Here is a 57671-nt window from a genome sequence, read left to right on the forward strand (position 1 = left end):
ATACTGCCATACTTCTTTCAACAGTTGTTCACGGTCAAAAACTTTATCCGGGGATTTTGCCAGGAAATAAAGGAGTTCGTATTCCTTAGGTGTAAGATTTACTTCTTTCCCTTCGGATGTCACGCGATGTGCGTCATTGTCGATCGTCAAATGCGGAAATACGATGACATCCTTTGTTGTCGTCTCCGTGGTAAGAAATGTTGTACTAGATGAGCGACGTAACAACGCTTTCACACGCAGCACCACTTCTCTTGGGCTGAATGGCTTTACGATATAATCGTCTGTTCCTACTTCGAATCCCTGCACGCGATTCGTCTCTTCTCCCTTGGCCGTCAGCATGATGATCGGGGTTGCTTTCTTTTCTCTGATCTCTTTACAAACCTCCATACCATCCATTCCGGGCATCATAATATCCAAGAGAATGACATCGTACTCTTTTTCCAATGCTAGTTCGAGCGCAGAGTGGCCGTTATCTGCCTCTTCAATGACATAGTTTTCCCTTTCAAGATACATCTTCAGAAGCCTTCTAATTCGGTCTTCGTCATCCACCACAAGAATTCTCACTTCTTTTTCCATTAATAAAGCCCCCTTATTAGATTCTGTAGGAAAAGCCTCCACAACTTTGTGAAGGCTCATTATAGGTATTACATTGCATAAGAGTGAAGTCCGGCAATGATTAGGTTTACTCCGATAAGATTGAACAAGATGATGGCAAAACCGACAAGCGTCAGCCAAGCCGATTTCTCCCCTTCCCAACCTTTAGAAAGGCGCAAATGAAGATATCCAGCATAAAAGAGCCAAGTGATGAATGCCCATACTTCCTTAGGATCCCATGCCCAGAACCTCGACCAGGCAATTTGTGCCCAAATGGCAGCAAATATCAAACCTCCAAGTGTGAATACAGGGAAACCAATGGTAACGGCACGATAACCAATTTCATCAACCATGTTAAGGTTCACTCTTGAAACAGCAGGTTTTAATGCTTGTCCAATAGGCTTTCTTAAGACAAGACGTAAAATCAGGTAAAGGATGGCACCTCCAAGTAGAGACCAAATCACTGTGTTCAGTTTAAGAGTATTAATCCAAGGTGAAAGGTTCACAAGAGAATCCATTCTTCCTTCTGTCAATAGTTCTCCTTCATTAGGTCCGACAATTGGATATAAGTTATATTCAACTTGTGCTTGTGCACCCTCTTTGTTGATATAGGAGAATTGAGCTTCATAGTCCATTGCACCAAACCCTATGGAGATAAGGATGAACCCTAGGAAGGAAATCAATACATAGAGGGTGAATTCAACCCAAAACGGTTTTTGCCCTTTTTTTGTATAATCTACCACTTTTACAAGGTAAATTAAACCTGCGGCAAAGCTAACGGAAAGGATGGCAATTCCCAATGCTACCGTAGAAACGTGAATTGCCAGCCAGTGACTTTGCAGCGCCGGGATAAGCGGTGAGATATCACTTGGAAACATGGCCGCATAGGCAATAAGCAATAAGGCAATTGGTAGTGTAAATACTCCCAATGTGCTTGTTTTATAAATGAAATAAATGACAATGAATGCTAAAACCATCATCATCCCGAAGAATGTCGTAAATTCAAACAGGTTACTGACAGGTGCATGTCCACCCGCTATCCAGCGTGTGATGAAATAACCTAACTGTGCAATAAAACCTAGAATGGTAATACTAATTCCTATTTTAGCAGCTTTATTGCCTTGTTTTCCACGTATGGCTCCGCCAAAGAAGGCTGTTCCAACAAGGTAAAGGATAAAAGCAGCATATAGTAAATTTCCACTGAGCTGTGCCATCTTTAGACCTCCTCTTTCTTTTCTCTGTCTTTTTCCTGTTCCTTTTCCGCTTCCACTTGATCAACAGGAATGGAGATGGAAGTTTGTTCAAATGCTTTGTTGATTTCATTTTTCAACCCAAACCAATTTTTGTTCGTATGTCCTGCAACGAAAATCTCATTGCCTACTTTTCTGACCCAGACACGACGGTGATTCCAATACATCCCCTGGATGACACCGATCATGAAGATGGTACCACCAAGTCCAAGGATCCAAAGGGTAAGGTCTTTTCGGACCGTCAATCCGGAAACGTTCCGTGTTTCAAAACCGGCAAATGTCATTTTGTTTTCGTTGGTACCATTCGGTTCTATGTTTTGTCTAATTGCGACCAAGGCAATTTCTCCCTCAGATGTTTCCGGTGTGATCATCCGGAAAACAAAAGCAGGGTTGTTCGGAACTCTTGTCTTGGTTGCTGGCTCTCCACTTTCTAAAGTGAAATCAGGAAAATAGTTTACAAGTTCGATGGATCTTCCATCCCCTAAATCATAACTTGACTCAGGGTTTAAGAGATCCACTTTAATTGTACCAAAATTATCTCCGGATTCCTTATTTTCAAGGTTGAATGACATGGTTTTAAATTCATTCAACTTATAATCCACTTGATAAAAAGCAAAGTTGTCATGCTTCAATGGTTGGTTCACCTGGATGGCATGCTCTTTTACTTCTTTTAATTCCGGCTCTGCCCCTACAATGAATTCTCCTTGTCGTTCATAGAGAACGGCATTCGTCTGGAAATTGCTTGCAATGGCATCTTCCCCAGCCCTGGAGATCGCAGAGTTGAATATTTCGTCTGATGATTCGCTATTATAGGTTTCAAAAATAAAGCCTTCGTTTTTTAGATAATACTGGCCACCAGTGCCTGGTACCAACCTTGTCTCCCCTTCACGCACCCAAACAACTTCGTCCACGTACATGCCCGGAAAGAACCGCAGCATGGCACCAATCAAGAATATTATGATACCTATATGGTTTACATATGGTCCCCATCTAGAAAAACGGTTTTTCTCCGCGAGGATATTTCCATCTTCTTCTCTGACATTGAACTTTCTTTTCAATAACCCTTGTTTTGCTTTCTCTATTTCCGCTTCCGCATCCCCATGGACCATAGTAGTTCCAAACACACGTTGGCGCTTCATGAAGCTCTCATGTCTAGTCACCTTTTGGGTTTTTAACGATTTATGTAGAGGAATAAATCGATCCAGACTGGCAATGACAAGGGATATGCCAAGTGCTGCTATCAGAAGCATGTACCACCATGAACCATACAGATCGTGGAATCCAAGAGTATAGTACATTTTACCGGCAAAACCGTACTCCTGTTCATAATAGATATGGGGAGGAATAGTCTGGTTAATATAATCCTTTTGTGGAAAAATCGTCCCGATGGAAGAAGCCACTAGGATAATGAAAATAATCCAAATCCCTACTTTCACGGACGAAAAGAAGTTCCACACTTTATCAATAATGGTTTTGTTATAGGTTTGTGAACGCCTTGCACTACCTTCATAGCGCATATCCAATAGTTTTTCTTTGCTGTGGTCATTCTCCGTCGGCTTTCCACACGCCTCACAAAGAATGGTCCCCTCTGGATTGAGGTGTCCACACTCACATTTAATATCATTCATACGTATAAACTCCCTATTATTCAGGCTTGATCATTTCCATGAATTCCTTTATATTACCTTCAGACAATTCACCGGAACTTTTCTTCACGACCTTCCCATTTTCATCAATGAGGATGGTAGTAGGCAAAGGAAGGATTCCATAAGCCTGTCTTACCTGGTCGTGTTTATCCATAGGAATGGGAAACGTCAACCCATGACGGTCCCTGAATTTCTCTACTGCCAGGTTCGTTTCTTGGATATTCACTGCAATGATTTCGACGCCTTGGTCTTTATATGCTTGATATTGGTTTTCCATATAGGGCATTTCCCGTTCACAAGGCTTGCACCAAGTTCCCCAAAAGTTTAGAAAGACCCCTTTTCCGCGGTAATCAGACAACATCACTTCATTACCTTCCAAATCGGTCAGCACGAAGTTAGGTGCCTCATCCCCCACATCTACAATCTCCTTGGATTGAAAGAAGGTTGTATACATCGTATATCCAATCGCTAATAAAAGAAGCAGCAGAATGGTTGTACGCATAACTAAACGTTGCTTTTTATTCATCTACATACTCTCCTAAAACTGAGACATTTCATCCTTGTTATTATAACATTTACTACTTTTTACATAGATAATAGAATATGAAGGTTTTGTGACACCAAGAAAAGCGGAGGCGGCTCGTTCAGGCCCGACAAGCATAAGACAGTTTTCGGAAGAGGTCGCTCTTTGACCTCTGCAGAAAACTGGCTTATGACCTCGAGGGCCTAGCCGCCGTAGCTAGACAATCAGAAAAGCGGAAGGTGCCCGTTTTGGGACGTGGCGGTCGTGTTTATCCATCCTTTTGGAGCATATATCCATCCTAAATAGATTTTATCCTTCCTAAAGGGCAACATATCCATTCAAACGAACATTTATCCATCGAAAAAGAGAGGATATCCATATTTACTCGCTTTCGGGCTTTATCACAATAGGCCCATCCGACAAGTTATGCCAATTTGAAGGGAGTTCGTGCCAAAACGTATCGAGTTCATGCCAAAATGCATCGAGTTCGTGCCAAAACACATCGAGTTCATGCCAAACTACCCCAAGTTCGTGCCAAAATTATTTTCCAGCTACTACGACACCATTAAACTAGTACGGTGTCTGTGCATAAACAAAAGCGGAAGCTGCCTATTAAGCTTCCTCCGCTTTCCTTCATACTATTGCTATTTCTTCGGCTTTGTCGCCATTACCCGCAGCTGTTTCACTTCATGCGGTGTCAGTTCACGAGCTTCACCGGCGGAAAGACCCTGAAGTGTAAGGAAACCGTAACGTTCCCTTTTCAGCTTCATGACTGGATGCCCGATTGCTTCGAACATACGGCGAACTTGCCTGTTACGGCCTTCATGAATACTGATTTCAAAAATGGATGTATTTTTAGTCCGCTCCATGGAAAGCAACTTTATTCTTGCTGGTGCCGTCTTGCCATCTTCAAGCTTGATGCCTCTCTCCAAGCTTTTGATTGCTTCACGGGAAGGAATACCTTTCAGTTTGGCAACATACACCTTTTCTACCTCTGAAGCGGGATGCATCAGCGCATTTGCGAATTCGCCGTCATTGGTCATCAACAACAGACCAGATGTATCATAATCCAATCGCCCTACCGGATAGATTCGTTCTGGTATATATGGGAAAAAGTCTGTAGCGACCTTTCTACCTTTATCATCACTTACACTGGAGATGACGCCTCTTGGCTTATATAATAGGAAGTAGACAGGTTCCTCTCTTTCAACTTGGACGCCCTCCACTTCAATCTTATCGTTAGAAGACACTTTGACCCCAAGTTCTTTTACTACTTTATCGTTAACTTTGACTTTACCTTCTTTTATCAGTTCTTCTGCTTTTCTTCTAGATGCCACACCGGCATGTGCTATTACTTTTTGTAACCGTTCCATTTCTTTCACCTCATTCAACATCTTACCCGACTTTCCTAAGAAAAGCCAAGATTTCTCTACCACTATTCTTTCCAATATTCACAAACTCTAATTATACCTGCAGTCTTTCCTAAAAAGAAAGAAAAACTTATGGTTGTCGGCTTCGGGGCTGACACATTTCATGAAGAGTTGTTTTATTCTTTTTTTAGCTCAAGAAGGTCTTTATCCCTCTTATGAAGACTTCCCTTATTCTTTTGCCAATCAAGAGCGGTCTTCATCTCTCTTATGAAGACCTCCCTTTTTCTTTTGCCTACTCAGAGAGGTCTTCATCTCTCTTATGAAGACCTCCCTTTTTCTTTTGCCAGCCCAGAGAGGTCTTCATCTCTCTTATGAAAACCTCTCTCCTTTTATTTCAATCCAAAAGAGGTCTTCATCCCTCCCTTGAAAGCCTCTTCTTCTCATTTTCCCAATTCAAAAAGTTCACCATCGCTTCCTTGAAAGCCTCTACTTCTCATTATTCCAACTCAAAGAGGCCTTCATCCCATTCTTGAAGACCTCAACTAAATATATGGTGAAACTATCACAATACTACATCGCAAAAAAGAATGTCACAACCAGTATGGAAACGATAATCCCCACAATATCCGCTAACAACCCCACTTTTAGCGCATCACCCATTTTCTTGATCCCCACTGCCCCAAAATAGACGGTAATGACATACAGAGTCGTATCCGTACTTCCCTGTAAAATGGAGGCTAGACGGCCCATGAAGGAATCAGGCCCATATGTCGCAATCATATCCGTTGTCATACCAAGTGCTGCGGTACCTGATATGGGTCGAATAATGGAAAGAGGAACAATTTCAGCTGGTACTCCGATGGCCTGCATCGCTGGTCGAACGAATTCTACAAGAAAGTCCAGTGCGCCGGATGCCCGGAATATGGAAATAGCTACAAGCATTCCTACCAGAAATGGAATGATGGAAATGGCTATCTTGATTCCCTCTCTACCTCCTTCAACGAAGGTCTCATAAGTGGGAACTTTCTTGAATGTCGCATAGAGAAGGATGAATCCGATTATGAGGGGAATCAGCCAGAGAGAAATTAGTGAAATAACCTGCATCGCCTACCTCCTTTTTGCCATTCTACGATAATAGAAAAATCGGTCTATGGATATGGCTGCAATGGTAGAGCATAAAGTTGCAACTAAAGTAGGTCCGACTATTTCAGTTGGAGCAGCTGAGCCATAGTTCATCCTGATGGCAATTACTGTGGTAGGAATCAATGTAAGGCTTGATGTGTTAATTGCCAAAAATGTTATCATGGAGCGGCTCGCTTCTACTTTCCCCCCATTAAGTTCCCTAAGCTGCTCCATTGCTTTGATCCCCATTGGTGTTGCCGCATTACCGAGACCGAACATGTTTGCAATCATATTGGATAACATATACCCCATGGCAGGATGATCTGGTGGAACCTCCGGAAAAATCCTGCGGACAATTGGTTTGAAAAGAGATGCCAACTTCTCAAGTAGTCCTGCTTCCTGAGCGATTCTCATCAATCCGAGCCAAAAAACCAAAATACTGATAAAGCCTATACAAATGGTGACAGCTTCCTTTGCACCGGTGAATATAGCTTCATTTACTTTGTCCATCGTTCCATTAATCATAGCGAATATGATTCCGATAATCGTCATCGCCACCCAGATAATGTTTACCATGGAAACTTCCCTGCCCCAATAAAGAAGATATTCTTAAATATATTCCAGAATCCACCTTCTTTTTCGATTTTCTTCTCATAATAGATCGGCGTCTCCACCACAGCTTCATCCTGGACGATTACGGTGTATTCACCTACCACTTCTGGAATATCCCCTTCATCTTTCCATTCCTTCTTGGGCTTCACTAGCGTGATTTTCACACGTGTGTTGTCCTTCTCTTTTTTGGTCATAGGAAATTTGATATCCCGAGTAAGCGTGACTTTCCCTTTATAAAAATCGTCCTTAATGTCTCTTAATTTACCTTTCTCCGCAATTTCATAGAGCTCATAATCAACAAATGCACGATTAAACATATATATATGGTCTTTCCAGTCATCTGGGCCATTCAATGTTACGGCGATTACATCCAACCCATCCTTGGATGCTGTGGTGATAAGTGTCCTTTTTGCTCGTTTGGTGTATCCTGTTTTGCCTCCAGTGGCATATTGATACATGCCTGTTACAAGGCGATGTTTGTTTGTCCAGCTTCTGTCCCAAGTTTCACCTGGCGCAGCCGGTGCACGGTACACTTTCGTGCCTGCAATTTTTTTGAACTTATCGTTTTGCATTGCATATCTAGTTAGAAGCGCCATGTCATAGGCAGTGGAATAATGATTTTCGTGATCATCCAATCCATGCGGATTGGCAAATTCCGTATGGATCATTCCCAGCTCAGCAGCTTTTTCGTTCATCATGTATACAAAGCCTTCCAAGCTGCCTCCCACATGCTCGGCAATAGCTACCGCAGAATCATTTCCGGAACGAAGCATCAGCCCATACACGAGGTGTTCCAGTTTTATCTTTTCTCCTGGTTTCAAATAGATAGAAGACCCTTCCGCCCTAATCGCTTTTTCGCTAACGGTCGCAATCTCGTCCATTTTACCGGATTCAATGGCAAGGATTGCCGTCATCACCTTTGTAATGCTGGCAATCCGCTGTTTGTCATGTGCACTTTTTTCATAAATAATCCTGCCGCTCTCTTGTTCTATCAATACCGCATTTCGCGCACTGACCCCAACCTGCTCCGCTGTAGCCTTTTGAGAAAAACTTATACTAAATATCAGCAGCGCTACCAAGACGATGCTGAGCACCTTTTGCGTTAGAGACATCCAATCCCATCCCTTATCTATTTTTGTACAAGTTTATGCGACACCTGTCCATATTTATGAATGGTTTTTATGGGGGAATGAAAAGCAGCTAATGTAAAACATATAAAAGGGAAGGTTCGCACCTCCCCTTGTCACACACTCAATAGGCTTTCCATTTTAACTTGGATGCTTCCTGGTAACGTTTTTCAACGTCTTTCCAGTTCACCAGATTCCACCACTTTTCAATATAGTCCTTGCGATCATCCTTATATTGCAGATAATAAGCATGCTCCCAAACATCCAAACCGAGCAGAGGGATGGTATCCCATTGGGTGAAGAGCTGTTGTTTTTCCGTCTGAAGGATTTCCAATCGGTGAGCACGCGGTGACCAGACAAGTAATGCCCATCCCACCCCTTCAACTTTATCAGCCGCCTCTGAAAAATGTTTTTTGAATTTTTCGTAGCTTCCGAAATCCTGGATGAGCTGTTGCATCAATCTGCCGCTTGGTTGGCCACCTCCAGTTGGCGACATATTGTCCCAGAACATGGTATGCAAATAATGTCCGGATCCGTGAAAGGCCGCTTCCCGTTCCCAATGTTTAATTAAATCAAAATCGCCGGTTTCCCTTGCTTCCAGCATCTTCATTTCGGCTTTGTTCAAGCCATCCACATAGCTTTTATGATGTTTTAAATGATGAAGCTCCATTATATCCCTTGATATATATGGTTCAAGCGCATTATATGGATATGGAAGTGGGGGCAGTGTATGTTGCCCAATAGGCACTCTCCCATTATTCACTCTTCCAATGCTTACACTCTGCATCCCTTGCGCCACTTCTTCCACACACCTTTTAATATCGAGGACTTCCGGTTCATAAATGTACTCTGATTGGGCAGTGTCCTGTACCCTTTTTAGGATTCCCCTGGTTTCTTGTAACCAGTTATTTCGGTGCTCGTTCCCCTCTCTCTGATTGGCGGTCAATATATCGAGGCACCATTCCTCCACGTCTGCCAAGAACTGCTTGAAAACAAGTTGATTTTGCTTTATCATTGTTCCCCTCCTCTGCACTCATCGTTGTATTCTATGCAAAAATTGGGCAATAAGGAACGGTGGCTGGCGTAAAAATAAAAAACACCCAGTCCGGATGGATTGGGTGCTTTCAATGATTAATTGCTTTGGATCATTTTAGTACGGTAATCTGTTTCATAGTATTCCAATTCTTCACGGACAGCCTGGAACTCACTTTCAAGGCCGCGTATCACCACTTTTAAAGACTCTGGTGGCGCTTCGTGAAACTGAATGGAGTTCTTACCTGTATAGGCAGAGCGGCTGTCCTCATACCATGCATCGTTTCTTGGAGCAAAAAACTCTTCAATGCATTGGTGATAAATATTATATAGTACCTTCTCTGCGGCAGATTTCCTGAATGGTTCACTTTTGAGGATGACCTGACAAGCATTCAACCCCTCATCACAGAAAACGGCAAGGCGGCGAGTATTTAATAACAGGAGTTCCACGTACTCTTGCTTTGTTGAAGATTCCTCCATCAAAGCGGTTAAAGTAGCCTCGTTTAAAAATGCGTTCAATTGATGTACTGTATTTCCTAAAAAACTCTCGACCTGTTCTGTTTGTGATTTAACAATTGTATTTGCCATTTAAGAATGACCCTCCAACTATTATTTTTTCTATCTGGCAGTTTCTATAAGTTACGTAAGGTAAGCTAAAAGTATTACTGCTTGGCCCATTTCAAGATGATGGTTGTGCTAAAAAGTTAAGGGGAGATGTAAGTCGGTATTCTCCATTTTGCTGCAGGCCTTCGAAGATTTCTTTTAACTTCGAAATATTCACACCCTCGAAATAGCTTGCAAGCTCTTCCTTCGTGTTGATATAAATTCGCTTTCTCTGGCGAAAACTTGGATTTTTGATTAAGCAGATGATGGCTACCAGATCTTTGAACGTGATCTGCCTGCCCCCCAATTCAAAAATGGGATCTTCTTTTTGTTGGATATTCGGAATAAATTCAGCAAACGTTTCGTCGAAATAGCGAATATAAAGTACATGAAACGTCCTTTGTTCCCCAGCATCTTCAAATGACACAACGGATCTGTTGAAAAAATCCTCCGACGTGTTGGATTGGGCTTTTTCTAATTCATACCCTCTAATTTCAGTTATACGCATGCGTTCACTCCCTATTGCTCTCATTCCATGAATCTGATTGTCGATATTCCACTACCATCAACGTGGAGTGCTATCAAGCGTGGCTATGTTAAAGCCATCTGTACTACTATTTTACCATATTATAAAAAAATAATCTTAAGATTCAAATGTTTCTTGAAACTTTTCGAAAAATAAATCCGCTTCCTCGTCCATTTCTTCCATGTTCACCGTCAGCGGTGGCAATTCTTTAATATCTTTCAATCCAAAGTAGTCCAGGAACTCTTTTGTAGTGCCATAAAGAATCGCCCTTCCGGTACCTTCTGCTCGTCCCACTTCTTTGACAAGGGCTTTTGCAGCCAATGTTTGCAGGGGTCTTTCACTTTTCACTCCGCGGATATTCTCCACTTCGGTCCTTGTGATAGGTTGCTTATAGGCCACAATCGCCAATGTTTCAAGAGCTGCCTGGGAAAGAGTTTGGGATGTGGGAGATTCCACCAGTCTTTTCAAATATACAGAGTGTTCTTTCTTCGTTGTCAGCTGATACGTTCCTGCTAGCTCAATTAACGTTATTCCCCGTTCCTTTTTCTTATACCCTTTTTGAAGGTCAGCCAATATATCAATTACGATATGTTCCTCCACCTCGAGTACCGTCGTAAGTTGTTTAAGCGTCAGTCCATCGTCTCCTGCGGCAAACAGGAGACTCTCGACAATCGCTTTCCAATTAGTAATAGTCAATTTCCTCGTTTCCTCCTTCCTTGTATGAAACATAGATATCCGCAAAGTTATTATCCTGCTCCAACAGTATGCTATCTTTCTTTAAAAGTTCCAATATGGCCAAAAAGGTAACAACAATATATTCCTTACTTGATTCAGGAAAAAGTTCATAGAAATGTTTACGACCCTTAAATTGACGCAAATCTTGCATCAGTTCCTCCATCCGCTTTTCTATAGGTATTTCTTGTCTTGTTATTCTCGTTTGCATGGGCTTTTGGATTTTTTTTCTACGCATCAGCTTTTGTAAAGCTCCAAGCATGTCATATAGGGAAACATCGAGTTTGACCTCATCAGGTTGCACATCCCTCATAAGATCACTGAGGTCACTTGGCGGTTTTGTATAGAGGTGGCTTCTTTCTTCCTCCATCTCTTTCAGGTCATCGGCTGCTTCTTTATACTTTCTGTATTCGATCAGTCGGTTCATTAATTCCTCACGGGGATCTTCTTCATACTCTGCAAATTCATCTTCCTCATCTGGCAACTCTTCATCGTGTTTCGGCAAAAGCATTTTGCTTTTGATTTCAATCAGCGTTGCAGCCATTACAAGGTATTCACTAGCAACATCCAATTGCAATTCTTTCATGGTATGTATGTATAATAAGTATTGCTCGGTGATCTGAGCAACCGGGATATCATATATATCAATCTCCAGCCTGTTTATCAAATGTAATAATAAATCCAATGGGCCTTCAAAGGCCTCTACTTTCACATTATATTCCTGCACAATCATTCATCCACCTAACATAAACATCAAACTATACAATAGTATAGAGTATTCCGGCATTATTTTATAGAGTTTTCATGATTATGTTAAAATATTATTAGATTTACATAAAGGGGGAAATCCTTTGTATCCGAAAGCTTATCTTGATTATTTATACCATTTTCATTGTGATAGAGACTATTTCGAATGCCATGAGGTTCTAGAGGAATATTGGAAGGAAAAAGATGCAGCCGAGCGGGAGATTCATTGGGTTGGGCTCATTCAGATTGCTGTGGGGCTCTACCACCAGCGACGTGGGAATTACAAGGGAGCTTTGCGAATGCTTCAAAATGCCCATTCGATTATCGGTAAAGAGTCAGCAGAAATTAATGCGTTGGGACTTGATAGTCGTAAATTGGTTATATTGCTTGGAGAGCGGATTGATTGTGTACGAAGGGAAGAACCATATAGCAGCTTGAATTTGCCGATAGCAGACCCTGAACTGCAGATATCTTGTGAAGCTATGGCGAAAAAATCGAGAAAAGCTTGGGGTGCAGCAAGTGATTTGCTTGATGGTTCATTGGTGAACAGGCATACTCTCCGAGATCGTACTGAAGTGATTGCAGAGAGGCGACGCCAGCTTAACCTGCGGAAGCGGCAAGAATAGGATTAGTCGGGCTTTAGGGAGTGGGATGGGAAAGGGATTGAATGTGCTGGCCTATTGTAGAAATGTGAAGTTTTTGTCGAACGGCATGTATTGGGTGCATTTTCGCTTGTATTTTCATTTCCCGGACTCTATTTGCTGCAGTTCCGCTTGTAATTTCATTTTCCGGATTTTCCCGTATTGTAGCCCACGTGAAAATTCATCTTTACAACGCAAAAAACGACGCACTTTCATTAGAAAGCCGTCGTTTTTCTCCTATATGCAGTTATTCACTACATTCTTTTTCATCTAGATCACATTTTTCAATAAATGCAGTTGTATATTGTGTTGTTTTCACCGCTTTGTTAGGATAGGTTTCTGTGAGCGCCACGACCATTTTCTTGCCAAAACCTTGTCCACGATGGGATGGTATGACACTGATATGTTGAATGGTGAAGCTGTCCTCCTCCAACTCGATACCGATCAGTCCAATGATATCGTCTTCTTTCCAAAGAAAAAGCTGCCAGTTTTCTTTATCTTCGTAGTCTCTCATGGATTGCTGTAACTTCTTCAGCTCTTTTTCAGTTGGCATAAAGGACATAAGACCCATAGCAATTTTCTCAAAGCTCTTCTTATAACGAATTAACATATATTACCCCTCATTATCGAAAAAACTTTCATCAGTGTAACTACAAATAGTATAGGAAAATTACACCAGAATGTTCCTATTTGAAAGATTTTCATACTCTTAAATATACATTCTATCCAATCAAAGCTTTAAAGTACACCCTTTTGAAATAAATCTTAAAATTCTCGTAATAAATTGGCCATTTCAATGGCAGACGCCGCAGCTTCCCAGCCTTTGTTACCTGCTTTCGTACCTGCTCGTTCAATAGCCTGTTCAATGGTTTCTGTTGTCAGCACGCCGAAGATAACAGGAATTCCAGATTGCATGGAAGCTTGGGATACCCCTTTAGCTGCCTCATTGCAGACATAATCAAAATGAGGAGTCGAGCCACGGATCACTGTGCCAAGTGTGATTACTGCATCGTATTTCCCGGAATCAGCCATTCTTTTTGCCACTAAAGGAATTTCAAAAGCACCTGGTACCCAAGCCACATCCACCTGACCCTCTTCCACACCGTGTCTTTTGAGAGCGTCCTGCGCTCCACCAAGAAGCTTGCTTGTAATAAACTCATTAAATCTTCCAACCACAATCCCTACTCTAAGTCCTGTTCCTACTAAATTCCCTTCAAATACCTTTGCCATGAAATGTTCCTCCTATTTTTACGGTACTGTACTATCATACCGGAATAATTAATATTAAAAATGCAACATATGCCCCAATTTTGAATGCTTGGTTTTTAAATAGTTTTCGTTCGCTTCTTTTGTTGGCATTTGGAGTGGCACACGGTCCACTACCTCCAACTCATAGCCTTTTAATCCAGCAATTTTACGAGGGTTATTCGTTAGCAGCTTCATTTGGGAAACCCCAAGATCCCGGAGAATTTGAGCCCCGATTCCATAATCCCTCAAATCTGCGCCAAACCCCAGTTTTTCATTGGCCTCCACTGTATCGTAACCTTGTTCCTGAAGCTTATAGGCTCGCATCTTGTTCAGAAGCCCGATGCCACGCCCCTCTTGCCTCATATAAAGGAGCACACCGTTGCCAGCTTCATCTATTTGTGCCAATGCTGCATGCAACTGCGGTCCGCAGTCACAACGGTTCGAACCAAACACATCTCCTGTCAAGCACTCTGAATGGACGCGAACAAGTGTCGGTTTGTCAGGGCTAATTTCTCCCTTTACCAAGGCCACATGTTCCTTGCCATCAACGATATTGGAATAACCAACGGCTCTAAAATCCCCGAATTCGGTAGGAAGCTTGATTTCCACTTCCCTTTGAACAAGTTTGTCCTTTCGGTTACGATATTGAATTAAATCTTTGATTGTAATCATTTTCAAGTCAAACTTATCGGCAATCTTCCTAAGTTCGGGAACACGCGCCATAGATCCGTCTTCGTTCATTATTTCACAGATCACTCCGGCTGGGGAGGATCCGCTCATTTGAGCCAGGTCTACCGCAGCTTCTGTATGTCCTGCCCTTCTTAAGACCCCACCCTTTTTTGCCACAAGCGGAAAAATGTGTCCAGGGCGTTTGAAATCTCCTGCTTTTGATGTTGATGATAACAGTTCCAGTATGGTGGTAGAACGTTCAAATGCAGAAATACCCGTTGTCGTCGAAATATGGTCAATACTTACAGTAAATGCGGTTCCATGTGAGTCCGTATTGTGGTTCACCATTGGAACTAGGTCCAATTTTTCTGCAAGCTCCTCCTGAACGGGAACACAAATCAATCCACGCCCATGAGTGGCCATGAAATTCACGACAGAAGGAGTTGTCTTTTCTGCAAGGGAAACAAAGTCCCCTTCATTTTCCCTGTCCTCATCATCACAAACGATGATGACCTTGCCTTCCTGAAGGTCTGCTAATGCTTCTTCAATCGAATTAAAAATTCCACTCATCGTCCTCACCTCACCTTATTTAAATCCATGCTCTTCTAAAAATGATGCTGACATACCGGACTTAGGAGATGAACCTACATGTTGATTATGTTGCTTCAACAGATGGTCCATATATTTTGCCAGCATGTCCACTTCAATATTTACGGTATCTCCTTTACCTTTTCCTCCAAGAATGGTTTCATTCAATGTGTGTGGAATGAGTGATATGGTAAAGCTATGATCCGATACGCCAAATATCGTTAAACTGGTACCGTCTACTGTAACCGACCCCTTCAACATCAAGTAGCGTGAAAGATCAGCATTTACCGTGATGGTATAGTAGACAGCGTTTGCCACCCTTTTTTTATCGTGAATGATACCTGTTCCATCGACATGTCCACTTACAAAATGCCCGCCAAATCTACCATTTGCTATCATGGCCCGTTCGAGGTTTACTTTAGAACCTGCATTCAAAGACTGTAAGGAAGTTGCACGAACCGTTTCAGGCATGACATCCACTGTAAAGCGGTTCGCCGAGAAAGTTGTAACAGTCAAACACACACCGTTGACAGCGATACTGTCCCCGAGCTTTACATCTTTTAATACCTTCTGAGCTTCTATCTCTAATATTATTGCCTGGTCACCCCTAATGATTTGTTTGATTGTTCCTATTTCTTCAATGATTCCCGTAAACAAGTGCTCATTCCTCCTTCCCGTTTAATATAGGTACCGAGACAATCTTCAAGTCCTTACCAACTTGCGTACATTCTTTTATTTCCAGATCGACAGTTTCTGCCATCGTTGCAAAACCCTCCCCACCTATTAACGTCGGAGCGTCATTTCCTCCGATTAACTTAGGTGCAATATAGGTTATGACCTGATTGATGGCTTTTTCTTTAAGGAAACTGCCATTTACCGTGGATCCGCCTTCCACAAATAACGACGTGACCCCTTCCTCTCCCAACAAAGATAAGAGTGGTACAATGTCCACTTTCAGCGAAGGTAGAGAAAGGACCCTTACTCCATCTTTGTTCTGAAGAGCTTTTTCTTTTTCCACATCCGGTTTTGCGCCAGTAATGATCCAAGTCGGTGCCTCTCCATCTGTAACCACCTTTGCATGCAATGGTGTACGCAACTGAGTGTCCAAAATAATTCTTATCGGATTTTTTCCACCGTTCGGTAGTCTGGTTGTCAGGCTCGGATTATCGGCTAGCACCGTACCCACCCCGACTAGGATCGCATCGTGTTGATGCCGGTACTGATGGACATCCAAGCGTGCTTCCGCTCCTGTAATCCACTTGCTCTCAAATGTATGAGTTGCCGTTTTACCGTCCAAGCTTGCAGCCGTTTTCAACGTCACATAAGGCTGATTCGTCTTTAAGTAGTGAAAAAACACTTTATTTAAAGCTAGTGCTTCTTCCTGACATATTCCCAAGTCCACCTCTATACCGGCTTTGCGGAGCTTTTCAATTCCTTTTCCTGCTACCAGAGGATTGGGATCGACTGATGCAATGACTACTCTATTCACTTCGGATTGGATGAGCAAATCCGAGCATGGGGGAGTTTTACCATAATGACTACAAGGTTCCAAAGTGACATAAACAGTCGAACCTTTTGTTTTATTGGACCCTGCCATCTTGATGGCATTTACTTCCGCGTGTGATTCGCCTGCTTTAAGATGTGCACCAAATCCAACAATCTCCCCGTCTTTTACAACGACTGACCCTACCACTGGGTTAGGAGAGGTCTGGCCTGTTGCACGTTTTGCAAGATCTATTGCAAATTTCATATAGTATTGATCGTCCAATGTGGCCCCTCCTTTTTACTTAGGCTCTTATTTCATTGTTTGTTGCTATCCACTAGTAAAAAGTCGGCAATTGGACTTTTTACTGCTTACATACTCCAAAATAGGCAGATAATAATTTTATTACAACAAGGAAAAGAGCAGGACAGTATGGAATATAACGTTTGATACAAAATACGAAAAATCAACAAAGTTTACAAAAAATAGCCTTTACATATAAAAAAACCTCTAAGAATTTGGCCTTAGAGGTTTGGTGGATTAAAATTGCGTATAGGAAAATAAACAGTGTACTGATATTAATTTTACACTGCTTGCAATCTATAATCCTTCTCCCATCCAGACTTTCACTGTCGGCCCTGGAGTTGCACCAGATCCACCGCTTTTCTTTATCAAGAAAACCGGGTCACGGACTAAGAAGCACTTGGCTTCATCACCGCCGGTAGGGAATTTCACCCACCCCCGAAGGACATTCATATGTAGTTGTCTTTCATTATTATTTTAGCATATCTTCACAATAAGTAAAATTTAAAGTTTCAGATAAGTATGTCATACGATGAAAAACCAGTAGATTAGCCCCCAAATCAGGGACATCGTTAGCAATACACCGAGTAATATCCAATTCTTTTTGTTCAATGTAATTCCCTGCTTCCTTCTCGTAGTAAAAGGCTCTTTTCGTAAACTTGGTTGCTTTTTCGTATGGATACATCAACCGTTGTTTCCCTTGCTGTCGTGCTCTTTTCCTTACTGTACTTAAGATACTACTTGTACCTTTTAGAGTAAGTAAGCAGTAAAAAGTCCAATTTCTGACTTTTTACAAGTGAATAGCATCAATCTTTGAGAAAAGAGCGTAGTAAAAAAAGAGAGAGCATCTCTGCTCCCGCTTTTGGCCTTATTCAGCGTCCGTTACTTCCACTTTCTCCATAACATCGCCATTTTTCATGTTTCTAGCAGTCTCTAAACCGGAAGTCACTTTACCGAAGACCGTATGAACTCCGTTCAAGTGTGGTTGAGGTTGATGAACGATGAAGAATTGGCTAGAACCAGTGTCTCTTCCAGCGTGTGCCATGGATAAGCTTCCCGCTTCATGATTATGTGGGTTTCCTTCTGTTTCACACTTGATCGTAGTTCCGCTTCCGCCTGCACCCGTACCAGTCGGGTCTCCACCTTGGCTTACGAAACCAGGGATAACACGGTGGAAAGTTACACCATTGTAAAACCCTTCGTTCGCTAATTTTTCAAAGTTAGCAACCGTATTAGGTGCTTCGTTTGGATAAAGTTCGAATTCAATCTTCTCGCCATTTTCCATTAGTATGTATCCTGTTTTTGCCATTATGAACATCTCCTTTGTAATAAATTGAACCAGTTTTTATCATACATGAAATCAAGTTGAAAAGGAAGTAAGATGACGGATGGATTTCCTGTTGATTAAACCACCCACCTTTAATACAATCAAAAAGCCCATCTCCAAGGAGAATGGACTCGTTTCTTCCAACTAGATTATTTTACAATCTTGCTTTTCGCTTGATATGGCAGATCCAATCTCACAAGATCTTCAAACGTTTCACGTCTAATGACTAACTGAGCCTCACCATCTTCTACGAACACCACTGCCGGTTTGGTAATCCTATTGTAGTTGTTGGCCATTGCATATCCGTACGCTCCAGTACAGAATACTGCCAGATAGTCTTCATGGTTGGCTTTTGGTAAAGGAAGGTCCCAAATGAGCATATCACCGGATTCGCAGCATTTTCCTGCTATGGAAACCTTGTCGTCTGCTTCCTCTTTTACTCTGTTTGCAAGTACTGCTTCATATTTAGCCTGATAGAGAGCAGGTCTGATATTATCCGTCATGCCACCATCAATTGCCAAGTAATGTCTTATGTTCGGTATCTCTTTTTTCGATCCTACTGAATAGATGGTTGTGCCGGCATCCCCTACTAAAGAACGGCCTGGCTCAATCCAGATCTCCGGCATCTTCAATCCATGGCCGGCAACAAAAGATTGTACATCGGAAATGATTTCTTCTACATAGACCGAGGCAGGAAGAGGATTATCTTCGGCTGTATAACGGATCCCGAACCCTCCACCTAGGTTTACCACACGTGCTTCAAATCCATCCTGCTCGTTCCATTCCTTTAATGTTTCAAAAAGTTTCCCTGCTGCAAGCTTAAATCCGGTTGTTTCAAAGATTTGGGAACCGATATGGCAGTGAACCCCCAATAAGTCCAAATGAGGTGCCGTTGAGGCTATTTGCATCGCTTCATGCGCCTGGCCGCTTTGCAAATCAAATCCAAACTTGGAATCTTCCTGACCTGTTAAAATATAATCATGTGTATGCGCATTGATACCTGGCGTAACTCGAAGGAGAATCGGCATAACATAGCCTTGGTTCTCGCAAACCTCCTGTAGAAGCTTCAGTTCCAGAAAGTTATCGACTACCACACAACCAATTTTCTTCTTCACTGCCATTTCTAGCTCCTCAACGCTCTTGTTATTGCCATGGAAATGGATGCGTTCTACGGGAAAATCTGCAATTAAAGCGGTATAAAGCTCTCCTCCTGACACTACATCCAGAGATAAGCCCTCCTCTTTAACCAATTGAAACATGGCAACAGAAGAAAAAGCTTTACTTGCGTAAGCTACCTGAGCTTTTACACCTAAGTTTTTAAAAGTTTTCTGAAAATCACGTGCACGCTCTCTTATTAGCGCCACATCATATACATAGAGTGGAGTGCCGTATTCGGTCGCCAACTCGATCGTGTCGACTCCTCCTATTTCCAAATGTCCTTTTGCGTTCACTTTACTGGTTCCATGAAAATACATCTGCCGTTTCCCCTTACGCTTTTAGTTTATATGTAGCTCTATTATATACCATATTCCCTACTAGAGAGATGTGGATGTGTTCTAGCCCCTGTTTACAAAATTTAAGCAAAAAACAGCTAAACAGAATCTTTAGCTGTTCATATAAATCACTTTCATTCTGCACTTGATTAAACTAAACTCTATCACATCTAACCCCCTCTATCAAGCGAATATTCTTACTAGTTTGTTATTGTGGCTGCCTGAATCGATTCCTTGGATGGACGATACTTGGCCGTATTTTAGCCCCTGGTGTACTTCTGCGAATCATAATCATAAAGAGAGCCTTAGGACTGAATGGTATTAACGGCCATAAGTATGGTGTGTTTAAGGATCGTGTCCCTGCAAGGAACAACACAAAGATTGTCACACCAACAACCAGTCCAGGCACATGGAATAAAGCAACCACTATCAACAGTAACAGCCGGACTATTTTATTGGCCACACTTAATTCATAACTTGGCGTAGTGAACGACCCAATGGCCGCAACAGCCACATATAGAATGACTTCCGGAACAAACAGTCCTACATCAATAGCGATTTGACCGATTAAAACAGCAGCAATCAGACCCATCGCGGTTGACAACGCAGTAGGGGTGTGGATGGCTGCCAACCTCAGAAACTCTATCCCGATATCAGCTAAAAAGATTTGAAACACGATTGGTATATTTGATTCTTCATTTGGTCCGACAAAACCGATTTGCTCTGGTAATAGACTTGGTTCTAGAACCATGAGGAACCATAGGGGCAAAAGGAATAAAGATGCAAATATACCTAAAAAGCGAACCCATCGGACAAACGTACCAACCGCTGGAGATTGACGGTACTCTTCCACATGCTGAACGTGGTGAAAGAAGGTGGTAGGCGTGATGATGACACTTGGCGATGTATCCACCATGACAACGACATGGCCTTCTAATAGATGGGTCGCTGCGATATCTGGCCTCTCCGTGTACCGTACGAGCGGAAACGGGTTGAAGCCCTGCTTGACGATGAACTCTTCCACTGTTTTATCTGCCATCGTCAATCCATCTATGTCGATGTTCTTGGTTTCTTTTCGAATAATATCCACCAAATCGGGATCAGCAACATCTTTTATGTATGCAAGACATATGTCAGTTTTAGAACGTTCTCCGACTTGGAAAATTTCATAACGAAGTCTCTCATCCCTGATTCTACGGCGTGTTAACGCTGTGTTGACAATGATGTTCTCCACATAGCCATCACGTGCTCCACGCACCACTTTTTCTGTGTCAGGTTCTTCAGGATTTCGACCAGGATAGGAACGGGTATCAATCACATATCCGCTATCTTCCCCTTCAAGCAAAATGACGATCAGACCACTTAGCACCTGGTCAACCACTTCATCCATGTATTCAATGCTGTTAACCTGTTGGTTTACCAAGCGGTTATGGACAATTTCTTTCACTTTGTATGATTTCTTTTCGAAATCATTGATATGAAGTAATTCTTCCATGATTTCAATGATGAACATCGTATCGCATAGTCCATTTACATAATAGATATTCAGCTCTCTTCCAAGTACGGTGATTTTCCTTACCCCAAGGTCAAAGCTTACATCCAGTCCGACTTCATCTTTGAAGAATTGTTCATTAATCGTCAGCTTCGGTGATATTGGTACTTTTTCCATTCCATTGTGAGACATCGTACCCATTCCTCTCTAAAATGATTTCGACCGCTTTGCTCGTAATGGGAGCTCCTCGACTTACATCATCTTTCCGTGCCATTTTGCCAATATCGCCAATTCCGACAATGAGCGGAAAGTGTAATTCATCTAAACAATACACGGTGTCACCGTTTATTCTTCCAATATCCATTTCTTGTATTCCACTTTTATCGACTCCATGAGAAGAGACTTGAAGATCACGATCCACGGTGACATGGACCTTGGTCCATTCGGACTGATGAGTCTTGGATGCAACCGCGATAACACCCAACACATCCGTCTGTGGGTGGGTGGCTACGTATCTCAAAGCGCGCTCCCCTGCCCCTTCCCCAAGGAAGCCACTATCATCAAACATGACAAAAACGGGTTCACTTTTCGCCATTAATATGAGCTTCACCAGTTCTTCCCCACTTAGCAGAGTAGGATTGCCGAATGAAGCCGAAATGCATCTACCTCCATAATGCTTGGCTACAAGTTGTATTGTTTTTTTGGCATATACATCTCCATCAGTAATCAAAATGACCCGTTTTTTTTGCATGAGTATCTACCCTTTCGGCTTAAAGATAAGTGCTACGATAAAGGCAAAAAGAATAGCAGCCGATATCCCTGCAGAGGTTAATTCAAATATCCCCATCCCTATCCCGATAAAGCCATGTTTTTCAGATTGATGCATGGCACCGTGTAATAAAGAATGACCGAAGCTTGTAATCGGAACGGTTGCACCGGCTCCAGCAAAGTCGATTAGCTTGTCATATATCCCGAAGCCATCCAGAACGGCTCCCGCCACCACAAAACTACTCATGACATGTGCAGGGGTAAGCTTAGCGAAGTCCATTAGTAGCTGGCCAATCACACAAATCAATCCACCGACCACGAATGCTATTAGATATTCCATCTACTCCACCCTCTCTAACACGACACCATGGGCAATGGTCGGAATTGATTCGTTTTGTTGAATCATCGTTGGACTCAGCAATGCACCTGTTGCCACAACCAACACCCTGTTCATCATGCCTGTTTTCAACTCATTGATGATGTGAGAATAAGTGACGACTGCACAGCAGCCACATCCGCTTCCTCCCGCAAAAACCTCTTGGTCTGGCCTGAAAATCATCAATCCACAATCACTGTGTTTAACCGTAATATCATACCCTTCTTCCTTCAACAGCTCTTTCAAAATCGGACTGCCCACTCCGGAGAGATCCCCGGTAACGATCAGATCGTAGTGATCAGGGTTGACATTCAAATCCTGAAAGTGTGCCTGTATGGTATCTGCAGCAGCTGGCGCCATCGCAGATCCCATATCAAAAGGGTCTGTGATACCAAGGTCGATCACTCTCCCAATGGTTGCTGATGTAATTTTGATTGGACTTGGTTCCCTACTGACAAGGGCCGTTCCCGATCCGGTAACCGTGAAGGTGGCTGAATCGGGTTTTTGACCGCCATACTCTGTTGGATAACGAAATTGACGTTCCGCCGTTGCATTATGGCTACTAGTGGATGCCAATACCCTGTTGGCAAATCCGGCATCCACTAGCGCCGCACCCATCGCCAGCGTCTCCATCGAGGTGGAGCAGGCACCAAACATACATAGAAAAGGAATTTGGTGATGCCGTGCCACATAATTGGCTGTCACATTCTGGTTCAGCAAGTCACCGGCTAGGAATAAATCAATGTCCTTGTATGACAGGTTCTCTTTCTCCAAGCAGGATTGGATGGACTGCTCCATCAGTCTCCTTTCCGCAAGCTCCCAGTTGTCCTCACCACAATGAAGCTCCTGGTATGTCTTATCAAACAACTCTCCAAGAGGACCATCCGCCTCTTTTGGCCCTACCGCTGTTCCAGTTGAACGGATATAGATTGGATTTTCGAATAGCCAGCTTTGTTTTCCAATAAGTCGCATTTCCTCTCCCCCTAACCAGTAAAACTCATATTGAGAAGATATCTAATCATTCCTACCAGGTATGCGGCTACCACACCGAATACAATGACACTTCCTGCAAGCTTAAACATATTTGTGGCAACACCAAGGACAATTCCCTCACTTCGATGCTCCATGGCGGCGCTTGTCATAGAATTGGCAAATCCAGTAACTGGTACTGCAGAACCCGCACCGGCAAATTGACCAAGCTTGTCGTAAATGCCAAATCCGGTAAGAAGGGCAGAAAGGAGGATTAGGGTGCCAACGGTAGGATTACCTACATTTTTTTCCGAAAAGTTGAAAACATTCATATAGAAATTTTGAATGCCCTGTCCGATCAGGCAAATAAGCCCCCCCACAAGAAATGCTTTTACACAGTTAACAACATAAGGGGGTTTAGGTTGGAATTTTTTTATGTTTTTTTTATAATCGTCTTTTAGCTTTTCTCCCATTTTTATCTCTCCTCCATTTACAAATTTACGAACACAAGCCAATGATAAAGGGAACCGACAATCTTACCGAGCACGATAGCCATCAAAAGAATGACCATCTGTCCATCCACTCCAATACGCTTTGCCAAAATCGGCAATACATTAAGTACTTCCGTCAATGCTGCAGCCAAAAGACCAATAAACACCCCACAAAAAAGGCCAATTGGGATAGCTAGAAAAGAAGGAAGATGAAAGGCAACACTATTCAAACTGATCCAGCTCCCGAATAAGGCCCCACCAATCACTCCCCACTCATATCCGTACACAAACTTTGTAGTTTTGGTCAGTTGAGTGAGCCTTGGGATGATTCCGAGAACCGTTAAAAAAGCAACGAAGCCAGAACCAACTGCAAGACCACCAGCCAACCCCAGAAAAACGACGAATACTATATTAATTGTCATCAATTTTCTTCGAGCTCTCCTTGTTTTCATGCATAATCACATACTGATCAAGATCTTGTTGATAATTGAACATTTCCACTTCAAGTGGGCTAGGCTCTTCGTTAATGCGCTTCCTGAACACATGATTAAAAAATAGAATCATCCCGAGCCCTAAACCTATAGAGTATGGAATCTGGAGGAGTAATGGTTTCTCATCCTCAAGCCCGGTAATAGTCTTGAATATTTTCTGATGGACGATACGCATACTTACATCCTCATGGAAATTCATGATGGCAAGCGCTGCACCAAGAAAAAGCAATATCCAGACCGCAACAAAAAATATAGGCCTAAATCTCTTCTTCTTGTACACGATTTCCACGATGGTTTGAGCAGGACCAAAGGTTTGGATATCGAGATCTTCCCCGACTTTTCGGATTTCTTTAATGATCCGCATCACATCGAGCACCACAATGGATTTATCGCTCATATTCACTTGATGAATGGCAATGCTGCGTACCTGTTCAATAATTTCAGTGTCTGCGACAAGCTGCGCAACATCCTCCAATTTTATCGTTTGATTTGGACGAGCTTGTATCCGATGACGAAGGCGAACGTACAGCGGTTTATCCATCTTCCAAACACATCCTGCCAAAAGATATTGTATAGGTAGTATGGATTAATGGGAGTTTTACCATGCAAAGGAAAAAAGAACACCAAGAATTACCACGTCTCCAAACAAAAAAACCGTATGGACATCATTCATCCATACGGTCTTTCATCTGATGCAATATTTTCTTTTCCAATCGGCTCACCTGCACCTGGGATATACCAAGACGCTGTGCGACCTCTGTTTGAGTCTGGTCCTTATAGTACCGCAAATACACAATCAACTTTTCTCGTTCATCAAGTTCTTCAATTGCCTCTTTCAAGGCTATTTTATCGAACCAGCGATGTTCAGAATGGTCAGCGATCTGATCCAAGAGCGTAATAGGGTCTCCATCATTTTCATAGACGGTTTCGTGGATGGATGAAGGTGCACGTGCCGCTTCTTGTGCAAGTACGACTTCCTCCGCTGTAATCTCCAGGAACTCCGCTATTTCGTTGACGGTTGGTACTCTGCCATATCTTTTGGACAATTCATCTTTGGCTTTCCTGATTTTGTTCGCCACTTCTTTTAATGAGCGGCTCACCTTTACACTTCCGTCGTCCCGGATAAATCGCTGAATTTCACCGATAATCATTGGAACTGCGTAGGTGGAAAATTTCACATCATATGACAGGTCGAACTTATCCACAGATTTCAATAGGCCTATGCAACCTATCTGGAACAGATCGTCCGGCTCATAGCCTCTGTTCATAAAGCGCTGAACGACAGACCAGACAAGCCTCATATTCTTTTGGACTATCGTATCTCTCGCTTCTTGTTCACCGGACTGGCTTCTTTTTATCAGTTCTTTCACTTCATGATCTTTTAAGTATGTTTGTGCTTGGTTCTTGACCTCGACATCCATAGGCTTAGCTCCTTAATTACAAAGCGCTTTGCTCTTAGCTAAATACTTGGTCATACGGATTGAGGTGCCTGTTTCTCTTGATGAATGAATTTCTACGTAATCCATAAAGTTTTCCATGATGGTAAACCCCATACCAGAACGCTCGAGCTCAGGCTTAGTAGTGTATAACGGCTGTCTAGCTTCCTCTACATCATCAATTCCCATACCTTCATCTTTAATGGTGATATGGACAGCTCCGTCCTCTAATTCGACAGAGATGTAAACAGTGGCTTTAGGGTCGTTGTCATAACCATGAATAATGGCATTTGTCACTGCCTCTGATACAACTGTCTTAATTTCAGTCAACTCATCCATGGTCGGATCCAATTGCATGATGAAAGCCGCTACAGTTACCCTTGCGAACGATTCATTTTGGCTAAGTGCAGAGAATTGCAGGTGCATTTGATTATTCATTATGCCACCCCCAATTTCTGCAGGGCATTTTGTTCGCTTTCTTCAAGACGGATAATCTTGAACAATCCTGACATTTCAAAAAGTCGTTTAACTGCTGGTGAAATGGAACAAACCACCATTTCTCCACCGTTATTCTTAATTTGCTTGTACCGGCCAAGTATGACCCCAAGTCCCGAGCTGTCCATAAAGGATAATTGCTCCAAATTCAAAATAATATGTGAAATCTGGTGCTTTTCAATAATGGCTGTGGCTTGATTTCGCAAGTTTTCAGCTGTATGGTGATCCAATTCTCCTGCTAAACGAACACAAAGAACATTCTGTTTGACTTCTAAATCAACGGTAAGACTCACTGCACTTTCCCCCTTGTGGAAACTTTGTTCAGTGAGTCAATTTCTATATTTAAATTCGGAATTCCTGCCTAAAGACAAAACTAGTGTTAATTCGCTAAAATCCATTGTTCTAAAAAGCTACTATAGTTTCTGTGTTATGATTAATCTAGTTTTGAAAAGTGGCCCATGGACCGTTTAAATAATTGCCACCAGCTAGCATCCATGCTGTCTTTTCCAGCAACAAGGTCGCTTTGCGACAGTACTTTTCCGTCTTTTTTCAGGACGAGGACGCCAACTTTATCTCCTTTTTTAACAGGAGCCTTCACGTTTTCGTCGACAGTGATCTGTTTTTCCACATTATCAATATTTTCACCTTTTTTCGTTAGAACGGAAATCGGTTCGCTTGTAACGGCGTCCACTTCTTTTTCAGAACCTTTACTGATATCAACCTTCGCTACCGCTTCGTTTCTTTCATACATCGGGTGCGTTTTAAATTGACTAAAAGCAAAATCAAGCATATTAGTGATTTGTGCATTTCGATCTTTCGGTGTTGGAGCTCCAAACACAACAGCAATGACACGCATATTGTCTTTTTTTGCCGTTGCTGTCAAACAATACTTAGCTTCTTGCGTAAAACCGGTTTTAACACCGTCCACTCCAGGATAGAACCTTACTAGCTTATTTGTATTGACCAGCCAGAACTTCTTATCCGTATTTTGTCGAAGATAGTCCTCGTATTGACCTGTATATTTGGTGATGCCCTCATATTTAAGTAATTCCTTTGCCATTACCGCCATATCATTTGCAGTACTATAATGGTCTTTTGCAGGCAATCCAGTAGGGTTTTGGAAGTTAGTGTTTTTAAGCCCCAGATCCTTTACTTTTGCATTCATCATCTCAACAAATGCTGCTTCAGAACCCGCAATACGCTCAGCCATCGCGACAGAGGCATCGTTCCCTGAAGCTATCGCGATACCACGCAACATTTCATCCGTAGTCATTTCTTCACCAGGCTCAAGGAAAATCTGCGATCCTCCCATCGATGCTGCATACTCACTTGTTCTGATTTTCTCATCCCACGTCAATTCACCTTTATCAAGGGCTTCCATTATCAATAGCATTGTCATGATTTTCGTCATACTCGCCGGCGGCAATTTTTCGTGTCCGTTTTTCTCATACAACACCTGGCCAGTATCTCGTTCAATTAAAATAGCAGATCTTGCATTCTCTGTAAGTTGAACACCTTTTTCTTCCGCCCCTACAACAGGACTAAATGCGGAAAAAGTAAAAGCAATTGCAATTATTGCGGTTATAAACTTTTTCATCCTTAGACCTCCAATCATATTCCATACTTCACATTTTTTCCAAAAAGATTGGTTTTATACTAAGTTTTGGAAGTGGAGGTAAATTATTTAACAAAGAATACAAAAAAAAGCCCCACCACTAAGGCAGGACTATCTCTAAACCATTCATTACTATTCAGAAATCGTATCGTAAACAAGCGGTGGAACTTTTACATCCCCTTTTTCCACTTTAATACTCTCATACAATGCTTCTTTTACTTTTGTAAGATCTTCTTGGTTACTGTGGATCGTAGCAAGTGATTCTCCAGCTTCCACTTTGTCTCCAATCTTCTTGCGAAGGACAATACCTACTGCCAGATCGATCTCGGAGTCTTTAGTCGCTCGGCCTGCCCCCAGGAGCATAGCTGCAGTACCAACAGAGTCAGCTACAATCTCAGAAACCACACCAGCTTCTTTTGCTTCAAGCTCAACCACATGTTTAGCTTGAGGTAACTTCTCTGGATTATCAACAACTGAAGCATCTCCCCCTTGAGCTTCCAAGAAAGTCTTCAGGGTTTCAATTGCTGCTCCAGAACGGATAACTTCTTCCAGCATACCGCGCGCTTCTTCTAATGTAGAAGCCTTTTCTGCTAAAAGAACCATGTAGCTACCTAGCTCCAGGCATAACTCTTCCAAATCTTTAGGACCCTTGCCACGTAACGTGTCGATTGCCTCCTTGATTTCCAAAGCGTTACCGATCGCAAAGCCAAGCGGTTGGCTCATATCAGAGATAACAGCCATTGTTCTACGTCCTACGTTGTTCCCGATATCCACCATGGCTTTTGCAAGCTTTTTCGCTTCTTCCAAGTCTTTCATAAATGCGCCGGCACCAGTTTTCACGTCCAATACAATGGCGTCTGCTCCAGCGGCAATCTTTTTACTCATGATGGAACTTGCAATCAACGGGATGCTGTTTACAGTTGCTGTCACATCACGCAGTGCATAAAGCTTTTTGTCCGCAGGAGTAAGGTTTCCACTCTGTCCGATAACGGCTACTTTATTTTTGTTTACATAGTCAATGAATTCCTGATTGTCGATTTCTACGTGGAAGCCAGGAACTGACTCAAGCTTGTCAATTGTTCCACCTGTGTGACCAAGGCCGCGTCCGCTCATTTTAGCAACAGGTACACCAACAGCTGCTACTAGTGGAGCAAGTACTAATGTTGTTGTGTCCCCAACCCCGCCTGTACTGTGCTTGTCTACCTTAATTCCTTCGATTGCAGAAAGATCAATCGTGTCACCGGAGTGAACCATTGCCATTGTCAAGTCTGCGCGCTCTTGATCGCTCATTCCTTGGAAGAAAATCGCCATGGAAAATGCGCTCATCTGATAGTCAGGAATGGATCCGTCTGTAAATCCTTTGACGATGAATTGAATTTCATCGGTTGCTAATTCTTTTCCGTCTCGCTTCTTTTGAATAAGGTCTACCATTCTCATCCCGAAACACCTCTTATTTTCTTTAAAATAGACTGCAATTGACGCATCTGTTGATTTCCGGGCTTTGCTTTCCGAGGGGCGAAGCTTAAGCCTCCTCACAACTCTTCAGGGGTCTCAACCAACCGATGGAGTCTTTGCCCTCTGCTAAATTCAACAGCTGAAATATTCTATATTAACCTTGAAATAAACATTTGAAAAAATAACTTACATCCCTTTTACAATTGTTTTTACGAATTGAAGGAAGTTTGCTTTTACCATTTCTGTTGTTTCCATTACTTCGTCGTGAGTTAATGGTTGGTCAAGGATACCTGCTGCCATGTTTGAAATACAAGAGATTCCAAGCACCTTCATCCCACTATGACGAGCAACGATAACTTCAGGTACAGTGGACATTCCCACCGCGTCCCCACCAAGTGTACGAAGCATTCTTACTTCTGCAGGTGTTTCATAAGAAGGACCAGTGTTCCCAACGTATACACCCTCTTGAACTTTTAGGCCGATTTCTGCCGCAACGTTTTTAGCCAATTTGCGCAATTCTTTGCAATATGGCTCTGACATATCTGGGAAACGTGCTCCAAGCTCATTGTTGTTTGGTCCGATCAGTGGATTAGTTCCCATGTTGTTGATGTGGTCGGATAGGATCATCAAATCTCCTGCTTCAAAACTTTCATTGACACCACCAGCAGCATTGGTAACAATTAATTTTTCTACACCCAAATATTTCATAACACGAACTGGAAATGTCACCTTATCCATTGCATAGCCTTCATAGAAGTGGAAGCGTCCTTGCATCGCGATGACCGTTTTTCCTTCCAATGTACCGATGACCAGCTGTCCTGCATGCCCTTCCACTGTGGAAACAGGGAACTCAGGTATCTCTTTGTAAGGAATTACTGTTGGATTTTGGATTTCTTCCGCCAAGACACCTAGTCCTGACCCAAGGATAAGACCGATTTCCGGTTTGTTTGATAATTTTGCATTTATATAATCAGCAGATTTTTTGATAGCTTCTAAATTCATGATTACGCTCCTCCTAGTTTAAGTCTTGTAAAAAGCTTTTTCCGTGCTTTGGCATTCTTGTATTAAAGTTGTCTGCAATCGTAGCGCCGATATCGGCAAATGTTTTACGGATATCCAACTGTTTTCCTTCTTTATGTTGAGGTGAGTACACCAATAACGGAACATATTCACGAGTATGATCTGTACCAGGTGCCGTTGGATCGTTTCCGTGGTCGGCTGTGATGATCAAAAGGTCTTGTTCTTGAAGGTTCGCAAACACTTCAGGGAGTCGCGCATCATACTCCTCCAAGGCCTTTCCGTATCCTTCCGGGTCCCTTCTATGTCCAAAAACCGCATCAAAATCAACCAGATTCAAAAAACTTATTCCTGTGAAATCCATTGCAGTCGTTTCCACCAATTTATCCATTCCATCCATATTAGATACGGTGCGAAGAGATTGAGTGACCCCTTCTCCGTCATAGATATCCGATATCTTCCCGATGGAAATGACATCATAACCGCTATCCTTAAGTTCATTCATGACCGTACGTTCGAATGGTTTTAAGGCATAGTCATGACGATTGGATGTACGTTTCCAGTTGCCTGCTTCCCCAATGAAAGGACGCGCAATGATACGGCCTACCATATATTTTTCATCCAATGTCAACTCACGTGCAATTTTACAGATGTCATACAATTCTTCAATTGGAACGACGCCTTCATGTGCTGCAATCTGAAGCACGGAATCTGCAGATGTATAGACAATCAATGCCCCTGTATCAACGTGTTCCTGGCCAAGCTGATCAAGGATTTCCGTTCCGCTCGCAGGGATGTTTCCAATAATTTTGCGACCAGTCCGCTCTTCCAGTTCCTGAATTAACTCATCAGGGAATCCGTCAGGGAATACACGGAAAGGTGTATCAATCCTCAATCCCATAATCTCCCAGTGGCCAGTCATGGTGTCTTTGCCGCTTGATGCTTCTTCCATTTTCGTATAATGAGCAAGTGGGTTTTGTGCTTTTGGTACACCCTTTACTTCTTTAATATTACTTAGACCGAGCTTCGCCATATTCGGCATGTTTAACCCGTTCATATGTTCCGCAATATGACCTAATGTATCGGCACCTTTGTCACCGAATTTTTCTGCATCAGGTGCCTCACCGATCCCAACAGAATCCATCACGACAAGGAACACCCTTTTATATGTATAAGAACTCATTTCGTAACCTCCTACAAACTATCGATCTCGGTTTACCTCTTGTATTTTCCCCTTTTTTAAAGAGGATAGTCATACATGTGTATACTTCTAATTGTCAGAAGTCTGACCTCTAATCCCAGTATAAACAAGCGCTTTCAATCTTGCAATTAAAATGATAAAAAAAGACTGTTCAGATAGTTTGAACAGCCTCTTCCACTACCGCAAACAGAACTGAATCTATGCTCTTGGGTGAAACATGGAATAAACATCCTTCATGCGGGTTTTTGTTACATGAGTGTATATTTGGGTGGTGGAGATATCGGCATGTCCTAACATCTCCTGAACTGCGCGAAGGTCCGCTCCATTTTCCAGTAGATGTGTGGCAAAGGAATGCCTTAATGTGTGCGGAGTCAGCTCTTTTTCGATCCCAGCTTCTTTCGTCAACTTCTTCAAAATTTTCCAGAAGCCTTGTCGCGTCAAGCGATTTCCATAAAGGTTAACAAATAAAGCATCTGGACTTTTCTTTTTGGTTAATTGATTCCGACTTTCTTCTATATAAGAAACTAAGGCATTCTGAGCCATTTTCCCCAACGGAATGATTCTTTCTTTATTACCTTTTCCGATACATCTTACAAACCCCATCGTCATATGAACGTCGCTAAGATTCAGGGATATAAGCTCCGATACACGCATACCAGTTGCATACAGAAGTTCCAACATTGCTTTATCCCGGATTCCAAATACCTTGGAGGTGTCTGGGACTTCCAGTAAGGCCTGTACCTCTTCCACCGACATTACCTGTGGAAGTTTCTGCTCCTGCTTCGGCCGGTCGATATGTACGGTTGGATCCTGTGTTGTAACTTTCTCCCTAAGCAGGAACTGATGAAACGAACGAATGGAGGCAATATGCCTGGCTATCGTTTTGGACGATTTTCCTTTATCTGTGAGGAATTTCAAGAACTGAATGATGGTGGCACGAGTTACCTCGTCCAAGGATGATACCTCTTCCACCTTATTTAAATAGAGAAGATAGGATTTCAAGTCACGCTCATAAGACACCACCGTGTTCGTTGCAAGTCCCTTTTCCACTACCAAGAAATGAATAAAATCTTTTAATTGATCCTGCAATACCCTCTACTCCCCGTAATGATAGAAGAACACTAAGCGCTGCAACCAGCCCTCGTCCCTTCCCTCCACCATTTTTGTCACTTTCACCGCCGCACCCTCCGGTTCATCATAGCGGTGATAATTCTGATACTCTTGATTGATCCACATGATTCCATAGTAGAATAAAACCGTGCAGCCCGTAAATAAAATGAAGACTTTAAATGTATTATAGCATGAATCGATGATACTCTTCATGAAAGTCGACCTCCAATTGTACAAGTTTCCCTTATACTTGTCTTATTAGAAGGTATGACAAAATAATGAAGATTTATACCTTTTAAATTCATGTTATGTGGAAAATAAAAAAACCTTTTCCATAATGGTTGGAAAAGGTTTATGTATTTTCTTCTTCTGTTGAACTTTCCGGCTCCTGGCATCGGTGACAAATGCCGTGAAAGGTCAATCGGTGATCTTTAATTTTAAAGTTCCAATCGCGTTCTACTATCGCCTCTACATCTTCCAACAAATCATCCTGGATTTCATCTACCGCTCCACACTCGATACAAACCAAGTGATGGTGGAAATGCTTGGCTCCCTCTTGACGAAGGTCGTATCTTGATACTCCGTCACCAAAATTTATTTTATCGACAATTTTAAGTTCAGTTAGTAGTTCCAATGTACGGTATACCGTAGCTAGTCCAATCTCAGGTGATTTTTCTTTTACGAGGAGGTAGACATCTTCCGCACTTAAATGATCCTCTTCATGTTCTAGCAACACACGGACCGTTGATTCCCTTTGAGGAGTCAGCTTATAGCTAGCGGAGTGCAGCAGTTTTTTTATGCGATCTATCCTGGTTTCCATCTTTCGTTCCCTCCCTCGCTTTACCTTTTTATTTTATCGAAAGGGGGGGAAACTGTCAAAGAAAAAAATAATGATTATAAACAAGTGTAGATAATCATTATCATATAAGTATCAATCTAATATAGAAATAACTGATTTCATAAACACCGGTGATACTAACGCTTCGATTAGTGATGCTGCCACAAGCAATAAACAGATGAAGCCCATCGCCATGCTGTACCTGATGAATTGCTGAAAAAATGGTTCCGAAATCCTTTTCACGAACTGTTGCCTTATCATTTTCAAGGAAAAAGCCACCGCCAAAGTCCCAATGATAATATAAGCCGGAATGGCAATCATGTTCTGTGGAAGGATAGCCACAAATGATAAAAGGAACCCTTTCCAGCTAAGCTGGTTCACAAGAAAGCCAACCGTGAATCCCACTACAACCCCTTTAAGGAATAGCAAGATCAAGATCACCGGAAGCCCGATAATAGAAATACCAAGCACCCACATAAGTAGAACATATTTTATATTGTGAAAATAGCTTTGAAAGAAAATATCCTTTGAATTTGCGAATTGCCCTTCTTCCACTTGTCCAAAAAAACGGCTCAGGTACACAAATAGGTCCTGTTTTTGCGAAAAATTCATGCTATTGACCACAATGGCCCCGAATATCACTCCCATAAAAAAAAGTACGACTATAAACAGATATAGAGAGGAGTGTTCTTTTAAATGCCCTAGTAAAATAGTAAACCGCGACTGTTTTTTCATCCCTCTTCCTCCTATCACTCACTTAGTAGATTGTATGATAGAGGTGAGGAAGTATGACTCTTGAGAGGGAGAAATTTTTTCGGACTTTTCCTTTCCGGAGGAGTCATTGACAACTCATGGGTAGTATTCTCATTCTTCACTTATTCGACCAAATCGACCTCCCCCGCCGGCTTTAAAAGCCAATTTTCCACTTCTGGCAGCCACAATCAGACTCGCGACCTTTTCACCGACAACTGCCACTAATTCTTCGTAGCTTGCTTCATGCAATATCCCCATCTCTGTTCCAAAGACTCCTCTTAATTTCGCTAAGGTTTTGGGCCCCACCCCTGGTATGAAATCCAACGGCACCTGATGGATATACGGTGGACGAGTTCTTCCGGGGGCGTTCCTATCAGCAAGCTCCGAAATCCGATCGGAAACCCCTTTTATGAATTTGGCATGACCACACACATTACATGCATCCATCCCTTGTAAAGAGTGAGAAAAACACTTTTCACAAACCGTCGTAAAATACTTTCCAAGCTGGGGACTCAGACCATAATTAGCCACCACTCTTCTCCCTTCCTCTTCCTTCAAAGCCAGTCGCAACTCCTCGAAACTCGGCTCCTTCATCCTCACCCTTTGGTACTCCCTCGCAATTTTTCCTACAGAATGAGCATCAGAATTAGAAAGGAAGGCATACATCGCTAGTTCCCCCAACCTCTCTGCCATAGAGGTGTCGGAACTTAAACCAAGTTCCACCGCATCAATCAGTTCTGGTTCGAACACCTCGCTCAAGCTCCCTTTCACACCCTTTCCATACAAACTTTTAAAAGGTGTAAAAACATGGGCTGGTATAAATAAACCGCCCAACCTTTTTACCTCACGCTGAATTTCAGTTGCATTTTCATAAACCCGTTGAGTGGACAACGTCACATTTTTCATGCGCTTACTTAGCCAGTTTGAGAATTCTACCATTTTCTCCACTGTCTTCATATAACATAGTGCGTGAATCATACCTTGGCAATTCTCATCAAAAATTTCTATTTCCACTCCTAAAATAAGTGTTAAGTCACCAATCCGGATTCCGCCATCTGATAACTCCGAAACCTCACCAGAAGCCAGAGAATTCCTTAGACTTACCAATACCTCTGGCACTTGACAATCGATAACTCCGATCATATCCAACCCTTTTCGAAAGCGCGCTTCGTCCAAAACAGCCTCCAATGTCAACTTATTGGAGGCTGTGATTTTGACCGGTCTGCCACTGGCAGTACGTCCTAGATGTATATGTAAGTCCACAAAATATTCCTTCATGACCCTTCCCTACTTTCGAATCAACGTCTGCAATTGCAAATACTGCACCGCATAGGCCGTTTTTGCATCATAGATCTCCTTCTTTTCAATAAGATCCATCGCTTCTTCCAATGAAACTTCCAAAAGGTCTACAAACTCATCTTCATCTAAATGATGTTCTTCGGAATCTTTTCTCAACCCCTTTGCAATGAATAAGTGAACCAATTCATCTGCAAATCCCGGGGAGGTGTAAAAAGAAATCAATGGTTCCAACTCCTCACAGGTGTACCCTGTCTCTTCCTGAAGTTCCCTTTTGGCCGTCACTACCGGCTCCTCTCCCTTTTCAAGCTTGCCAGCAGGAATTTCAACCAATGCCCGCTCCATCGCTTTTCTGTATTGGCGGACCATGACAATTTTATTATCAGCCGTTACCGCAATAACCGCCACTGCCCCTGGGTGTTTAATTATTTCCCTCTTACTGGTTTTACCGTTCGGGAGTTCAACGTCCTCCATATACAAATCAATGATTCTTCCTGAAAATAATTTTTCACGATGTAAAGTTTTTTCTTTTAAATGATCCATCCTGACCGCTCCTTGTTCTGTTGTCTTGCACTTCTTCATACATTCTACCATACAGGGGATGGGAGGAAGCAAAATGAAGGTCTATGTTCGTCCACACAATATCATTTTGGTGGGAAAAGCTTGGGAAATCAGAAACAAACTTCAGGAAGCTGCTCTTCATCATGTATATGTTACAACCTGGATCAATGCTTTAAAAGATGGTATTGATAAGCACCATTGTTAGTTAACATAAATTTAAAAGGTAATCATTTGTAGAATGCCCCCTCTTTTAGGTAAAATAGCCAAAAAGGAGGGCTTTTTTTGATACCTAAAAAGCAACTTGGAACATCCGAGTTATATGTAAGCCAGCTTGGACTTGGCTGTATGTCTCTTGGAACGGAAGAAAAGAAAGCGACAGAAATTGTAAAGAAAGCCCTGGACCTTGGGATCAATTATCTTGATACAGCCGATCTCTACGATTTTGGGAAAAATGAAGAAATAGTGGGGAAGGCTCTAAAGGGACAGCGGGAAAAAGTCATTCTTGCCACCAAAGTTGGAAACAGTTGGACTTCTGGTAAGGAAGGGTGGGAATGGGATCCCAGCAAAGAACATATCCTCTCTGCAGTAAAAGACAGCTTACATAGACTGCAAACCGACTATATCGACCTGTATCAGCTTCACGGAGGGACGATTGATGACCCGACTGACGAGACCATTGAAGCATTCGAGGAATTAAAAAAAGGCGGATATATACGTGAATATGGAATATCCTCTATCAGACCCAATGTGATAAAGAGATTTGTCGAAAGATCATCCATTGTTTCTGTCATGATGCAATATAGCATGCTTGATACACGCCCAGAAGAATGGCTGGATTACTTGCATGAAAACAAAATCAGTGTGATTGCTCGAGGCCCATTGGCAAAAGGATTACTGTCAGAGCGTGGGCTTGAAAAGCTACAGGATAAATTCAATGGAAAAAGCTACCTTGATTATAGCAATGAAGACCTCTCTGCACTTTTGCCTAAGCTCACACAACTATCTGGTGAAAAACCGCTTCAATCGTCCGCTTTCCATTATTGCCTGACACACCCGGCAGTTGCCGCAGTTATCCCTGGCGCAAGTTCCCTTGGTCAATTAGAGGCAAATGTCAGTGCCATCTACGAACAAGGGCTGTCGGAGGATGATTACAAAGTATATAAAGAGCTTTTGAAACAGTCTATTTATGAAACACATCGAGGCTAAGCAGTTCCCTAATAGGGAAACTGCTTTTAGTGTGTAGACAAAGTTAATTATTATTCAATATGATGAGATTCTCGTGTTGATCGTAGTGAAAGGCGCGAAGACTCCCGCGGGAGGAAGGGACAGGGAAGACCCCGCAGGGCGTAAGCCCGAGGAGGCTTCCGGACCGCCCGCAGGAAAGCGAAGCGCCTGGAACGAAGATCAACAGTTACTTTTAAATCTTAAAATATATAAGGTTTGTCAACAGTCAGTCTGTAAGCAGTGTCCCTAATAGGGATACTGCTTTTACTTTATTTAAAATAAGGAGTTAGGAAGAGCAATAAATTGAAACTTTTTCCATACTAAAACGTATAGTAAATGACTCATTCTTTGGAAGGAGGAGGATATATGAAAAAATACATTATTACATTATTGCTTGTATTAGCAATTGAAATTGGTATTCTCTTTGGAATTTCCACATACTTTGACTTCAACCTGTTAAGCACCATGTTTTTTGGTTCACTCTTCTTTGTCTTCATTGCATTCTTCACAAGCTCGTCCGGAGATATTTTCACCAAAAATTCCGAAGCAGCAGTATTAGACTCCATGGCTGGCAGATATACCCCTAAGCATACAACACCTACTCTAAGAATAGGACCATTCTTACTAGGATCTATGCTTTGTGTGGGAGTATACTTTGGAATGACAATTTTCATGGGCTAGATTTCACCAATAGAGATAACGATTCCTTTGGGCCATTATCTCTTATTGTTTCCCCATATCAATGCATCTCTATCTGTTCGACGTACAAACTCTGACTTTCCATTCACATACCTTTCCGGGTCATATAGAAATGCGGCAGACAGCTCTTCTTTTAATTTACTATACTCAAGGGCCTTTAGAGGAAAAGCCCTTAGGTAGTCCCTGAACAAGAGATGCCTTCTAATTTCCTCATTTTCTTCCAAATAGCAATGTACATGATGAGACCTTGCTTCTCCCCCCTTTTGAAAGTAACGTCGACCTTTTATTCCATTTTCTCCCTTAGCCTCGTAGCCCAATTCTTTCATTTCCTTAGTTAGTTCATCCAATTCATCTATTGAAGTAACTTCTATTAAGATATCAATTATCGGCTTTGCCTTAATTCCTGGAATGGCAGTACTACCGATATGATGAATTTTTATGGCCACTTCCTTTAAAACATGTTGCAAGCGATTCTTTTCTAACAGATACTCTCTTTCCCATTCAGGATTGTAATCCTGTACTTCCATTTTTCTAGGCATCTACTTAAACTCTTTCCAATTCTGATTGCTCTCCTCAAACAACTCTTCAAATGATTTATTTTTCTCTTTCATTCGCTTCTCTTCTTTTATTCTTGCTGCTTCTTGCTCTTTTTGCTGTTGTTCTGTTTGGACAAGCTTGTCTTTCATGGATTTCAGTTTAGAAAAGACATCTCCCTCTAATTGATCCTTCAATGACACTTTCTCCTCCTTCTTACCCGTCACTGGACTATGATTCTTCCTATGCTTTTTCTTCAAGACAAGCTCACTCCTATCAACATTTTCTAATAGTATAGCAAATTACTATTTGTCTATAAACACACATTAAATTATAAACCATTTTTAAAGATATATATTATTACTTTATAATAATTATAAAAAAGTATTGATTTTTGATTGATAACTGTTATCATTATAAATGTAATCTTATTTTTTAAATCGAGGTGAAGGATATTGACAACAAATAATAGACTTACAACAAGCTGGGGGGCTCCAGTGGGAGATAACCAAAACTCCATCACTGCAGGCTCAAGAGGGCCAACCCTCATACAAGATGTACATCTTTTAGAGAAACTTGCCCATTTCAACCGCGAACGCGTACCTGAGCGTGTAGTGCACGCCAAAGGTGCAGGTGCACATGGATACTTCCAAGTCACAAATGATGTAACAAAATATACGAAGGCAAAATTCCTTTCAGAAATAGGAAAACGCACCCCCCTATTTGTCCGATTTTCTACAGTAGCGGGTGAGAATGGTTCCGCGGATTCAGTTCGTGACCCACGAGGGTTTGCTGTGAAATTCTATACAGAGGACGGGAACTATGACATTGTCGGAAACAATACACCGGTGTTCTTCATTAGAGATGCCATAAAGTTTCCCGACTTCATCCATACCCAAAAACGTCATCCTCGAACTCATCTGAAAAATCCAAATGCCGTTTGGGATTTCTGGTCACTTTCACCTGAATCCCTTCACCAAGTGACCATCCTGATGTCTGATCGTGGCATTCCTGCTACTTACAGACACATGCATGGTTTTGGAAGCCACACGTTCAAATGGGTGAATGAAGAAGGTGAAGGAGTTTGGATCAAGTATCATTTTAAAACAGAACAAGGTATAAAAAACCTGACTGAAGAGGTTGGAACGAAGATTGCCGGTGAGAACCCTGATTATCATACAGAGGATCTATTTAATTCGATCGATAAAGGCGATTATCCGGCTTGGAAGCTTTATGTCCAGATTATGCCTATGGAGGATGCAGATACTTATCGTTTTGATCCATTTGATGTAACGAAGGTATGGTCACAAAAAGATTATCCGTTGATGGAAGTTGGACGGATGGTATTGGATCGAAATCCAGAGAATTATTTCGCTGAGGTGGAGCAGGCAACTTTCTCTCCAGGAACACTTGTACCTGGTATTGATGTATCGCCTGACAAAATGCTGCAGGGTCGTCTCTTTGCCTATCATGATGCACATCGTTACCGTGTTGGAGCCAATCACCAAGCTCTGCCAATTAATCGCGCACGCAATGAAGTGCATAACTATCAACGCGATGGCCAGATGAGATTTGACAACAACGGTGGAGGTTCCGTCTATTATGAGCCGAACAGCTTAAATGGCCCTAAGGAAACTCCAGAAAACAAGCAGGCTGCCTATACCGTTTCAGGTGTGGTGGACAGCGTAGGATATGATCACAATGATCACTATACACAAGCTGGGGACCTATATCGCCTTTTAAGTGGGGAGGAGCGTTCCCGCTTAGTAAAAAATATTGTCGGGGCAATGGCGCCTGTGGAAAATGAAGAAATCAAGCTTCGACAAGTCGACCACTTTTACAAAGCTGATCCGGATTACGGCAATCGCGTTGCAGAAGGGCTTGGATTAAAAAGCCCACAAAATGTACGCTAGTTAACCATTTTACTAACTTTACTTTTCTCTTTTATTCTCACTTCTGTCAAGCAGGCGCTGTTTTCAGGTGCCTGCCTTAAATCTAATCAATCGGAGGTTATCTTTATGAATACAAAAATATGCAAAACATGTGAAAAGCCTGCTAAGCAACTGAAGCATTCCATACTATGTGGTTGTGGAGTGAAAATACGAATTAGATAATTGGGAGCAGCTACTTTAATATTCAATCCAGAAGCCGGCAATATTAATTGCCCGGAAAGGCTGCTCTCCTTCAAGTTCCATATAGCCCTTTCCAAACACTAAATACCAATCATAAATGGATTCTCTTACGGGTAGAATTTCAACATTCGTGCTTAATGTATCATCCTCCGCTATCACCGTCGTCAGTTTAGCGCATTCAAAAGATAATAAGCATTCAAACCCTTCCTTGGAATCGATATATTGTTCAAATGAACCAGGGTGCGTCGGGACTCTTATGACAGCAAATATAATTAATACGATGGCAATCAATAATACAACCTTCGATTTCTCTAACACTTTAATTGGATAAAATATAATTATTATCCCTATTATCCCTATCAAACTTATCCAGAGTAATGGATCATAGTCAAATACCTCGGAACCTACAAAAGAATTTACTGAAATGAAGCATAAATAAACAAATATTCCCTTTCTTTCACCTAAATCGTGAAGTTCTTTTTTATGCCTTGAACTTAAAAACAATATAAATATAGAAAATAAAAATATGAAGCCCATAAAAACAAAATTAATAATCAAACCTTCATTCAGCTCCATCTCTCTATGTGATACTTTATGTATTCTTGTTATCATCCCAATTTTCCCAGTTTAATAGGCATAAAAATAAGACTGGTAGAATGCAAGAATCCAACCAGCCTCCCCCCTTTAGCTGCCTACCTTTTCAAGATATACGAATTTATTCTCTTTTGACATGGAAACAGAAGATAGGAGAATCCTCCACCCCTTTAAAGGACTTCCACATTTAAAATGCAACGTGTCCGTTTCTCCAAGCTCCAATGTATAACTTCTACTTACACACCAATCCACCTTTATCTGAAAGGTGTAAGTTCCCGGTTCTAAATCAATGGTTTCCTTACCACCATTCGCAATTTCACCGATGATTTTTTCATTAGCCAGGATCTGATAGTTTCTCATCTTGTTTGCAAATTGATCATCTCGTTCAAAGACTACTTTAGCCATCTACATTCCTCCTACTCTATTTCACTAAATTATACCAGAAACCTTACTCATTTACTAAATTTTACAAACCTCTCCCATCCACTCTAATTTCTTCAAACAGCTTTTATGACTCCTCTTCCGGGCTAGATGAATAGATAAGATATTCAGCTCGTGGAATGGAGGGATGGACTTCTCTCATAGAAAAAGGCAGCTTTACCGTAAGCTACCCTTTCCGTTTTCATTGTTCTATACAATTTCTAATGAAAGGAACGCCAAAAAGCTCCTTTTTTATCAATGATACTAGCAATCTGCTTAAAAGGTATTTTAAAGGTCGGAAACCCTGCTGCATATGGAGCAATTTCATAAGGTGTAAAGTAAAGAAACAAGGAATCACTCGACACGTAGAATGGCTGATCGGGTTGAATCCCTTTAAACGCATCAGGAAAATAATTATCAGGGTTTTCCTGTATTTGTTTCTCAACCAAATCACTTAACACCTTTACAAAGTCACTATTCGGTTTGAACAAATCTTTTAATACATAAATTTTACCAGAATCAATGTCTATCGGTACCATGATTTGTGTCGGCATCCCATGAGCGGCGCCAAAAGGATAATTGTAACCGTTAAGCTCTAAGATTAATAAGTTCTTTTTATAATATTGCACAGAAAAATCACCTGTGTAATTATAATCCAGCTGTTTATCCGATGGAACGGGTATAATTTGAGATTGCGTACGTAGGTCTTCGTTCACTTTTTTCTCTGCTTCTTTATTTTTCATCCCTTGCAGCTGGGGAAAATACACTAGATAATCCTTATTCGGGCGGTACTTTTCCTCTCGGATAGTAACGTTCCTATTTACCGGGATGACCGAATTTTGAGCATACACTAGATTTCCACTTTTATCATAATAGGACAACCTCTGATCCACAAACGCTTTTACTAATTGCCCTTCCAGAGATAGCGTTCCAATACCATCAATAACAGGAAGTTCTTTCGCCTGTCTGCCACTTTTGTTGATAAAGAAACTTTTAAGTCCTTGTGTTACAGAGCTGTATTCCCCCTTGAAATTGTTAACTGCATCATATTGAAAGTCTGTCAGAATTTGTCCGCTCAACGTATCGGCTATTGCGTATATGGAGCCAACAAAAGGTTCCTCAGGGTTAATAGCTCTACCGATTGCTGCTCTGTTCCCACCTAGTTGGTTAATATCGTTGAATCTTGGAGAAATGATGTAATTTCCGGCCGTATCAATTAATCCGTATCTATTTTTATAGTCATAAGAAGCATTGACAACAGCCCTTCCCCCTTGAAAAGGTAAGGCCATCCCAAATTGCGGCTTAATTACAATATTCCCAGCCACATCAACATACCCGGCTTTATCTTGGTAGTTCCTTTTAAAAGAAATAAGCCCTTCACTCAATCCACTCATCTGTTCATACGGATAAGTTTGAAGTTGGGTTCCCGTTGAATCTAACAAGGCATACAAGCCATCTTTCACCTGTACAAGTGCTTTTCCCTCACTCATATCAAAAGCATACTGATATTGGGCAGGTATTGCTACATTCCCGTTGAGATCTAGGTATCCATAAAGGGTGTTTCCCCCATTTTTGTAATCCTGAAAAACCGCTCGGCCTCCCTGATAAGGACTGATGAACGAATATGGTCTTTGGGTCAATACTTTACCTTTCTCATTTAAAACAACTGAACCACCCTCATTTAACATGGCAATGGCACGGCCCTCGGTAAAAGGTAAAATAGAACTATACATGGGGCGAACCACGAATTTACCTGTTTGTGTAATAACCCCTGCCCCACCCTTGCGAACAATCGCTAGCCCGTTATGCTGGAATTCTCCGGCATCTTCAAAGGTCGGTTTTAGCACAAACTTCCCCTTTTCATCTATATATCCCCACTTTGTTCCTTCAACTGTTCTAACAGAAGCAGGAAACAAACGCGGTTTAATTATTCTTCCGAACATATATGTGGTCACCCCATTAGTTTTTGATATCTTATGGGGTTATGCCACGATAGGTGAAAGCCTAACAAGTCCAGTTAAAAAAAGATCGTCTCACTAATTATTTGTTAGAAACTTGTGGTTTTCATTATCTTCAATAATCTACGCAAAACATAATTTTCCCTTTCGATCCAACCATTATGTTCTGGTAGAGTCATAGCATACTCATTTTGAGTAATCACTTCTTCCACCAACATCCACTTAGGTGTAAATTCCTGTTCTATCTCATATCCCTCTAACTGTTGAGCAACAGTCTTTCCGCTGCACTGGCATAAGAAGTAATGAGAGATCATTTCAAAAAGACCATCTTTATTGTAGGTGTCCTCAATTCTTTCCACATACACACCAAATTTCTTACCTATTGTCACATCTATGTAGCCTGTTTCTTCACCAATTTCCCGGACAAGCGCTGCTCTATGGGTTTCACCAGCTTCCACTCCCCCGCCAGGAAATTTGAAATCCCCTTTATTGGAGTGAACCATCAATATTTGGCCATCGCGGATAACAACAGCCCTCACCGCTTCCCTAACTTTTAACTCTTTATCTTGTATTTTTTCTATCCCTATAAATTTATTAAAATACATATCTAACACCTTTCATCTAAAAGCCTACTTCTTCTTTTTTTAACCACCCAATAGCATTCATATTATTAAGATGGTGGAAATACAGAGCATCGTCTGTTTCTGTTACTCCCGTTATATTCGTATAGGGTATGGAATTACTTTGCATATCTTCTACTACTTCACCCGATTCATTAATTGCGATAACATGTGAGTAACCTGCCCCTTTTGGCAACATTTTAGCTGGTAGACGCATTGCCATTTTCCTTAATACCGGCTTATCAGAACTAAGTTCCAAAAATTCATTTCTGGGCATGATTAATCCAATCCATATCCTGCCTTGCTCTCCACGCATCATATTATCAGGTAGTCCTGGTAGATTATCCATGAGAACTTCTGCAAATTCACTTTCTTTCTTAGTGCTCACTTCCTGGCCTGCTTCTAAATTTAATTTCCACACTCGGTATCTTCCCGTTTCATTTATAAGGAGAAATTTTTCGTCCTCACTTAAGGCAATTCCGTTTGCAAAGCTAATATCCTTCATTAGAACTTTAGTCTTTTTTGTAGACGGATTAAACGCCAATACTCTTCCTGTACTTCTATTCTCAAGAATATCTATCTCTCCTGCGCGTCCTACATCACCTATTTCTTTCGCTTTAATTCTTTGAGATGCATCTGTAAAATAAATTGTGCCACTGTTAGATACTACTACCGCATCAATAAAGTGTGTGGGATTCTCTTCACCAATATCTGTTATAAGTTCAATATCCCCGTCACCTTTTTCAAAATTGCTTATCTTAAGTAACCCGCCATGATTACCATACATTGGATCAGCAACTATGATTGATCCTTCATTATCAAAATCAAAGCCTAAAGGCCTGCCTTTTGTATTTGCGATTTCTTGCAACTCCGTACCATCCTCTCGTACACGGATAATTGCACCAGTTTTTGTAGCTGCATATAACCAACCTTCACGATAGACTATATGCTCTGGCTCTGCGTATTCCTTAATAGATAGATATTCCATCCCACTTAGTCTAATATTCTTCTCAAAAACACCAACATATCCTTCGGGTTTTGGAGATTCCCATGCAACAGGGTCAATCGAGACAGGCCAAAATAAAAGATACAAAACAAATACTGTACCGATAAAAGTAATAACTTTAAGACTGATGCGTTTTTTCATAGTTATTCCTCCAACTCCAATAACTACCATATATTACTTATTATCTATCATACATGCGTATCAGTAAATAAAAATAAGGATAACCAACAGGATTGTATACTTTCAATGTTATTCTACCTACTTTTAAATATGTAGCTATTAAGCGAAATGGCAGAAGTTTAGAGTTTAAGTGTAGAAGTTTACTTGGGAAATGTAGAAGTTATTGTGGGAAATGTAGAACTAGGCAATAAAATGGTAGAATTCGAAGCGTAAACGGTAGAAGCACCTTTACTTCACACAAAAATAAAAAAGCAGGTGCACTCTCATCAGAGTTACACCTGCTAATCTTCGTTTCTTATCACTTGATAGTGAGTTTGTACAAGTCCTGATGGGAATGACCTGCTCTCAAGAAGCTCTAGCTTGTTTTATTTTCGGTTTCTTTAAATAATCTTACGGCACCATCAAATTTCCCTCCAATACAAGCATCGCATTCATTTCATTGATAGTAGCAATTAAAACAACAGGAACAAGCACCATGTGCAATGTCCCTGTTGCTCTTTCCTATTGTTCAGTCACTTCCAAAGGAAACATCCCAGCTTCCTTCAATGGATCAAGATCTTCATCTTCCATAGACATTTCAATAAATAGTCCATCCTCATCCGCATCAAACAGTTCACCCAAATGAGCGGCTGATTCCTCGAATCTACCTAACAAAGATAAGTAGCATGCACGATTATATAAAAGCATGGCGTCTTCGGGATCCAATTCTAATGCCCTATCCACCATTTCTAAAGCCTCGGGGAATTCGCCATTTAACCTTAAGGCTATACTGGCTTCATTTATAATCTGCGTGTCTTCGGGATCTATTTCTAATGCTTTCCAAATCGTTTCTTTTGCTTCCAAGAATCGATTGTTTTCTCTATACAGGAGTGCCAGCTGGTAGTACGCTCCTGGATCTTCGAGATTGGACTCGATCGCTTGCCTATATGTTGATTCCGCTTCTTCTATGTGACCCTGTAATTTAAGTATATATCCATATTGCAATAGATACCTCGAAGCTTCTTCTTCCGCTAGACACCTTTCCACTAGCTCTTGTGCTTGAAGCAAATATTGATGATGTTTTTTCTCAGGCGCTTCTTCCAAGTATTCCAGTATGGTAGAAGTTAGTTGATATGCGACATCGTAGTCCCAATGATATTTAAGGGATTTTTCGTACGTCTTGATGGCATCTGTTTTCATATCGAGTTGCAGGTACACCTCCGCCATCCAGAAGACTGCTGTTACATTTTCTCTGTCATGTTTCAACGCATTTTCGTAAAGGCTGATTAAAATCCCGAAATCTACACTTAGTCTTCCAAAGTTTTTAATTTTTTTGAACCAATTCCTTTTGGTAAGATCGTATTCTTCTTTTTCTCTTCTTTCCAAAAGCACTTTATCAAAGGCAGCTGCTGTGTACATGCTGACTTTACTCTTATCTTGATCAGAAAGCTTAAGTCGATTTACGACTTTTTCCAAAGTGAGCATGGAACCCGCACTGACATGGATTTCTACCAAAAGCTCATACAAATTGCGGTTTTCTAATTCCCTATCAATTAATGGCAGAATCGCTTTTTTGGCTGCTGAAAATTTCTTCTTTCGTATCATGATTTGTATTTGATGCATGAGAAGTGGCGTCTCCTCAGGTTCCAAAGCAAGAGCTTTCAACACATACTCCTCTTCTTTCCCATAGTCGCCCAATGCTCCATATACATATCCAAGACTGTCATATACAAAAGAAGCATTTCTTTCATTCAAAAGATTTTCTAACTCCTCTTTTAGTTCCATCAATTCGTTTTCCTTTAAAAGAGAGGCGAAATATTCAATATTTATGGCATATGGGTTAAGAGCAAAAGCCTTCCGGATATGAAAAAGCTCTTGTACGTTATGATTCAGCCGTTGACAGATATCAGCAATATTGATGTGGGCCTGAACATGGGTCGGATCAAGCTCAATAACCATTTTGTAATATTTTCTCGCATCTTTATCTTCATCGAGCTTAACCAAAATTTCACCTAAACGATAAAGAGGTAATATTTCGTATGCCTTGGAAAGACCTAATTCATAACATTCTCTTGCTTGATACCACAACCCGCTACTCTCATATAAACAGCCTATATACGTTGGATAGAGATAGTTTTCCACATCCTCTTCGTGTTTGACCTGCAGGAAATGGATCCCCCTTTCGTTATAAGGAGTATCTTCAATCAGATTGACATACAGTTCTAGTGCGTCTTCAATATTTGCTGGCGCAAGGTTGATTCCTTTTTCTAACAAGGAAAGGGCCTGTTCCAAATGGCCTGGGGGGGCTTCCATTTCCAGGGCGGCTTCCCACATATATTTTCCTGCATTCACCAAATACTCACTGTCATCCTGGAATCTTTCATAATGCTCATTAAGCCAAGTATACGCTTCATTAAATTTCCCTTCTTCTTTTAACAGATGCCCAATATTCACCCAGCCTGACGGATCCTCCGGATACTTCTCTGTTGCACGTAAGTATAGAACCCTTGCATTCTCATACTCTTTCTGGCGTTCATAGAAGTCACCAAGTTCAAGAAGAAGGAGGATCGCTTCCTCGGTTTCTTTTAACCCCTCCTGTAAAAGAAGTTCCGCCTTTTCTGGTTGCATAAAGACAAATTCGTAAAGATGGGACAGCTCACGATACGGTACGGCTATTTCGGGATCGAGTGAAATGGCTGTCCTGAATCCTCTTTCTGCATGAGAGTAGCGTTCTAACTCCTTGTCACATCTTGCTCTTTCAAACCATGCATGACCATGCGACTTTACTTCCTTTAAGACCGAACTAAATTGTCCTCTTGCCTCTGTATAAAACTTATTATCAAACAAAATCATTCCATGGTTGATCTTGATGAATGTATCCAGATCGTTTATATCCATTGCAATCGTCGAGTAATTAAGAGCATGTTCATCCAGCCCTTGAAAGGAAGAGGAAAGGGCAAGGTAGGACCACAGAATAAAGTCATCCGATTCAAAAGCGATGCCTTTTTTGAAACATCTTGCCGCCTCTTCATGTTCATTCTTCTCGTAATTGATCCTTCCTTTTAAATACCAGTAGGCGGATTGATAATAATGCGCTTTCACCTGTTCAAGGTATTCTTCCGCCTGGCTCCATTTTTTAACTCGGACATACGCCATCACAATAATCAGGTATTTATATTCTTTTTCAAAATTGGACAGTTCCACAGCCTTTACAGCTTGTGCCAGCAGATCTTCCTCATCCTGTTTTGCAAGGAACTTCAAGAAACTTGCAGTAACGATGATATCCGTTATATTTTTGCGAATAAAGGATTTATCCTCTTCGGCAAATTCCTCATTACAGTTTTCTCCGAGTACCTGGATTCTCGCAGCAACCTCATGGTCTTTTTCTTCTATAAAATAAAGAGAAGCTGCCTGTTGTGATGGAACGACCGCAATTGCCAACGCGTGACTATTGCTAAATTCTTCATGGAATTTTTCATATTCCACATAGACGACATCCGTCAGGTTTGGATCCTGAATAAGAAGACACTGTAAATTATCATCATAGCCTACCACTAACTGTACATGGGAGGAGGTAGGATACTCCAGGCTCATGATGACAGAAATGCCTGACTGTAACATCTGTTTGATCAACTTGACATTGCTATAGAAATATCTGCTATAGAATCCCCTTTCCTCCAAGAAAGTTATAGCCTTCGAGATACTAGAACCTGAAACCGTAAAGATGGACTCTGCCACTTCCTCTTGAGAAACGTGATGGCCATACATGCTGAATACCATCTCAAGACTCGCTGGTACACAGTAGTTGCTCTTTTGAATGGTCGGTTTGTACTCTTTAATAAATATGGATTCTCTATTTACCGTTTCTGGCAGATGTTTAAAATGAGTCTGAGTAGCGATCCTTTCGTACTTTTGCAGGAAATTACGTAAAGATGAAATATCATGTTGATGGTAATAGCTTTCTGCCACCCACAAGCTGGTAATCGTTTGATAGCTATGAAAAGGAGTAACCTTTTGAAGTGCCTTAACGCTCTCCCTCAGTTCGGACCATTCTTTTGTTTTATAATGGTATCGCAGTTTCTCCATTTGCAATCTTGGAAAATCAGGATATTGTAGCATGGCACGGTCGATATAACTTTTTGCTTCCTGCCAATTCCCTTGAAGCATAAAATGCCTGATTAACATTCCAAAAGAATAGACGGCGTCTTTCTTGTCCTGAAGACCTTCAAGAAGAAGTCTTATTCCTTCGTCCCATTCACCTTTTTGGAGATAGTAATAGCCCCAGCGTGTTTTCATGGAATCGGAAGTCAATTCTTCGCATTTTTTCATATAATCATAGGCAGCTTGGTATCGGCGCATTCGTATACACGCAATTGCCAGGTTATAGGCGATTTTTTCTTCTTCTTTTGGTGTTATATCTTCGTGTAATAATGTTAATAGCAAGCTCTCCGCTTCGATAAGCTCTCCTTGGTCCATTAGCTCTTCACAATACCAGATGGTGGACGTTACCGTTTTCTTTTTACGGTGATTGGCCCTTATTAAAATTCCAGAAACATCATCCATCAGAGCAATGTCCAACACCTGTAAAAGTGGTCTCATTTCATCATCCGTTAGTGCCAGAACTTCCCGGAACGCTGACAATTTCGGCTTTTTCAATAATTCGGTGAAAGTATCCATAAATAGTTGGAGCGCAGCTTGATAATCAGTTTGTTCCATTAGTTGTGCCAACTGTTGTGTTTTTAACATGAATTCTCCTCAGATCCCATTCAAAATTTTTACATATCTAGATTAAATATACGATGATTCCATTCTATTTACCATCTATTTTTTAAGGTAAAATGACTTATTATATAAAGCTCTTTTCTCAAAGATTGTTGTTATTTTCTAGTAAAAAGTCGGCAATTGGACTTTTTACTGCTTTCATACTCTATAGGGTGCAAGTAGTTTCTTAAGTTCGGCAGGGAAAAGAGCACGACAGTAAGGAAAATAACGGTTGATGTATCCATACGAAAAAGCAACAAAGTTTACGAAAAGAGCCTTATATAAAGAAAAAAGCTGCCCATTTTGGGCAACTTTTCTCCCGGTCTCATCCGCTTTTTTTGAAACTACCTTTTTCTATTTTAGAACCCTTGACTCTATATATGGAAGAGACATATTCTATACGTTCTGACCGCATGATATCTAACGGTGTTACATCCCCTGTAACCAAATCCTCCACCAGATCTATCCCTATATGTTGAAAAGCCTTATCGATTATTTCCGAACAGATATACCGGTCCTGTTCATGTATGATGATATTCCATCGAAAATAACGTTTCACACATAAAGAAATAAGTCGCCACCAATCATACCCTTTGGAGGTGGATACCTTTTTATGAAGAAACTGAAGCAGCTCTTTTTGTTGATCAACTGTCAAGTCCACTTTCAATCTGTATAAATCATATTCCTTATACGGATTCTTCATGATCTCCATTTTACGATACAAATCAACTTCACATATATGCTCTTCATCCACGGCAATGGTCACATGGGTGTATTCAGATTTCAGAAAAAAACGGATAAAAGGGCTGAAATTACAATTCCCTTTTACAAAAAGTAAATCTCCAACTTTCATTTTCACTCATCACCCCAAAACTATAAAATCAGGTAAAATATTCCTATATGTATCTTCCTTATTATATAATAAACTTTAAGACTTTTTTACTAATCATTTAAATAATGTCTTTAATTAGAACGACTTGGTTCAAAAGTGGATTTACACTATAATGGGAGTACTAGAATTAAAGGAGTTAGCCGATAATGGACAAAAAAGAATTGGAACAAACAATCATACAAAACTATCAAAAAGAAGAGAATATGATGATACTCATTTTTGCTCAATGGTGTATTAATCAGGACTTGGATCCTTTTACGCTTTATACGAAGGCATACCCTAATCAGTCAAATAATCCTGCACTTGCCCAAGCCTTGGAATTGACAGTGCCTAAGGAAGAAGCTGGGGATATATCAAACGATACGTTGTTAGGGGTATTAGCCATGTTTGGTAATGATGACTTAGCTTTTGTAGTGTCGGAGGAAATGGAAAAGGTAAAGAAAAAATAGGTATTCATTGTATAAGCAAAAGGCTGTTTTCGTAAACTTTGTTGCTTATCCGTATTTTTGAATCAATCGTTATATTACTTACTGCTTTGAGAAAAGAGCCAAACAAAAAGAACGGCGTAAGCAGCCTGTTTCCTGCTTACGCCGTTCTCTTATTTTTTTCGTGTTTAGCAATTACGTTTCCTCTGTTAGACCATATGATTAAAGGCAACAAGAGAAGAGATAAAAGTCCCCCGCCAATTGACAGTACCGAATAGCTAGTATGTGAGACTACCATACCCGACATCATGCCTCCAGTTGCCCCAGATAATGCGACCAGCACATCCATGGAGCCTTGAACCCTTGCACGTGTGGAAGGCGTCGTGGCATCCACGATCGTTGCCGTCCCGCTTATCAAACCGAAGTTCCAGCCAAGACCAAGTAGTGCCAAAGCCAAAATCAATACAAATAAATTGTCACCAGGAGCAGTCGCTGCAACGATCCCCGCAAAAAGCAGCGTTACACCCGCAGCTGAAGCCATTGTGGTTCGTCCGACCTTATCGACCAGTACACCGGTAATTAATGAAGGTAAATACATGGCGCCAATATGAATCCCGATTACAAGACCTATAGCATCCAGCCCGTGTCCGTGGTGACCCATATGAATTGGTGTCATCGTCATGATTGCAACCATCACCATCTGAGTCAACACCATTACAGATCCACCGACGATGATTCCTCGATTATTCTTTGCATGACTGGTATTTGTGGTTTTCTCCGGACTTACCAGTTTCTCATTTTCCAATGCTTTAGAAACCAATAAAGGATCTGGTCTCATTAGGACAAGTAATATCAATCCAGCCAAAATAAATGCTGCCGCTCCTAAAATAAATGGACCCGCTAACGACGGTACACCTATTGAAACCGCAAAATCTCCCATTACACCAACGAGATTAGGTCCTGCTACTGCCCCGAGTGTCGTCGAAACTAGTGCAATACTAATTGCCTTACCTCGTTGCTTGGCAGATGCCAGATCTGTTCCGGCATATCTCGCTTGAAGATTGGACGCTGTTCCAGCACCATAGAATAGAAGGGAGAAAAACAGCAACCACACATTATTGGTGACAGCTGCAAGCACCACACCAAGGGCACTAATTCCTCCGGTTAGAAAACCTCCTGCCAAACCAATCCGGCGACCAGACTTTTGCGATACTCGGCCTATCAAATAAGCCGCTCCTGCTGAACCTAGTGTCAATAAGGCAACGGGAACTCCGGAATAAGCATCGGTACCAAGCATATCTTGAGCCAACAAGGCCCCTACCGTAATACCTGCTGCTAGACCTGCCCCACCGAATATTTGTGATAGCACAACTATAAAAAGTGTTCTTCGATATAATTGATGCATTTTTTCAGGGGAAGCGACTATCTCTTCCAATGTTGTTTTATGACCATGCATTATATTCTCCCCTTTTATTCTGAACAAACATTTCTTCCTATTTTAGCACGCTTTCCTCAAAAGGCTTACTGTTTTTAACATATATTTATTTAACCCATCATAAAGAATTTTAGAAGAACTTTATTAGGGGTTGAATCTATGCGTACAGTATACAGGCGGTGGTCTCAATATCCATATCAAGGAGAACAAATTCCCCCTGTTGGAAATCCTAACGCTGGCTTTTGGCCGATGTTTTTCATTAGGAGAGAGGGAAGCAATAGATTCCTGGATCCATTTGGAAAGGAAATTACTTGGCAGATAAAAGATCCTTTATCAATAGATTGGAATGGCGAATTACAGATTGTAGAACAAACCATGAGTGTCATTACTCCTCAGCAAATACAGAGCGCACAATATTGGGCTACTGGTGAGATAGCTGAAAGATTTTCTACTTTGCTTTATGATTTTGCTGAGCAATTTCCAAAGGGATCGCCAAACTGTGCCCGCATGCAAGGATTTTTTCATGCAACCATGAATGACGTCTTGGTAGTTTGTTGGTATTTAAAGTATTTATGGGATGTTGCCCGTCCGAGTCAGTATGGGAGAAATATCAGAAAGCTAATGGATACACCACGATTTCCAGGCTATCCATCTGCACACGCATGCTTAGCAGGCGCAGCTCAAGAAATTATGACGTATTATTTTCCACAAGAACAAGCCCGAATTAAAACTACTACCGACGCTTCCGCTCAGTCCCGGTTGTATGCAGGCGTTCACTTTAAAGTGGATAATGATGAAGGATTAAGACTGGGACGGCAAATTGGAAGGATGGTAGTGGAAGTGTTAAAGGTTCAGAATGTGAAACAGTAGATAGTTGTTTTAAGTATGAAACTTTCATAACACTTAACCGTATAGGTTAAGTATGAAGACACTTTAAGCTACCATTTCTGATTTAAAATGTCTTCATACATAAAAACAATCTCTCATAGGAGTAGTATTCATGAAAAAATTCACAATGAAAGGCTTAATGAACTTATTGGGTCTAATGATCTTTCTAGGCATGATCATCATGGCCTTTACCAATCCATTGACCATAGATCCAAACATAGGAATCTATCAAAATGAGAAGGTTGTCATGAAAGGAACAACGATACACAAGTTTGCCATCTTTCTTTTACTTTCTAGCTTCACCTATTTTCTTCTTGTTCAATTATACTTTTCCACAAAAATGGGACGAAAATTATTTTTTATTATTCTAATTATCTTTGCCATCGCAGCACCGATTGTTGCTATATTTCTTGAAAGGTGATTAATTCTGAGTCACCTTTTTTGTTTTGACCAAAAGTCCACAGCTTATTCTATTGATGTGGCCTCTAAAACAATTTCTGGTAAATCTGCTGTATGTATTTTCATTTGTCATCCCCCAAAATCAATACAAAAATCATTTTTCTCTCGTTATTTCGTTATCGCGTAAATGCATGTGTCCGTGAGTTTTTTTCCATCCGCCGACAAATCTTCATTCTTCAATATTCCTTCCAATTCGAAGCCTAATTTTTCAGGAATGGACCTGCTTTTGTAATTGGTAGACTCACATTTGATTTCCATTCTATTAAACTTGAAATAATTTGTACCTAGTTCCTTTAGAGATGTGACTGCCTCATTCATATACCCTTTTCCTGTTGCGCGGGTATCCGACCAATACCCGATCTCGCATTTAGGAACCTCCCAGTTGATGGACAACAAGGTGACAACACCGACAAACTCCAATGTATTCTTATTGAAAATCAAGTATCTAAAAGATTTTCTATTAATGAAATCATCATAGGCTTGCTTGAGATTTTTCTCTGTCTCTTCCAATAGTGGTACACTCTGTGCAAAGGGTAACCATTCTTTCAGTTCATTATGGGAGTGTCGAATAGCTGTATTGACAGTGGCACCATCGCTCTTTTCAAATGGTGCACGTAAAATCAATCTATCTGTTTCAAGAATTTGTGGAGCATTTCTGGAAAATGTGTTCATTTATCTCCTCCAGCCTTGATCGCCTTCAAAACATTTTCCTTTAATTTTAGATACTGCTTCAAATGTGTATCTTGAAAGGCTTCGGCTCTGTTGGAGAGAATATCGGCGTATAGTAACTCATTTTCAAATTGTGAAACAGTAAAATCATGGCGATTACCGTTTACACTGTTATAAAAATGCCACCCTTCTGACATCAAGGTTTTTACAATTTCTCCTCCTAACAAGTCCTGGACTACTAATGCCGTAACTCCACATTGCCCTTTGGCAGGAATCTCTGGACTCCACTTTGAACTTGTCGATATGGACCAAGATTCTAAAAGAGCGTCTAATAAAGTACCTTTTTCGGTAGTTATTTGTTCATTGGAATAATCATTAGCCTGCAATGATTCTATCAATCTTTCAATTGAGTTTATTACCAGATTTGGTTCATCATTTTGTATATAGTGTGTACTATTTTCAGCAATTATAAATTGACCATTTGAGGTGAACCTTAGAATCTCCTGTTGCATCCTGTTCCATAAAAGTTGGGATTCTTTAGAGTAATGTGCTTTTTTCCCTGCTGACACTATGATTGTTGGGGCATCCGTCACTCTGTTACTTATATGAAGCTGTTCCAAACTTTCCGTGAAATCTTGGAGGTCTCCTTCAAGAGTGAACTGTTTATTGTAGGACTCCTTGAATTCTTCAGACATGGTGGGAAGAAACCTTTCTGGATAATCTTCGGGAGTAGAATCTATTAAAACTAACCCAGCTACCTCCTGAGGATACAGGTTATTGAATAAACGCATGTTCACACCACCGTATGAATGGCCTACAAGAATATAGGGTGGCAATACTTTCTTACTCTTTAAAAGTTCTCTTAATTCCTCTACCATAAATAAGCTGGTCCTTGGATTATTGCTTCTTTCACTTTTCCCCAGTCCAGCTCTGTCATAGAGAAAAACCTGAGTTATTTTTGAGATTGCAGGATAGATTGATTCCCAAGCCTTTGAATAGTCTCCATAGCCAGAGTCCATAATGACAGTTGGAAATTCACTTAATTCTCCATAAAGTTTACAACCCAAGTGGAAACTGTTTAACTTTAATCGACTATCAGTCATTCGCTTCACCCTTACTTTACATAACTACTTTCACGCTTTTGTTTTTCCATATTTATTTCGGTCTTATGTAATTCCACCAATTTAAAAACTTCGTCTACTAAATGTTCCAAATCTCTTATACTCTCCCTCGGGTTCCCCAGTAAGATTTTATTCATTCTTATAAGAAAATCATCTGGTTTTAGCTGCATTTGTTCTATTTTATGCGGCATCCACTTGTAAGCAGGATGATGCACATACAGGGAGTTTAGTCCAAACAGAACACCCATCAATTTCTTTTGCACACCACATAAAACATCGTATAACATTAGCCAATCCTTACGTTCTAGAAGAGCATGACGATTATTCCACCTGCCTCCAAGATTAAGATTTTCTAAAATCATTTTGACTGCGAGCTCACTTGGGTAATTATCCACACTTCTTTTAAACGCATTGATTAAACTCTGACCATACAATCCTACCCCATCTTGAATCGAAGCAATCAGACACTGTTTATCAAAACTAACGTCATATCTCATCACTACATCTTTTATGAAAGATTGGATGGTTGAGATGAGAAAATTACTAATCTCCAATTTAATCCCGTCATGTGTTATATATGACTCTGACCACTCTTCATCTTCATAAGGATGATACGCTAAGATATTTCCCTGTACAGACTGAATAGGTCCATTTCTATCGTCATCGGTAGGGGCTTCCTTCCAATAAATATGTAATTCAATGTCTGAAAACTCGTCCTCCCAACCCATAGCGACGGAGCCAGCTAGCAGAATAGCATCTATTTTTGGGTTAGCTTTATAAATGGCTGCGATTTCTATGGCTTTTTGTTTTAAATTCATTTTATTCTCCATCCAAACTTACTAAATTCAATATAAATATGATAAATCGAAATTCTCAGCTACTTATTTTATGTATTCATCCAATTGCTGTTCTTCTATGAGGTCGAGGTTGCGTTTATTATCTACATAACGAAGGATGTGCTCCTTGATATTCGGATAGAGAATCACCTGATCCAATTCGGTTAAAGGAATCCATTTCACTCCTGTCTGATTGGGATCTGGATTAGCCGGCAATCTAGGAGTACATCCCACATTAATAGTACATTCAAACATTAACCCCAACGAGTGCACGTCTCCGTACTTATTGTTGTTTAGGTGAGGAGCATATTCATAAACAAATGCTAAAGGCCCCACTTGCACATCAATGGATGCTTCCTCTTTCGCTTCTCTTTTAACAGCTTCCTTTACCGTTTCCCCTGGCTCGGTACCTCCAGAAGGCAAATTGTAATGTAAACCATTTTCATCATTGAATTCAATCAATAAAATTGATTCGTCCTGAATGATCAATGCACCAGCTCTAACTCTAATAGGAAATGACATCTATCAAGTACCTACCTTTTTTATTTTAAATCACTCGGAATGGTTGCTTCTTTATTGATTTGTACGATCCATGAAATAATCGTTGTACTATCCCGTACGTTTTTTGATTGAATATCCTTCAGTAGTTTCCAGACACCTATCTCACAAGTCGCCACACCCTGAAACAAATGGTAGATATTTTTTGCATTACTATATGATGTGTTCGGGCATTCCACTAACCCGTCCGTTGTCATGAAAATATGATTTTCACCAGTTCGCAGTTCCTTCACACCCGTGCTATAACAAGGAATGTCCTTATTAAATGTACTTTCTTTACC

Annotated in this window: 63 protein-coding genes, 1 pseudogene and 1 riboswitch (2 of these 65 running past the window's edge); of the genes and pseudogenes, 8 read left to right on the forward strand and 56 right to left on the reverse strand. The window is 41.1% G+C overall.

Going from position 1 to position 57671, the window contains the following annotated elements:
* The 13 genes from MKY77_RS14390 to MKY77_RS14450 form a co-directional block, all read right to left on the reverse strand.
* Positions 1–576, reverse strand: partial view of a response regulator transcription factor gene (locus tag MKY77_RS14390; protein WP_064097607.1) — the 5' portion only. 144 nt of this gene lie to the left of the window's left edge; the window shows 576 of its 720 coding nt (coding positions 1–576); its start codon is at positions 574–576; its stop codon lies beyond the left edge, outside the window.
* Between the two features lie 68 nt (positions 577–644).
* The gene (gene ccsB / locus MKY77_RS14395; RefSeq protein ID WP_339146541.1) at positions 645–1808 is read right to left on the reverse strand and encodes a c-type cytochrome biogenesis protein CcsB; all 1164 of its coding nucleotides are present in this window, start codon (positions 1806–1808) and stop codon (positions 645–647) included.
* Between the two features lie 2 nt (positions 1809–1810).
* A complete protein-coding gene (locus tag MKY77_RS14400; RefSeq protein WP_339146542.1) occupies positions 1811–3472 on the reverse strand; it encodes a cytochrome c biogenesis protein ResB in 1662 nt (553 codons plus the stop codon).
* A 16-nt stretch (positions 3473–3488) separates the two neighbouring features.
* Entirely contained in the window at positions 3489–4016 is a 528-nt protein-coding gene (locus tag MKY77_RS14405) for a thiol-disulfide oxidoreductase ResA (protein ID WP_339146543.1), read from the reverse strand.
* A 641-nt stretch (positions 4017–4657) separates the two neighbouring features.
* Entirely contained in the window at positions 4658–5386 is a 729-nt protein-coding gene (rluB, locus tag MKY77_RS14410; protein ID WP_339146544.1) for a 23S rRNA pseudouridine(2605) synthase RluB, read from the reverse strand.
* 567 nt (positions 5387–5953) lie between these two features.
* The gene (locus MKY77_RS14415) at positions 5954–6487 is read right to left on the reverse strand and encodes a spore maturation protein (protein ID WP_339146545.1); all 534 of its coding nucleotides are present in this window, start codon (positions 6485–6487) and stop codon (positions 5954–5956) included.
* Between the two features lie 3 nt (positions 6488–6490).
* The gene (locus tag MKY77_RS14420) at positions 6491–7081 is read right to left on the reverse strand and encodes a nucleoside recognition domain-containing protein (RefSeq protein WP_237664429.1); all 591 of its coding nucleotides are present in this window, start codon (positions 7079–7081) and stop codon (positions 6491–6493) included.
* A complete protein-coding gene (locus tag MKY77_RS14425; protein WP_339146546.1) occupies positions 7075–8229 on the reverse strand; it encodes a D-alanyl-D-alanine carboxypeptidase family protein in 1155 nt (384 codons plus the stop codon). The genes MKY77_RS14420 and MKY77_RS14425 overlap by 7 nt, the downstream gene beginning before the upstream one ends.
* Before the next feature lie 139 nt (positions 8230–8368).
* The gene (locus tag MKY77_RS14430; RefSeq protein ID WP_339146547.1) at positions 8369–9259 is read right to left on the reverse strand and encodes a superoxide dismutase; all 891 of its coding nucleotides are present in this window, start codon (positions 9257–9259) and stop codon (positions 8369–8371) included.
* A 116-nt stretch (positions 9260–9375) separates the two neighbouring features.
* A complete protein-coding gene (locus tag MKY77_RS14435) occupies positions 9376–9864 on the reverse strand; it encodes a YpuI family protein (RefSeq protein ID WP_339146548.1) in 489 nt (162 codons plus the stop codon).
* Between the two features lie 91 nt (positions 9865–9955).
* Positions 9956–10387: a hypothetical protein gene (locus tag MKY77_RS14440; protein WP_339146549.1), complete on the reverse strand. Its 432-nt coding sequence runs from the start codon at positions 10385–10387 to the stop codon at positions 9956–9958.
* Positions 10388–10522: 135 nt separating this feature from the next.
* On the reverse strand, positions 10523–11101 hold the full coding sequence (gene scpB / locus MKY77_RS14445) for an SMC-Scp complex subunit ScpB (RefSeq protein WP_339146550.1): 579 nt from the start codon (positions 11099–11101) through the stop codon (positions 10523–10525).
* Positions 11088–11870 (reverse strand): segregation/condensation protein A, encoded by a 783-nt coding sequence (locus MKY77_RS14450; protein ID WP_339146551.1) that lies wholly within the window; start codon positions 11868–11870, stop codon positions 11088–11090. Before MKY77_RS14450 ends, scpB begins: the two co-directional genes overlap by 14 nt.
* A 118-nt stretch (positions 11871–11988) precedes the next feature.
* On the opposite strand from MKY77_RS14450, the gene MKY77_RS14455 reads away from it, so the two are divergent.
* Positions 11989–12510, forward strand: a complete 522-nt coding sequence (locus tag MKY77_RS14455) for a DUF309 domain-containing protein (protein ID WP_339146552.1) — start codon at positions 11989–11991, stop codon at positions 12508–12510.
* A 262-nt stretch (positions 12511–12772) separates the two neighbouring features.
* Here the strand turns inward: MKY77_RS14455 and MKY77_RS14460 are convergent, their stop codons facing one another.
* The 28 genes from MKY77_RS14460 to MKY77_RS14595 form a co-directional block, all read right to left on the reverse strand.
* Positions 12773–13135 carry a GNAT family N-acetyltransferase gene (locus tag MKY77_RS14460; RefSeq protein WP_339146553.1) on the reverse strand — a complete coding sequence of 121 codons (363 nt, stop codon included), beginning with the start codon at positions 13133–13135 and terminating at the stop codon, positions 12773–12775.
* 155 nt (positions 13136–13290) lie between these two features.
* Positions 13291–13755 (reverse strand): 6,7-dimethyl-8-ribityllumazine synthase, encoded by a 465-nt coding sequence (gene ribE / locus MKY77_RS14465; RefSeq protein ID WP_237664421.1) that lies wholly within the window; start codon positions 13753–13755, stop codon positions 13291–13293.
* A gap of 54 nt (positions 13756–13809) precedes the next feature.
* Positions 13810–15003: a bifunctional 3,4-dihydroxy-2-butanone-4-phosphate synthase/GTP cyclohydrolase II gene (locus MKY77_RS14470; protein ID WP_339149827.1), complete on the reverse strand. Its 1194-nt coding sequence runs from the start codon at positions 15001–15003 to the stop codon at positions 13810–13812.
* 24 nt (positions 15004–15027) lie between these two features.
* A complete protein-coding gene (gene ribE, locus MKY77_RS14475) occupies positions 15028–15687 on the reverse strand; it encodes a riboflavin synthase (protein WP_339146554.1) in 660 nt (219 codons plus the stop codon).
* 4 nt (positions 15688–15691) lie between these two features.
* The gene (gene ribD, locus MKY77_RS14480; RefSeq protein WP_339146555.1) at positions 15692–16798 is read right to left on the reverse strand and encodes a bifunctional diaminohydroxyphosphoribosylaminopyrimidine deaminase/5-amino-6-(5-phosphoribosylamino)uracil reductase RibD; all 1107 of its coding nucleotides are present in this window, start codon (positions 16796–16798) and stop codon (positions 15692–15694) included.
* 317 nt (positions 16799–17115) lie between these two features.
* Positions 17116–17266: riboswitch (FMN riboswitch) on the reverse strand.
* Positions 17267–17288: 22 nt separating this feature from the next.
* Positions 17289–17504 carry a hypothetical protein gene (locus MKY77_RS14485; RefSeq protein ID WP_342515365.1) on the reverse strand — a complete coding sequence of 72 codons (216 nt, stop codon included), beginning with the start codon at positions 17502–17504 and terminating at the stop codon, positions 17289–17291.
* A 180-nt stretch (positions 17505–17684) separates the two neighbouring features.
* A complete protein-coding gene (locus tag MKY77_RS14490) occupies positions 17685–18125 on the reverse strand; it encodes a peptidylprolyl isomerase (protein WP_223489689.1) in 441 nt (146 codons plus the stop codon).
* 167 nt (positions 18126–18292) lie between these two features.
* A complete protein-coding gene (gene lysA, locus MKY77_RS14495; protein ID WP_339146556.1) occupies positions 18293–19618 on the reverse strand; it encodes a diaminopimelate decarboxylase in 1326 nt (441 codons plus the stop codon).
* Positions 19619–19844: 226 nt separating this feature from the next.
* Positions 19845–21305: a spore germination protein gene (locus MKY77_RS14500; RefSeq protein ID WP_342515366.1), complete on the reverse strand. Its 1461-nt coding sequence runs from the start codon at positions 21303–21305 to the stop codon at positions 19845–19847.
* Complete coding sequence (locus tag MKY77_RS14505) at positions 21268–21879, reverse strand: stage V sporulation protein AE (protein ID WP_339146558.1); 612 nt, start codon at positions 21877–21879, stop codon at positions 21268–21270. Before MKY77_RS14505 ends, MKY77_RS14500 begins: the two co-directional genes overlap by 38 nt.
* Positions 21880–21885: 6 nt before the next feature.
* Complete coding sequence (gene spoVAE / locus MKY77_RS14510; protein ID WP_339146559.1) at positions 21886–22236, reverse strand: stage V sporulation protein AE; 351 nt, start codon at positions 22234–22236, stop codon at positions 21886–21888.
* The gene (gene spoVAD / locus MKY77_RS14515) at positions 22237–23244 is read right to left on the reverse strand and encodes a stage V sporulation protein AD (RefSeq protein ID WP_339146560.1); all 1008 of its coding nucleotides are present in this window, start codon (positions 23242–23244) and stop codon (positions 22237–22239) included.
* Positions 23245–23255: 11 nt separating this feature from the next.
* Positions 23256–23714, reverse strand: a complete 459-nt coding sequence (gene spoVAC / locus MKY77_RS14520; RefSeq protein ID WP_339146561.1) for a stage V sporulation protein AC — start codon at positions 23712–23714, stop codon at positions 23256–23258.
* A 17-nt stretch (positions 23715–23731) separates the two neighbouring features.
* Entirely contained in the window at positions 23732–24154 is a 423-nt protein-coding gene (locus MKY77_RS14525) for a stage V sporulation protein AB (RefSeq protein ID WP_339149828.1), read from the reverse strand.
* Positions 24144–24764 (reverse strand): stage V sporulation protein AA, encoded by a 621-nt coding sequence (locus tag MKY77_RS14530; protein ID WP_339146562.1) that lies wholly within the window; start codon positions 24762–24764, stop codon positions 24144–24146. Before MKY77_RS14530 ends, MKY77_RS14525 begins: the two co-directional genes overlap by 11 nt.
* 124 nt (positions 24765–24888) lie before the next feature.
* Positions 24889–25644 (reverse strand): RNA polymerase sporulation sigma factor SigF, encoded by a 756-nt coding sequence (gene sigF / locus MKY77_RS14535; RefSeq protein WP_339146563.1) that lies wholly within the window; start codon positions 25642–25644, stop codon positions 24889–24891.
* A 12-nt stretch (positions 25645–25656) separates the two neighbouring features.
* Positions 25657–26097, reverse strand: coding sequence for an anti-sigma F factor (gene spoIIAB, locus MKY77_RS14540; protein ID WP_063560592.1), 441 nt, complete (start codon positions 26095–26097; stop codon positions 25657–25659).
* Positions 26097–26447, reverse strand: a complete 351-nt coding sequence (spoIIAA, locus tag MKY77_RS14545) for an anti-sigma F factor antagonist (RefSeq protein WP_063560591.1) — start codon at positions 26445–26447, stop codon at positions 26097–26099. Before spoIIAA ends, spoIIAB begins: the two co-directional genes overlap by 1 nt.
* Positions 26448–26587: 140 nt before the next feature.
* On the reverse strand, positions 26588–27751 hold the full coding sequence (locus tag MKY77_RS14550; RefSeq protein ID WP_339146564.1) for a D-alanyl-D-alanine carboxypeptidase family protein: 1164 nt from the start codon (positions 27749–27751) through the stop codon (positions 26588–26590).
* A 150-nt stretch (positions 27752–27901) separates the two neighbouring features.
* A complete protein-coding gene (locus tag MKY77_RS14555) occupies positions 27902–29206 on the reverse strand; it encodes a pyrimidine-nucleoside phosphorylase (protein WP_339146565.1) in 1305 nt (434 codons plus the stop codon).
* Positions 29207–29410: 204 nt separating this feature from the next.
* Positions 29411–30226: a purine-nucleoside phosphorylase gene (locus MKY77_RS14560; protein WP_339146566.1), complete on the reverse strand. Its 816-nt coding sequence runs from the start codon at positions 30224–30226 to the stop codon at positions 29411–29413.
* Positions 30227–30239: 13 nt separating this feature from the next.
* A complete protein-coding gene (deoB, locus tag MKY77_RS14565; RefSeq protein WP_339146567.1) occupies positions 30240–31424 on the reverse strand; it encodes a phosphopentomutase in 1185 nt (394 codons plus the stop codon).
* Positions 31425–31640: 216 nt separating this feature from the next.
* Positions 31641–32531: a site-specific tyrosine recombinase XerD gene (gene xerD, locus MKY77_RS14570; RefSeq protein WP_339146568.1), complete on the reverse strand. Its 891-nt coding sequence runs from the start codon at positions 32529–32531 to the stop codon at positions 31641–31643.
* Between the two features lie 6 nt (positions 32532–32537).
* Positions 32538–32765 carry a YqzK family protein gene (locus MKY77_RS14575; protein WP_339146569.1) on the reverse strand — a complete coding sequence of 76 codons (228 nt, stop codon included), beginning with the start codon at positions 32763–32765 and terminating at the stop codon, positions 32538–32540.
* A gap of 139 nt (positions 32766–32904) precedes the next feature.
* Entirely contained in the window at positions 32905–33372 is a 468-nt protein-coding gene (locus MKY77_RS14580) for a Fur family transcriptional regulator (protein WP_339146570.1), read from the reverse strand.
* A gap of 111 nt (positions 33373–33483) precedes the next feature.
* A complete protein-coding gene (spoIIM, locus tag MKY77_RS14585) occupies positions 33484–34125 on the reverse strand; it encodes a stage II sporulation protein M (RefSeq protein WP_339146571.1) in 642 nt (213 codons plus the stop codon).
* Positions 34126–34254: 129 nt separating this feature from the next.
* Positions 34255–35421 (reverse strand): endonuclease Q family protein, encoded by a 1167-nt coding sequence (locus tag MKY77_RS14590; protein ID WP_339146572.1) that lies wholly within the window; start codon positions 35419–35421, stop codon positions 34255–34257.
* Positions 35422–35430: 9 nt separating this feature from the next.
* Positions 35431–35982, reverse strand: coding sequence for an NUDIX hydrolase (locus MKY77_RS14595; RefSeq protein WP_339146573.1), 552 nt, complete (start codon positions 35980–35982; stop codon positions 35431–35433).
* A 73-nt stretch (positions 35983–36055) separates the two neighbouring features.
* Between MKY77_RS14595 and mciZ the strand changes: the two genes are divergently transcribed.
* From mciZ to MKY77_RS14610, 3 genes are all read left to right on the forward strand, one after another.
* Entirely contained in the window at positions 36056–36205 is a 150-nt protein-coding gene (gene mciZ / locus MKY77_RS14600) for a Z-ring formation inhibitor MciZ (protein ID WP_339146574.1), read from the forward strand.
* Positions 36206–36285: 80 nt separating this feature from the next.
* Positions 36286–37206, forward strand: a complete 921-nt coding sequence (locus MKY77_RS14605) for an aldo/keto reductase (protein ID WP_339149829.1) — start codon at positions 36286–36288, stop codon at positions 37204–37206.
* A gap of 384 nt (positions 37207–37590) precedes the next feature.
* Entirely contained in the window at positions 37591–37905 is a 315-nt protein-coding gene (locus MKY77_RS14610; protein WP_339146575.1) for a hypothetical protein, read from the forward strand.
* 35 nt (positions 37906–37940) lie between these two features.
* Here MKY77_RS14610 and MKY77_RS14615 read toward each other — a convergent pair whose 3' ends face one another.
* Both MKY77_RS14615 and MKY77_RS14620 read right to left on the reverse strand, forming a co-directional pair.
* Positions 37941–38462, reverse strand: a complete 522-nt coding sequence (locus tag MKY77_RS14615) for a GrpB family protein (protein WP_339146576.1) — start codon at positions 38460–38462, stop codon at positions 37941–37943.
* Positions 38463–38717: a YqkE family protein gene (locus MKY77_RS14620; protein ID WP_339146577.1), complete on the reverse strand. Its 255-nt coding sequence runs from the start codon at positions 38715–38717 to the stop codon at positions 38463–38465.
* 192 nt (positions 38718–38909) lie between these two features.
* Between MKY77_RS14620 and katA the strand changes: the two genes are divergently transcribed.
* On the forward strand, positions 38910–40370 hold the full coding sequence (gene katA, locus MKY77_RS14625; RefSeq protein WP_339149830.1) for a catalase KatA: 1461 nt from the start codon (positions 38910–38912) through the stop codon (positions 40368–40370).
* A gap of 216 nt (positions 40371–40586) precedes the next feature.
* Here the strand turns inward: katA and MKY77_RS14630 are convergent, their stop codons facing one another.
* The 7 genes from MKY77_RS14630 to MKY77_RS14660 all read right to left on the reverse strand — a co-directional run bounded on the left by MKY77_RS14630 (position 40587) and on the right by MKY77_RS14660 (position 50960).
* A complete protein-coding gene (locus MKY77_RS14630) occupies positions 40587–41201 on the reverse strand; it encodes a hypothetical protein (RefSeq protein WP_339146578.1) in 615 nt (204 codons plus the stop codon).
* Positions 41202–41273: 72 nt separating this feature from the next.
* Entirely contained in the window at positions 41274–41588 is a 315-nt protein-coding gene (locus tag MKY77_RS14635) for a hypothetical protein (RefSeq protein WP_339146579.1), read from the reverse strand.
* A 236-nt stretch (positions 41589–41824) separates the two neighbouring features.
* A complete protein-coding gene (locus MKY77_RS14640) occupies positions 41825–43546 on the reverse strand; it encodes a WG repeat-containing protein (protein ID WP_339146580.1) in 1722 nt (573 codons plus the stop codon).
* A gap of 104 nt (positions 43547–43650) precedes the next feature.
* Positions 43651–44166: an NUDIX domain-containing protein gene (locus MKY77_RS14645; RefSeq protein WP_339146581.1), complete on the reverse strand. Its 516-nt coding sequence runs from the start codon at positions 44164–44166 to the stop codon at positions 43651–43653.
* 16 nt (positions 44167–44182) lie between these two features.
* Positions 44183–45328 (reverse strand): SMP-30/gluconolactonase/LRE family protein, encoded by a 1146-nt coding sequence (locus MKY77_RS14650; RefSeq protein WP_339146582.1) that lies wholly within the window; start codon positions 45326–45328, stop codon positions 44183–44185.
* A 540-nt stretch (positions 45329–45868) separates the two neighbouring features.
* Positions 45869–50092, reverse strand: coding sequence for a tetratricopeptide repeat protein (locus tag MKY77_RS14655; RefSeq protein ID WP_339146583.1), 4224 nt, complete (start codon positions 50090–50092; stop codon positions 45869–45871).
* Between the two features lie 340 nt (positions 50093–50432).
* The gene (locus MKY77_RS14660; RefSeq protein WP_339146584.1) at positions 50433–50960 is read right to left on the reverse strand and encodes a hypothetical protein; all 528 of its coding nucleotides are present in this window, start codon (positions 50958–50960) and stop codon (positions 50433–50435) included.
* A 185-nt stretch (positions 50961–51145) separates the two neighbouring features.
* Between MKY77_RS14660 and MKY77_RS14665 the strand changes: the two genes are divergently transcribed.
* Positions 51146–51448 (forward strand): hypothetical protein, encoded by a 303-nt coding sequence (locus tag MKY77_RS14665; protein WP_339146585.1) that lies wholly within the window; start codon positions 51146–51148, stop codon positions 51446–51448.
* A gap of 136 nt (positions 51449–51584) precedes the next feature.
* Here MKY77_RS14665 and MKY77_RS14670 read toward each other — a convergent pair whose 3' ends face one another.
* Positions 51585–52880 carry an MFS transporter gene (locus tag MKY77_RS14670; RefSeq protein ID WP_339146586.1) on the reverse strand — a complete coding sequence of 432 codons (1296 nt, stop codon included), beginning with the start codon at positions 52878–52880 and terminating at the stop codon, positions 51585–51587.
* Between the two features lie 138 nt (positions 52881–53018).
* Here MKY77_RS14670 and MKY77_RS14675 point away from each other — a divergent pair, with 138 nt between their 5' ends.
* Positions 53019–53729, forward strand: a complete 711-nt coding sequence (locus MKY77_RS14675) for a vanadium-dependent haloperoxidase (protein WP_339146587.1) — start codon at positions 53019–53021, stop codon at positions 53727–53729.
* 130 nt (positions 53730–53859) lie between these two features.
* Positions 53860–54168, forward strand: coding sequence for a hypothetical protein (locus MKY77_RS14680; RefSeq protein WP_339146588.1), 309 nt, complete (start codon positions 53860–53862; stop codon positions 54166–54168).
* A gap of 146 nt (positions 54169–54314) precedes the next feature.
* Here the strand turns inward: MKY77_RS14680 and MKY77_RS14685 are convergent, their stop codons facing one another.
* The 5 genes and pseudogenes from MKY77_RS14685 to MKY77_RS14705 form a co-directional block, all read right to left on the reverse strand.
* The gene (locus tag MKY77_RS14685; protein ID WP_339146589.1) at positions 54315–54878 is read right to left on the reverse strand and encodes a GNAT family N-acetyltransferase; all 564 of its coding nucleotides are present in this window, start codon (positions 54876–54878) and stop codon (positions 54315–54317) included.
* 383 nt (positions 54879–55261) lie between these two features.
* Positions 55262–55978: pseudogene (locus tag MKY77_RS14690) on the reverse strand (alpha/beta fold hydrolase); the annotation flags it as partial.
* Positions 55979–55989: 11 nt separating this feature from the next.
* A complete protein-coding gene (locus MKY77_RS14695; RefSeq protein WP_339146590.1) occupies positions 55990–56814 on the reverse strand; it encodes a DUF4037 domain-containing protein in 825 nt (274 codons plus the stop codon).
* Between the two features lie 63 nt (positions 56815–56877).
* Positions 56878–57354 (reverse strand): NUDIX domain-containing protein, encoded by a 477-nt coding sequence (locus tag MKY77_RS14700; protein ID WP_339146591.1) that lies wholly within the window; start codon positions 57352–57354, stop codon positions 56878–56880.
* A gap of 20 nt (positions 57355–57374) precedes the next feature.
* Positions 57375–57671, reverse strand: partial view of a protein phosphatase 2C domain-containing protein gene (locus tag MKY77_RS14705; protein WP_339146592.1) — the end only. 513 nt of this gene lie beyond the right edge of the window; the window shows 297 of its 810 coding nt (coding positions 514–810); its start codon lies off the right edge, out of view; its stop codon occupies positions 57375–57377.

Origin of the sequence: Sutcliffiella sp. FSL R7-0096, from assembly GCF_038595065.1 — a bacterium.
In the GTDB taxonomy this organism is placed as follows: domain Bacteria; phylum Bacillota; class Bacilli; order Bacillales; family Bacillaceae_I; genus Sutcliffiella_A.

Bases quoted from the DNA above. Each gene is read 5' to 3' on its own strand.
- MKY77_RS14555 (WP_339146565.1), bottom strand. From the start codon at position 29,206: ATGAGAATGGTAGACCTTATTCAAAAGAAGCGAGACGGAAAAGAATTA.
- mciZ (WP_339146574.1), top strand. From the start codon at position 36,056: ATGAAGGTCTATGTTCGTCCACACAATATCATTTTGGTGGGAAAAGCT.
- ccsB (WP_339146541.1), bottom strand. From the start codon at position 1,808: ATGGCACAGCTCAGTGGAAATTTACTATATGCTGCTTTTATCCTTTAC.
- MKY77_RS14655 (WP_339146583.1), bottom strand. From the start codon at position 50,092: ATGTTAAAAACACAACAGTTGGCACAACTAATGGAACAAACTGATTAT.
- deoB (WP_339146567.1), bottom strand. From the start codon at position 31,424: ATGAGTTCTTATACATATAAAAGGGTGTTCCTTGTCGTGATGGATTCT.
- MKY77_RS14580 (WP_339146570.1), bottom strand. From the start codon at position 33,372: ATGGAAACCAGGATAGATCGCATAAAAAAACTGCTGCACTCCGCTAGC.
- MKY77_RS14490 (WP_223489689.1), bottom strand. From the start codon at position 18,125: ATGGCAAAAACAGGATACATACTAATGGAAAATGGCGAGAAGATTGAA.
- MKY77_RS14685 (WP_339146589.1), bottom strand. From the start codon at position 54,878: ATGAACACATTTTCCAGAAATGCTCCACAAATTCTTGAAACAGATAGA.
- MKY77_RS14635 (WP_339146579.1), bottom strand. From the start codon at position 41,588: ATGGCTAAAGTAGTCTTTGAACGAGATGATCAATTTGCAAACAAGATG.
- MKY77_RS14675 (WP_339146587.1), top strand. From the start codon at position 53,019: ATGCGTACAGTATACAGGCGGTGGTCTCAATATCCATATCAAGGAGAA.
- MKY77_RS14640 (WP_339146580.1), bottom strand. From the start codon at position 43,546: ATGTTCGGAAGAATAATTAAACCGCGTTTGTTTCCTGCTTCTGTTAGA.
- MKY77_RS14530 (WP_339146562.1), bottom strand. From the start codon at position 24,764: ATGGATAAACCGCTGTACGTTCGCCTTCGTCATCGGATACAAGCTCGT.
- MKY77_RS14425 (WP_339146546.1), bottom strand. From the start codon at position 8,229: ATGTCTCTAACGCAAAAGGTGCTCAGCATCGTCTTGGTAGCGCTGCTG.
- spoVAD (WP_339146560.1), bottom strand. From the start codon at position 23,244: ATGCGACTTATTGGAAAACAAAGCTGGCTATTCGAAAATCCAATCTAT.
- MKY77_RS14400 (WP_339146542.1), bottom strand. From the start codon at position 3,472: ATGAATGATATTAAATGTGAGTGTGGACACCTCAATCCAGAGGGGACC.
- MKY77_RS14665 (WP_339146585.1), top strand. From the start codon at position 51,146: ATGGACAAAAAAGAATTGGAACAAACAATCATACAAAACTATCAAAAA.
- sigF (WP_339146563.1), bottom strand. From the start codon at position 25,644: ATGGATGTCGAGGTCAAGAACCAAGCACAAACATACTTAAAAGATCAT.
- MKY77_RS14525 (WP_339149828.1), bottom strand. From the start codon at position 24,154: ATGACAATTAATATAGTATTCGTCGTTTTTCTGGGGTTGGCTGGTGGT.
- MKY77_RS14460 (WP_339146553.1), bottom strand. From the start codon at position 13,135: ATGTTAATTCGTTATAAGAAGAGCTTTGAGAAAATTGCTATGGGTCTT.
- spoVAC (WP_339146561.1), bottom strand. From the start codon at position 23,714: ATGGGAGAAAAGCTAAAAGACGATTATAAAAAAAACATAAAAAAATTC.
- MKY77_RS14505 (WP_339146558.1), bottom strand. From the start codon at position 21,879: ATGCAAAAAAAACGGGTCATTTTGATTACTGATGGAGATGTATATGCC.
- MKY77_RS14450 (WP_339146551.1), bottom strand. From the start codon at position 11,870: ATGATTGTGCAGGAATATAATGTGAAAGTAGAGGCCTTTGAAGGCCCA.
- lysA (WP_339146556.1), bottom strand. From the start codon at position 19,618: ATGTATTTTCATGGAACCAGTAAAGTGAACGCAAAAGGACATTTGGAA.
- MKY77_RS14440 (WP_339146549.1), bottom strand. From the start codon at position 10,387: ATGCGTATAACTGAAATTAGAGGGTATGAATTAGAAAAAGCCCAATCC.
- MKY77_RS14645 (WP_339146581.1), bottom strand. From the start codon at position 44,166: ATGTATTTTAATAAATTTATAGGGATAGAAAAAATACAAGATAAAGAG.
- spoIIAB (WP_063560592.1), bottom strand. From the start codon at position 26,097: ATGAATAATCAAATGCACCTGCAATTCTCTGCACTTAGCCAAAATGAA.
- spoIIM (WP_339146571.1), bottom strand. From the start codon at position 34,125: ATGAAAAAACAGTCGCGGTTTACTATTTTACTAGGGCATTTAAAAGAA.
- MKY77_RS14550 (WP_339146564.1), bottom strand. From the start codon at position 27,751: ATGAAAAAGTTTATAACCGCAATAATTGCAATTGCTTTTACTTTTTCC.
- MKY77_RS14435 (WP_339146548.1), bottom strand. From the start codon at position 9,864: ATGGCAAATACAATTGTTAAATCACAAACAGAACAGGTCGAGAGTTTT.
- MKY77_RS14695 (WP_339146590.1), bottom strand. From the start codon at position 56,814: ATGAATTTAAAACAAAAAGCCATAGAAATCGCAGCCATTTATAAAGCT.
- MKY77_RS14630 (WP_339146578.1), bottom strand. From the start codon at position 41,201: ATGATAACAAGAATACATAAAGTATCACATAGAGAGATGGAGCTGAAT.
- MKY77_RS14590 (WP_339146572.1), bottom strand. From the start codon at position 35,421: ATGAAGGAATATTTTGTGGACTTACATATACATCTAGGACGTACTGCC.
- MKY77_RS14615 (WP_339146576.1), bottom strand. From the start codon at position 38,462: ATGCCTAGAAAAATGGAAGTACAGGATTACAATCCTGAATGGGAAAGA.
- MKY77_RS14610 (WP_339146575.1), top strand. From the start codon at position 37,591: ATGAAAAAATACATTATTACATTATTGCTTGTATTAGCAATTGAAATT.
- MKY77_RS14595 (WP_339146573.1), bottom strand. From the start codon at position 35,982: ATGGATCATTTAAAAGAAAAAACTTTACATCGTGAAAAATTATTTTCA.
- MKY77_RS14650 (WP_339146582.1), bottom strand. From the start codon at position 45,328: ATGAAAAAACGCATCAGTCTTAAAGTTATTACTTTTATCGGTACAGTA.
- ribE (WP_237664421.1), bottom strand. From the start codon at position 13,755: ATGGCAAAGGTATTTGAAGGGAATTTAGTAGGAACAGGACTTAGAGTA.
- MKY77_RS14660 (WP_339146584.1), bottom strand. From the start codon at position 50,960: ATGAAAGTTGGAGATTTACTTTTTGTAAAAGGGAATTGTAATTTCAGC.
- MKY77_RS14500 (WP_342515366.1), bottom strand. From the start codon at position 21,305: ATGGAAAAAGTACCAATATCACCGAAGCTGACGATTAATGAACAATTC.
- MKY77_RS14420 (WP_237664429.1), bottom strand. From the start codon at position 7,081: ATGGTAAACATTATCTGGGTGGCGATGACGATTATCGGAATCATATTC.
- MKY77_RS14670 (WP_339146586.1), bottom strand. From the start codon at position 52,880: ATGCATGGTCATAAAACAACATTGGAAGAGATAGTCGCTTCCCCTGAA.
- spoVAE (WP_339146559.1), bottom strand. From the start codon at position 22,236: ATGGAATATCTAATAGCATTCGTGGTCGGTGGATTGATTTGTGTGATT.
- MKY77_RS14575 (WP_339146569.1), bottom strand. From the start codon at position 32,765: ATGAAGAGTATCATCGATTCATGCTATAATACATTTAAAGTCTTCATT.
- MKY77_RS14700 (WP_339146591.1), bottom strand. From the start codon at position 57,354: ATGTCATTTCCTATTAGAGTTAGAGCTGGTGCATTGATCATTCAGGAC.
- rluB (WP_339146544.1), bottom strand. From the start codon at position 5,386: ATGGAACGGTTACAAAAAGTAATAGCACATGCCGGTGTGGCATCTAGA.
- MKY77_RS14405 (WP_339146543.1), bottom strand. From the start codon at position 4,016: ATGAATAAAAAGCAACGTTTAGTTATGCGTACAACCATTCTGCTGCTT.
- MKY77_RS14680 (WP_339146588.1), top strand. From the start codon at position 53,860: ATGAAAAAATTCACAATGAAAGGCTTAATGAACTTATTGGGTCTAATG.
- MKY77_RS14430 (WP_339146547.1), bottom strand. From the start codon at position 9,259: ATGATAAAGCAAAATCAACTTGTTTTCAAGCAGTTCTTGGCAGACGTG.
- MKY77_RS14560 (WP_339146566.1), bottom strand. From the start codon at position 30,226: ATGAATTTAGAAGCTATCAAAAAATCTGCTGATTATATAAATGCAAAA.
- MKY77_RS14415 (WP_339146545.1), bottom strand. From the start codon at position 6,487: ATGCAGGTTATTTCACTAATTTCTCTCTGGCTGATTCCCCTCATAATC.